This is a genomic window from Rhodoplanes roseus, assembly GCF_003258865.1.
GTDB classification, from domain to species: domain Bacteria; phylum Pseudomonadota; class Alphaproteobacteria; order Rhizobiales; family Xanthobacteraceae; genus Rhodoplanes; species Rhodoplanes roseus.
In genome coordinates this window covers 1-46,533 of the sequence record NZ_NPEX01000015.1, presented here as the reverse complement: position 1 = coordinate 46,533, position 46,533 = coordinate 1, and the positions used below count along the sequence as shown (strand labels likewise).

37 protein-coding genes and 1 tRNA gene are annotated in these 46,533 nt (G+C 69.7%); 21 read left to right on the top strand and 17 right to left on the bottom strand.

The features are described 5' to 3' along the window. Positions 1-26 precede the first annotated feature (26 nt). Positions 27-1,283: a PepSY-associated TM helix domain-containing protein gene (locus tag CH341_RS03980; protein ID WP_111417733.1), complete on the top strand. Its 1,257-nt coding sequence runs from the start codon at positions 27-29 to the stop codon at positions 1,281-1,283. A 141-nt stretch (positions 1,284-1,424) separates the two neighbouring features. Here CH341_RS03980 and CH341_RS03975 read toward each other — a convergent pair whose 3' ends face one another. The 4 genes from CH341_RS03975 to CH341_RS03960 form a co-directional block, all read right to left on the bottom strand. Next, positions 1,425-2,927, bottom strand: coding sequence for a methyl-accepting chemotaxis protein (locus CH341_RS03975; protein WP_111417732.1), 1,503 nt, complete (start codon positions 2,925-2,927; stop codon positions 1,425-1,427). Positions 2,928-3,365: 438 nt separating this feature from the next. After that, positions 3,366-4,514 (bottom strand): ribonuclease D, encoded by a 1,149-nt coding sequence (gene rnd / locus CH341_RS03970; protein WP_111417737.1) that lies wholly within the window; start codon positions 4,512-4,514, stop codon positions 3,366-3,368. Positions 4,515-4,794: 280 nt separating this feature from the next. Further along, complete coding sequence (locus tag CH341_RS03965; protein WP_111417731.1) at positions 4,795-7,089, bottom strand: heavy metal translocating P-type ATPase; 2,295 nt, start codon at positions 7,087-7,089, stop codon at positions 4,795-4,797. A gap of 147 nt (positions 7,090-7,236) precedes the next feature. After that, on the bottom strand, positions 7,237-7,635 hold the full coding sequence (locus CH341_RS03960) for a response regulator (protein ID WP_111417730.1): 399 nt from the start codon (positions 7,633-7,635) through the stop codon (positions 7,237-7,239). A 231-nt stretch (positions 7,636-7,866) separates the two neighbouring features. Between CH341_RS03960 and CH341_RS03955 the strand changes: the two genes are divergently transcribed. After that, positions 7,867-10,632, top strand: coding sequence for a PAS domain S-box protein (locus CH341_RS03955; protein WP_170149458.1), 2,766 nt, complete (start codon positions 7,867-7,869; stop codon positions 10,630-10,632). A gap of 42 nt (positions 10,633-10,674) precedes the next feature. On the opposite strand, the gene CH341_RS03950 is transcribed toward CH341_RS03955, so the two are convergent. Further along, a complete protein-coding gene (locus CH341_RS03950) occupies positions 10,675-12,309 on the bottom strand; it encodes a thiamine pyrophosphate-dependent enzyme (protein ID WP_111417728.1) in 1,635 nt (544 codons plus the stop codon). Positions 12,310-12,383: 74 nt separating this feature from the next. Further along, the gene (locus CH341_RS03945; RefSeq protein ID WP_111417727.1) at positions 12,384-12,890 is read right to left on the bottom strand and encodes a hypothetical protein; all 507 of its coding nucleotides are present in this window, start codon (positions 12,888-12,890) and stop codon (positions 12,384-12,386) included. Between the two features lie 302 nt (positions 12,891-13,192). Between CH341_RS03945 and aspS the strand changes: the two genes are divergently transcribed. Both aspS and CH341_RS03935 read left to right on the top strand, forming a co-directional pair. After that, a complete protein-coding gene (gene aspS / locus CH341_RS03940) occupies positions 13,193-14,992 on the top strand; it encodes an aspartate--tRNA ligase (protein WP_111417726.1) in 1,800 nt (599 codons plus the stop codon). A gap of 339 nt (positions 14,993-15,331) precedes the next feature. Next, positions 15,332-15,634: a glycine zipper domain-containing protein gene (locus CH341_RS03935; protein ID WP_111417736.1), complete on the top strand. Its 303-nt coding sequence runs from the start codon at positions 15,332-15,334 to the stop codon at positions 15,632-15,634. Between the two features lie 43 nt (positions 15,635-15,677). Here CH341_RS03935 and CH341_RS03930 read toward each other — a convergent pair whose 3' ends face one another. Then, complete coding sequence (locus tag CH341_RS03930) at positions 15,678-16,028, bottom strand: DUF6665 family protein (RefSeq protein WP_245430867.1); 351 nt, start codon at positions 16,026-16,028, stop codon at positions 15,678-15,680. Between the two features lie 112 nt (positions 16,029-16,140). On the opposite strand from CH341_RS03930, the gene CH341_RS03925 reads away from it, so the two are divergent. Continuing rightward, complete coding sequence (locus tag CH341_RS03925; RefSeq protein ID WP_111417725.1) at positions 16,141-16,326, top strand: hypothetical protein; 186 nt, start codon at positions 16,141-16,143, stop codon at positions 16,324-16,326. Here CH341_RS03925 and CH341_RS03920 read toward each other — a convergent pair. After that, entirely contained in the window at positions 16,308-16,469 is a 162-nt protein-coding gene (locus CH341_RS03920) for a Thivi_2564 family membrane protein (RefSeq protein WP_111417724.1), read from the bottom strand. The genes CH341_RS03925 and CH341_RS03920 overlap by 19 nt on opposite strands. Positions 16,470-16,812: 343 nt before the next feature. On the opposite strand from CH341_RS03920, the gene gatC reads away from it, so the two are divergent. Then, positions 16,813-17,100: an Asp-tRNA(Asn)/Glu-tRNA(Gln) amidotransferase subunit GatC gene (gene gatC, locus CH341_RS03915; RefSeq protein WP_111417723.1), complete on the top strand. Its 288-nt coding sequence runs from the start codon at positions 16,813-16,815 to the stop codon at positions 17,098-17,100. Between the two features lie 5 nt (positions 17,101-17,105). Then, positions 17,106-18,581, top strand: a complete 1,476-nt coding sequence (gene gatA / locus CH341_RS03910) for an Asp-tRNA(Asn)/Glu-tRNA(Gln) amidotransferase subunit GatA (RefSeq protein ID WP_111417722.1) — start codon at positions 17,106-17,108, stop codon at positions 18,579-18,581. A 97-nt stretch (positions 18,582-18,678) separates the two neighbouring features. On the opposite strand, the gene CH341_RS03905 is transcribed toward gatA, so the two are convergent. Both CH341_RS03905 and CH341_RS03900 read right to left on the bottom strand, forming a co-directional pair. Next, on the bottom strand, positions 18,679-19,230 hold the full coding sequence (locus CH341_RS03905; RefSeq protein WP_111417721.1) for a Uma2 family endonuclease: 552 nt from the start codon (positions 19,228-19,230) through the stop codon (positions 18,679-18,681). A 269-nt stretch (positions 19,231-19,499) separates the two neighbouring features. After that, positions 19,500-21,206, bottom strand: coding sequence for an amidohydrolase (locus CH341_RS03900; RefSeq protein ID WP_170149457.1), 1,707 nt, complete (start codon positions 21,204-21,206; stop codon positions 19,500-19,502). Between the two features lie 234 nt (positions 21,207-21,440). Between CH341_RS03900 and gatB the strand changes: the two genes are divergently transcribed. Beyond that, positions 21,441-22,928 carry an Asp-tRNA(Asn)/Glu-tRNA(Gln) amidotransferase subunit GatB gene (gene gatB / locus CH341_RS03895; RefSeq protein WP_111417719.1) on the top strand — a complete coding sequence of 496 codons (1,488 nt, stop codon included), beginning with the start codon at positions 21,441-21,443 and terminating at the stop codon, positions 22,926-22,928. Positions 22,929-23,762: 834 nt separating this feature from the next. Further along, positions 23,763-23,888 carry a hypothetical protein gene (locus tag CH341_RS36190; protein ID WP_281021780.1) on the top strand — a complete coding sequence of 42 codons (126 nt, stop codon included), beginning with the start codon at positions 23,763-23,765 and terminating at the stop codon, positions 23,886-23,888. Between the two features lie 519 nt (positions 23,889-24,407). Here CH341_RS36190 and CH341_RS03890 read toward each other — a convergent pair. Continuing rightward, on the bottom strand, positions 24,408-24,665 hold the full coding sequence (locus tag CH341_RS03890) for a PsiF family protein (protein WP_170149456.1): 258 nt from the start codon (positions 24,663-24,665) through the stop codon (positions 24,408-24,410). Positions 24,666-25,202: 537 nt separating this feature from the next. Between CH341_RS03890 and CH341_RS35710 the strand changes: the two genes are divergently transcribed. Then, positions 25,203-25,886, top strand: coding sequence for a glutathione S-transferase family protein (locus tag CH341_RS35710; RefSeq protein WP_281021786.1), 684 nt, complete (start codon positions 25,203-25,205; stop codon positions 25,884-25,886). Positions 25,887-26,228: 342 nt separating this feature from the next. After that, complete coding sequence (locus CH341_RS03880) at positions 26,229-26,495, top strand: SEL1-like repeat protein (protein ID WP_245430866.1); 267 nt, start codon at positions 26,229-26,231, stop codon at positions 26,493-26,495. A 30-nt stretch (positions 26,496-26,525) separates the two neighbouring features. On the opposite strand, the gene CH341_RS03875 is transcribed toward CH341_RS03880, so the two are convergent. Continuing rightward, positions 26,526-27,620 carry an acyltransferase family protein gene (locus tag CH341_RS03875; protein ID WP_111417715.1) on the bottom strand — a complete coding sequence of 365 codons (1,095 nt, stop codon included), beginning with the start codon at positions 27,618-27,620 and terminating at the stop codon, positions 26,526-26,528. A 234-nt stretch (positions 27,621-27,854) separates the two neighbouring features. Here CH341_RS03875 and CH341_RS03870 point away from each other — a divergent pair. The 3 genes from CH341_RS03870 (at position 27,855) to CH341_RS03860 (ending at position 30,386) form a co-directional block, all read left to right on the top strand. Continuing rightward, positions 27,855-27,948: transfer RNA gene (locus tag CH341_RS03870), tRNA-Ser, on the top strand. A gap of 424 nt (positions 27,949-28,372) precedes the next feature. Continuing rightward, positions 28,373-28,831, top strand: coding sequence for a MaoC family dehydratase (locus tag CH341_RS03865; protein ID WP_111417714.1), 459 nt, complete (start codon positions 28,373-28,375; stop codon positions 28,829-28,831). A gap of 10 nt (positions 28,832-28,841) precedes the next feature. Further along, positions 28,842-30,386 (top strand): class I adenylate-forming enzyme family protein, encoded by a 1,545-nt coding sequence (locus tag CH341_RS03860; protein WP_111417713.1) that lies wholly within the window; start codon positions 28,842-28,844, stop codon positions 30,384-30,386. Between the two features lie 49 nt (positions 30,387-30,435). Here the strand turns inward: CH341_RS03860 and CH341_RS03855 are convergent, their stop codons facing one another. After that, complete coding sequence (locus CH341_RS03855; protein ID WP_111417712.1) at positions 30,436-30,891, bottom strand: MaoC family dehydratase; 456 nt, start codon at positions 30,889-30,891, stop codon at positions 30,436-30,438. A 255-nt stretch (positions 30,892-31,146) separates the two neighbouring features. Here CH341_RS03855 and CH341_RS03850 point away from each other — a divergent pair, with 255 nt between their 5' ends. Both CH341_RS03850 and CH341_RS03845 read left to right on the top strand, forming a co-directional pair. Beyond that, positions 31,147-33,534, top strand: coding sequence for a tetratricopeptide repeat protein (locus tag CH341_RS03850; RefSeq protein ID WP_111417711.1), 2,388 nt, complete (start codon positions 31,147-31,149; stop codon positions 33,532-33,534). A 510-nt stretch (positions 33,535-34,044) separates the two neighbouring features. Continuing rightward, on the top strand, positions 34,045-35,499 hold the full coding sequence (locus CH341_RS03845; RefSeq protein ID WP_111417710.1) for a porin: 1,455 nt from the start codon (positions 34,045-34,047) through the stop codon (positions 35,497-35,499). Positions 35,500-35,661: 162 nt separating this feature from the next. Here the strand turns inward: CH341_RS03845 and CH341_RS03840 are convergent, their stop codons facing one another. Continuing rightward, positions 35,662-36,555 (bottom strand): alpha/beta fold hydrolase, encoded by an 894-nt coding sequence (locus CH341_RS03840; RefSeq protein WP_111417709.1) that lies wholly within the window; start codon positions 36,553-36,555, stop codon positions 35,662-35,664. Positions 36,556-36,817: 262 nt separating this feature from the next. Then, positions 36,818-39,364, bottom strand: coding sequence for a transglycosylase SLT domain-containing protein (locus tag CH341_RS03835; RefSeq protein ID WP_245430865.1), 2,547 nt, complete (start codon positions 39,362-39,364; stop codon positions 36,818-36,820). Positions 39,365-39,638: 274 nt separating this feature from the next. Between CH341_RS03835 and dapA the strand changes: the two genes are divergently transcribed. From dapA to smpB, 3 genes are all read left to right on the top strand, one after another. After that, positions 39,639-40,529: a 4-hydroxy-tetrahydrodipicolinate synthase gene (gene dapA / locus CH341_RS03830; RefSeq protein WP_111417708.1), complete on the top strand. Its 891-nt coding sequence runs from the start codon at positions 39,639-39,641 to the stop codon at positions 40,527-40,529. 92 nt (positions 40,530-40,621) lie between these two features. Then, positions 40,622-41,041: a large conductance mechanosensitive channel protein MscL gene (gene mscL, locus CH341_RS03825; protein ID WP_111417707.1), complete on the top strand. Its 420-nt coding sequence runs from the start codon at positions 40,622-40,624 to the stop codon at positions 41,039-41,041. 9 nt (positions 41,042-41,050) lie between these two features. Then, positions 41,051-41,533, top strand: a complete 483-nt coding sequence (gene smpB / locus CH341_RS03820; RefSeq protein ID WP_111417706.1) for an SsrA-binding protein SmpB — start codon at positions 41,051-41,053, stop codon at positions 41,531-41,533. Between the two features lie 330 nt (positions 41,534-41,863). On the opposite strand, the gene CH341_RS03815 is transcribed toward smpB, so the two are convergent. Both CH341_RS03815 and CH341_RS03810 read right to left on the bottom strand, forming a co-directional pair. Beyond that, positions 41,864-42,574, bottom strand: coding sequence for a uracil-DNA glycosylase (locus tag CH341_RS03815; RefSeq protein ID WP_111417705.1), 711 nt, complete (start codon positions 42,572-42,574; stop codon positions 41,864-41,866). A 12-nt stretch (positions 42,575-42,586) separates the two neighbouring features. Then, positions 42,587-43,237 carry a LabA-like NYN domain-containing protein gene (locus CH341_RS03810; RefSeq protein WP_111417704.1) on the bottom strand — a complete coding sequence of 217 codons (651 nt, stop codon included), beginning with the start codon at positions 43,235-43,237 and terminating at the stop codon, positions 42,587-42,589. A 333-nt stretch (positions 43,238-43,570) separates the two neighbouring features. On the opposite strand from CH341_RS03810, the gene rpoZ reads away from it, so the two are divergent. Together rpoZ and CH341_RS03800 are read left to right on the top strand one after the other, a co-directional pair. Then, entirely contained in the window at positions 43,571-43,978 is a 408-nt protein-coding gene (gene rpoZ, locus CH341_RS03805) for a DNA-directed RNA polymerase subunit omega (RefSeq protein ID WP_111417703.1), read from the top strand. A gap of 240 nt (positions 43,979-44,218) precedes the next feature. Beyond that, positions 44,219-46,498, top strand: a complete 2,280-nt coding sequence (locus CH341_RS03800) for a RelA/SpoT family protein (protein WP_111417734.1) — start codon at positions 44,219-44,221, stop codon at positions 46,496-46,498. Positions 46,499-46,533 lie beyond the last annotated feature (35 nt).

Here is a 46,533-nt window from a genome sequence, read left to right as displayed (position 1 = left end):
CCGCGCGCAGGAGCGCGCGCCCCGGAATGACGAAGGCTCTCCACACGCCGGCCGGCGCGGCGGCGACGCGCGGCACGCGGCTGCGGCCTTGGCTGGTGCGGGTGCATCGCTGGGTGGGGCTCGCCATCGCGCCGTTCCTGGTGGTGGCGGCGCTCACCGGGAGCGCCATCGCGTTCCGCGAGGAGCTGGACGCCTGGCTCAATCCGGATCTGTTCGAGGCGACGGCGTCCGGCACGCCGCTGTCGCCGTCCGAGATCGTCGCCAAGGTCGAGGCGGCCGATCCGCAGGTGCGCGTGTTCCGCGTGCCGCTGCCGCACGAGCCCGGCGAGGCGCTGGAGGTCGGCGTGCAGCCGAGGATCGACCCGGCGACGCGGCGTCCGTTCGCGATCGACCACAACGAGGTCTTCGTCGATCCGGTGACGGGCGCCGTGCTGGGCCGCCGGCTGTTCGGTGCGTTCCGGATCGACCGGCCGCATCTGATGCCGATGCTGTATCAGCTCCACTTCTCGCTCATGACGCCGGCCCGCTGGGGCATCTGGCTGCTGGGCGGCGTGGCGATCCTGTGGTTCCTCGACGGCTTCGTGGCGATCGTCCTGACGTTTCCGCGGGCGCGACCGTTCCTGGCGCACTGGCGGACGGCCTGGCGGATCAAGCGCGGCGCCAGCCCGTACCGGCTCAACCTCGACCTCCATCGCGCCGGCGGCCTATGGCTGTGGGCCTTGCTGCTGATCCTCGCCTTCACCGGGGCCGCCATCAACCTCAACGTCGAGGCGGCGCGGCCGCTCGTCTCGGCATTCTCCACCCTGACGCCGAGTGCGCGCGAGCAGGGCGCGCCGCGGCTGCGGCGGCCGCCGGCGGAGCCGAAGCTCGGCTTCGAGGGGGCCTTCGCGGCGGCGCGACGCGCGATCGCCGAGCGCGGCTGGACCATGCAGCCGCTCGATGCGACCTATCTCCGGCCCTACGGCGTGTACTTCGTGAGCGTCGCCGCCCCCGGACCCGGCCACGACGACGGGATCGGCCATCCGCACCTGTTCTTCGACGACCAGGACGGCACGCTGCTGCGCGCCGAGGTGCCGGGCGACGGCTCGGCCGGTGACGTGTTTCTGGATCTGCAGCATCCGCTGCACACCGGCCGCATCGCCGGCCTCGCCGGCCGCATCGTCGTCTGCATCGCCGGGATCGTGACGGCGATGCTCACCGTCACGGGCGTGGTGCTGTGGGCCGCCAAGCGCCGCCGCGCCCGCCGGCCGAGAGCCGTGATGACGACCGTGGCGGCGGAGTAGGGCGTCCAGCCGGGGATCAGCCCAAACGCCTGTCGGGGCGAGCTGCGGCGCCCGGATCAGGGCCGTCGTCGAGCCCTCGCGGCCGGGCGCCCGCGCGCCGACGCGCCGACCTGGATCGCCGTGTGACCGGCGGCGTCGCGCCTACATGGCGCGGACGCGCACCAGGAACTCGTCGACGCGCTGGCGCAGCTCGCCAGCGCGCTCCTGCAGCACCTGTGAGCCGCCGAGCACGTGGTTCGAGGAGCGACCGGTCTCCGCCGCCGCCTCCTTGACGCCGCCGATATTGGCGGCCACCTCGCGGGTCGCGGCGGACTGCTCCTCCACGGCGCCCGAGATGGACGTGTTGACCTCGCTGACGCGCGCGATGACGCGGGCGAACTCCTGGATGGTCGCGGCCGTGGTCTTGCTCGAGTCCTGGATGCCGCGGATCTGCTGCTCGATCTCCTCGGTCGCCTTGCCGGTCTGGCTGGCCAGCGTCTTCACCTCGGAGGCGACCACGCTGAAGCCCTTGCCGGCTTCGCCGGCGCGCGCCGCCTCGATGGTCGCGTTGAGCGCCAGCAGGTTCGTCTGCGCCGCGATCTGGGCGATCATCTTGGTCACCTCGCCGACCTTGTCGGCGGCTTGCACGAGCTGGTTCACCAGCTGGTCGGACCGCTTCGCCTCGACCACCGCGACGTCGATGACGCGGGTCGCCTCGGACAGCTGGCGCGAGATCTCGCCGACCGAGCAGCTCAGCTCCTCGGAGGCGACCGCCATGGTGGTCGACTGGTTGGTGGTCTGTTCGGCCGCCGCGGCGAGCGACTGCGCGGTCTGCTGCATGTCGTCGGCGGAGGACGCGACGGTGCCGACCAGCGCCTTCACGGAGGACTCGAAGCTGTCGGCGAGCGCGGCGTTCTCGGCCTTGCGCTTGGACAGGTCGGTGGCGAACTTCACGACCTTGTAGACGCGGCCGTTCATGTCGAAGATCGGATTGTAGGAGGCCTCGATCCAGACCTCCTTGCCGCCCTTGCCGAGGCGCTTGTATTGGCGGGCCTGGAACTCGCCGCGATTGAGCGCTTCCCAGAACCGCTTGTACTCGGTGCTCGCGCGTTCGGCGGGGTCGACGAACATGCCGTGGTGCTTGCCCTGGATCTCCGCCAGCGTGTAGCCGAGCACGGCGAGGAAGTTCTCGTTGGCCGTGATTACGGTGCCGTCGAGGCCGAACTCGATGACGGCCTGGGAGCGTGCGATGGCGTTCACCTTGCCCAGCAGGTCGGCGTATTCCATCTTGGTCTCGGTCACGTCGGTGGCGATCTTGACCACCTTGAACGGCTTTCCGCGCGCGTTGAGCACCGAATTGTAGGAGGCCTCGATCCAGACCTCCTTGCCGCCCTTGCCGATGCGCTTGAACTGCGCGGCCTCGAACTCGCCGCGGTTCAGCTTCGCCCAGAACTCCCGATAGGCCGGGCTGTTGCCGTAGTCGGGCTCGACGAACATCCGGTGATGCTTGCCCTGGATCTCGGCCAGCGTGTAGCCGAGCGCATCGAGGAAATTCTTGTTCGCCGTGATGATCGTCCCGTCCAGCTTGAACTCGATCATGGCTTGTGAACGGTCGAGCGCAGCCAGGGTCGCGGACGAGGAACCGGTGGGCAGAAAACCGCGCATTAGAAGCTCCGACGAATTGCGGGATTTGTTGAAAATTGTTCGCCGGCGCAAGATCAATCAAACTTGCTAAAATTGAACAAATCGCGATGCAGCAAAATCCCAGCATCGGGCTGTTTTCGAGCTGATGATGTCGATGATTAACAGATTGGATCTGTTGCCAGATAGCTAAATCGGGCTAGTCCAATACTCGAGGGCACGGCGTTTCCGGACGCCTTATAGACGCGACCGCGGTGGCGCCGGCAGAGTCCGTTGCGGCGTCACCGGGTCACGAGCAGGCGGTCACGACACAGTGGGCCGGGACGGCCGGTCCCGGTGACGCGCGGCCGGCGCGATCTCGAGGGGAGCTCGATCGCCGGACATTCAGAGATGGGCGATGCCGGATACCCGGCAGCGGCGTCGGGACGCGACCCGATCGGGTCGCTCGGTCTTGCCGGCCGGTCAGCTCCGCTCGACCGCGATCACCCGGCCGCGCTCGACGGCGAGCGACAGCTGGCCGTGCTTGAGGGCGAGCGCCTTCTCGCCGAACAGCTCGCGGCGCCAGCCCTTCAGCGCCCGCACGTCGGCTTCGTCGTCGGCCGCGATGTGCTCGAGGTCGTCGACCGTGGCGATCACCTTGGCGGCGACGCCGTGGCGCTCCGCCGTCATCCGCAGCAAGACCTTCAGGAGCTCGACCGTGGCGCTGCCGTTCGCCATCGGCCGGTGGCGCTCGATCGGCGGCAGGGTCTTGGGGTCGCGGGCGAGGCCGGCCTTGATCGCCTCGAGGATGTCCTGGCCCCAGCGCGAGCGCTCGAAGCCCTTGGGCAGCGAGCGCAGCCCGGCGAGCCGCTCCGGCGTGGTCGGCCCCTGCAGGGCGATCTCGCCGATGACGTCGTCCTTCAGGACACGGCCGCGCGGAACGTCGCGCGACTGCGCCTCGCGCTCCCGCCACGCCGCCACCTCGATCAGGACTGCGAGCTCCTTCGGCTTGCGCACCCGGCTCTTCAGCCGCTCCCAGGCGGTCTCCGGGTCGGACCGGTAGGTCGAGGGGGAGGTGAGGATCTCCATCTCCTCGTCGACCCAGTTGGTGCGGCCGCGCCTCGCCAGGTCGGCCGACAGCGCCAGATAGGCGTCGCGCAGATGGGTGACGTCGGACACCGCGTAGAACATCTGGGCCGGCGTGAGGGGCCGGCGCGACCAGTCGGTGAAGCGGTGCGACTTGTCGAGATTGTCGCCGGTGATGCGCTGCACCAGCTGGTCGTAGGAGATGGCGTCGCCGTAGCCCAGGACCATGGCGGCGACCTGGGTGTCGAAGATCGGCGCCGGGATCAGCGAGGCCTGGTGCCAGACGATCTCGATGTCCTGGCGCGCGGCGTGGAAGACCTTGAGGACGTTCTGGTTCGCCATCAGGGCGTAGAACGGCGCGAGGTCGATGCCCTCGGCCAGCGTGTCGACCACCACGGCCTCGTCCGGGCTCGCCATCTGGGCGACGCACAGGAGCGGGTAGTAGGTCGACTCGCGCAGGAACTCGGTGTCCACCGTGACGAAGGGATGGGCGGCCATCCGCTCGCAGACGGCGGCCAGCGCCTCCGTGGTGGTGATCGGCTCGATGGCCGGGAACTCGGCGGGGTCGCCGGATGCGCGGGCGGTTCGCGTACGCAACGGATCCTCGGTCAGCATCGAACGGGGTGGCGCGAGAGGGACGGGACGGGCCCGCCGAATGCATAAGCAAACACTGTAGTCATGAGATTGATCATCGCCACGAATCTTAGCGCGGCACAGCCGCGAGGTCGAGCTATGCTGGAACCAGTACCCGGAAAATCAAGGCATTTCGCCCTGTGGCGGTAACTTCGGCGGGGTTCGCCCGGTTTGCCTGCCCCCGCGGGAGGCCTCAAGCCGCCACGGCGTGCTCGTAGATGTCCTCCTCCTGGGCATTGTGGATGCGCACCAAAGCCTCGATCGATTCGATCACCCGCTGGGCGTCGCGCACCAAATAGCGGTCGACGTCCTCGGCCTTGAGCCCGTCGGCGAGCCGCCCGAGCAGCCGGGCCAGGTGCTGGATCTCGCGGTGCGCCCGGCTCATCGCCGAGAGGCCGTGATTGTCGGCGAGGTAGCGCGTCAGGCGTGGATAGACCTCGGTCTCGTCGTCCCGCTCGTGCTCCACCACCTCCTCGGTCACCAGCCGGTGGGCCGCGGCGACGAGGCGGACGGCGTCCTCCGGGCTCGCGTCGTCGAGCGCATCGGCGATCGCGCGCAGCCCGTCCAGGCTACGCTCGAGCTGCGCGTGATCCTCGCGCAGGTCCCGCGCCGCCGTCGACGACATCGCCTGGAACCGCCGGCCGGCCGCGCCGCGGCCGGGGCCGAGGGCGCGCAGCGCGTTGAGGATGACGGCGACGTCGACCGCCTCCTGGGTGAGCGCGCCGGCGACCGGCGTGAGATAGCCGAAAGCCGCCGCCAGCATCGCCACGGCGGAGAGCGCCATGCCGACCACGATGCTCTGCACCGCGATGCCGCGGGCCCGGCGGGCCACCGCCACCGCCTGCGAGACGCGGTCGAGCCGGTCGACCAGGATCACCACGTCGGCCGCCTGCGAGGACGCGCTGGCGCCGCGCGCCCCCATGGCGATGCCGACGCCCGCGGCGGCGAGCGCCGGCGCGTCGTTGATGCCGTCGCCGACCATCAGGGTCGGGGCGAGCCGCTGCTCGGTCGCCACCGCGTCGACCTTGTCGGACGGCGAGCGGTCCGCCAGCACGGCGTCGAGATCGAGCGCGGCGCCGATGGTCTCGGCCGCGTCGGCCCGGTCGCCCGTGACCATCATGATGCGGGAGATGCCGGCGGAGCGCAGCATCTGGATGGCGCGCGGCGTCTCCTTGCGCAGCTCGTCGGCGAGCAGGAGCGCGCCGGCCGGGCGTCCATCCACCACGACGAACACGGCCAGTGCCGAGCGCCAGGAGGCGCGGCGCAGCGCCCGCGCCGCCCAGTCGGGCAGCCGCGCGGCGCCGAAGCCCATGGATTGCGAGCCGACGCAGACGCTGTGGCCGCCGACCCGCCCGTCGAGCCCGGAGCCGAGATTCTCGCGCACCTCGGTCGGCATCGTCAGGGCGAGGTTTCGGGCAGCGGCCGCACCGACGATCGCGCTCGCCACGACGTGGTGGGAAGCCTGCTCCAGCGAGGCGGCGAGGCGCAGGATCTCGTCCGCGCTCTCGCCCGGCGCGGTCTCGATCGCGACCAGGCGGGCGCCGCCGACCGTCAGCGTGCCGGTCTTGTCGAACATCACGGTGCGGCTCGCCGCCAGCGTCTCCAGGGCGCCGCCGCCCTTCACCAGGATGCCGTGGCGCGCCGCCTGCGACACGCCGGCGATGAAGGCGACCGGGGCGGCGAGGATCAGCGGGCAGGGGGTCGAGGCGACCAGCACGGCCAGCGCCCGGATCGGATCGCCCGACAGCGCCCAGGCGAGCCCGGCCAGCACCAGGGTCGCCGGCAGCAGCAGCAGCGCGTAGCGGTCGGCGATGCGGATGAACGGCGCCTTGGCGGTCTGGGCGGCCGTGACCATGCGGACGATGCCGGCATAGGTGCTCTCGCCGGCGGTGGCGCGTGCCCGCATTTCGAACGTCTCGCCGACATTCACGGTACCGCTGCGGACCTCCTCGCCGGTCCGCCGGGTGACCGGCAGGGCCTCGCCGGTGAGGGCGGCCTCGTCGAGCATCGCGCCGGCGCTCGCGACGGTGCCGTCCACCGGCACGACCTCGCCGGCCCGCACGACGAGGACGTCGCCCATCGCCACGTCCTCGATCGGCACGTCGGCGACGGTGTCGCCGCTGAGGCGATGGGCGAGCCGCGGAGCGCGGTCGACCAGCGCGCGAAGATCGCGCTCGGCCCGCGCCACCGCGATGTCCTCCAGCACGTTGCCGCCCGTGTACATGATCGCCACCACGACGCCGGCGAGCGGCTCGCCGAAGACGAGCGCGGCCGTCATCGACACGAAAGCGACGGCGTCGACCCCCATCCGGCCGGCCAGCAGCGCCTGCACGATCGAGATCGCGAGCGCGATCACCACCGGAACGGTGCCGGCCGCCCACGCCCAGTGGGCGAAACCCGGCGCACCGACGGCCCAGGCGGCGAGGCCGACCGTGAGGCCCGCCACCGCGGTGGAGACCAGTCCATACCTCGTCAGCAGCGCGCGCATGAGATCCTCGACGGCTCGGAACGATTGTTTCCGCATCCGCTAGCATTGCCCGGAAGTCTTTGGAAGTGCGGTGTTTTCCGGGCTCGGACCGCGACTGCGAGGCATTCGCGACGGCCGCTCGACGGAGCGTCGCGCCCGTGGTCCGGCTCAGCCGCCGGTGCGCTTCGCGTCTTCCAGGCAGCGCGCGACCAAGGCCTTCACGGCCTTGGGCTCGAAGGGCTTGCGCAATCCCGCCGTCGCGCCGAGATCGACGGCCATCTTGAGAAAGTCGGGCGACGGCTGGTCGGGCCGCGGCGCCCGGTCGCCGGAGATCACGACGACCGGCAAAGCGGGGGCACGCTGCTTGAGGGCCCGGAGGGTCTCGAAACCGTCCATGTCGGGCATGAACACGTCACAGACGACGAGGTCGACCTCGGTGGCGGCGAGGCTGGCCAGGGCGGCCCGCCCGGTCGCGGCCGTCACGATGGTGTGTCCCGCGCTCTCCAGCAGGAGACCCAGCGAGACCCGGATGAGCTCGTCGTCGTCGATGATGAGAATGCGCGCCATCGGTGTGACTTTATTACGATCATACCGGTCGTGCGGCGGGTGCCGGTTTCGTCATACACGGTTCGGTGTATACAGTGCGCAAAAATGACATCCAAACTCGATCCGACAGGGTCGCGCAAATCCGCTCCTCCGCGATAAGCAATGGTAATGAACTCGCTCGGCTCACATTTCGCAGCGCCGCCCGCGGATTCGGCGGCCCCCGTCGAGGTCGGCACGTCGGCGGCCGCCGACATGTCGCACGCTCGTGACGAGCTCCTGCGGCTGTGCATCGAGGCGGCTCCGGTCGGCATCGCCATGTTCGATCGCGAGATGCGCTATCTGGCCGCGAGCCGGCGCTACCAGCAGGACCGCGGCGTGACCGGCCAGATCCTGGTCGGCCGCAGCCATTACGAGGTTTTCCCGGAGATTCCGCCGCGCTGGCGCGAGGTGCATGCGCGCTGCCTCGCGGGGGCGAGCGAGCGCTGCGATGCGGACCGCTTCACCGGACCGGACGGTACCTCGCTGTGGATCCGCTGGGAGATCCGGCCGTGGTTCGGCCCGTCCGGCGAGATCGGCGGGATCGTCCTGTTCGCCGAAGACACCACCGAGCACGTCACCCGCGACACCGAGCTGCGGCGCTGGGCCGACACGTTCGAGAACGCCGCCTTCGGCATCACGGTGACGGACGCCACCACCAACCGGATCGCCTTCGCCAACCCGGCCCGCGCCGCGATGTGCGGCCGCACGGTCGCGGAGGTGTGCGGCGCCCACGTGCTGGACGACTATCCGGAGGAGGAGCGGGCCCGCGTCGCCGCGCTGATCGCCGAGGGCGATCGCAACGGCCGGGTGATCTACGACTCGGTGTTCGTCCGCCGCGACGGCTCGACCTTCCCGGTCCAGCTCGACATCACCAGTGTCCGCAACCGCGACGGCAGCGTGCGCTACCGCATCGCGACCGCGCTCGACATCACCGACCGGCAGCTCGCCGAGCGCGCCCGCAAGGACAGCGAGGCCGAGGCCCGCCGCTACGGCGACCTCCTGCGGACCATGATCGACACCATGGCCGAAGCCCTCCTGATGATCGATGCCGAGGGACGCACGCTGTTCGCCAATGCGGCGTGTCGCGCCATGTTCGGCGACCGCGACGACATCGGCTCGCCCGAGTGGCAGCTCCTCTACGAGCGGTTCCGGCCGGACGGCGTCACCCCGTGTCCGCCCGACGAGACGCCGATCGGCCTGGCGAAACGCGGCCAGAGCTTCGACGATATCGAGATCATCTGCCGCCGCCACACGGGCGAGAGCGATCTCCACATCGTGGCCAGCGGCCGCTCGATCCGCAACGAGGCGGGGCGGCACGAGGCGGCCGTCGTGGTCTATCGCGACGTCTCCGAGCTGTTCGAGAAGACGGTCGCGGCGCAGCGCAGCGCCGAGCTGCTGGACAAGACCATCGCCAGCATCCCGGACGCCTTCCTGGTCACCGACGAGAACCGCAACTTCCTGCACGTCAACCCGGCCTGCAAGACGCTGCTCGGCATCGACGGCACCCAGTCGCTCGACGAGTGGGAGCAGTCCTACGCCGTGCTGTCGGCGGACGGCACGACTCCGGTCGCGTCCGAGGACCGGCCGCTGCGGCGTGTCCTGCGCGGCGAGCCGATCGACGCGAGCGAGCTGGTGCTGCGCGAGGTGGCGACCGGGCGCGACCTCGCCCTCTCGCTCACCGCCCGGCCGATCTACGACGGCGAAGGCGTGGTGCGCGGCGCCGTGCTGCTCTATCACGACCTCAGCAAGTCGAAGCACATCGAGCGGCAGCTCCGCCAGGGCCAGAAGATGGACGCGATCGGCCAGCTCACCGGCGGCGTCGCGCACGACTTCAACAACATCCTGACCGCCATCACCTGCACGATCGAGATCCTCGCCAAGGGGGTCGCCGACCGGCCGCATCTCGCCACCATCGCCCGCATCATCGACCAGGCGGCCCGCCGCGGCGCCGACCTCACCCGTCAGCTCCTCGCCTTCGCGCGCCGGCAGCCGCTCGATCCGCGCCCGACCGACATCAACGGGCTGATGACCGACACGGCGCGCCTGCTGCGGCCGACGCTCGGCGAGCACATCGAGCTCGCCGCCGTGCTGGCCGACGGGGTGTGGCCCGCCATGGTCGACGCCTCGCAGCTCTCCACCGCGGTCATCAACCTCGCCGTCAACGCGCGCGACGCGATGCCGGGAGGCGGCAAGCTGATCATCGAGACCGCCAACGTCACGCTCGACGAGACCTATGCCGACACCAATCCGGACTCCAAGGCCGGCGATTACGTGATGATCGCGGTCAGCGACAACGGCGCCGGCATCCCGGCCGGGATTCGCGACAAGGTGTTCGAGCCGTTCTTCACCACCAAGGACGTCGGGCGCGGCACCGGCCTCGGCCTGAGCATGGTGTACGGCTTCATCCGCCAGTCGGGCGGACACGTGAAGCTCTACAGCGAGGAGGGGCAGGGGACCTCGATCAAGCTCTATCTGCCCCGCATCGTCGAGGCCGAGGAGACCGAGGACGAGGGCCCGGCGATCGACGCCATGACGGGCGGCGACGAGACCATCCTGGTGGTCGAGGACGACGACCTGGTGCGGCGGAACGTGATCACGCTGCTGGAGGATCTCGGCTACACGGCGTATGCGGCGAGCAGCGGGCCCGAGGCGCTGGCGCTGCTCGACCGTGGTACGGCGTTCGATCTGCTGTTCACCGACGTCATCATGCCGGGCGGCATGAACGGCCGCGAGCTCGCCGCCGAGGTCCTGCGCCTGCGTCCGTCCACCAAGGTGCTCTACACGTCCGGCTACGCCGAGGACGCCATCGTCCACCACGGGCGTCTCGATCCCGACGTGACGCTCCTGAACAAGCCGTACCGCAAGGCCGACCTCGCCCGGAAGGTGCGCGAAGCCCTGGCCGGACCGGCCGCCCTCGGCCCCGGGACGCGCAAGCGCCGCCGGCGCGCCACGCCGGAGACGGCGCCGGACGGCGAGTAGGATGCGCAGCTCCGGCGCGAGGGCGCCGGGCTCTCGGTCCGCCTAGCGGCCCCGCACCTTCGGCAGGAAGACGAACGGCCAGGGCGACGGCATCGGCCCCACCGGCACCTCGATCACGGTCGGCCCGTCGCGTCGTGCAAAGCCGCGTTTCAACGCGGCCCCGAGCTGTTCGGGGGTGTGGGCCCGCTCGGCGGCGGCGCCAAAGCTCTCGGCGAACTTCACGAAGTCCGGATTGGCGAGGTCGCAGGCGATCAACCGGTTGCCGTAGCTCTCCTCCTGGATGCGCCGGACATTGCCGAAGGCGCCGTCGGCGAACACCACGGCCACCAGCGGGATCCGGTGACGCACCGCGGTGGCGATCTCGTTCGCCGTGTACATGAAGCCGCCGTCGCCGTTGATCGACAGCACCGGCACGTCGCGGCGCGCGTCCTGGACGCCGAGCGCGGTGGCGAAGCCCCAGCCGAGATTGTCCTGGTAGCCGGGCGAGAGAAACGTGCGCGGTGCGTAGACCGGCATCGCGAGGCGCGCCGCGAACCCGATCTGGGTCACCTCGTCGACGAAGATGCCGTCGTCCGGAAGCGCGGCACGGATCGCCTCCAGGAAGGCGAGTTGCGGCTGCAGCACCGCGAGCTTTTCACGTAGCGTCGCCTGTCGCTGCTCCATCTCGGCGCGGCGCGACGGCCGCGCACGGTTCTGCGCCGGCACGAGGTCGATCAGCCGGCGCAGGATCGGCGCGGCGTCGCCGACCAGGGCGACGGCCGGTGTCGTGTGGCGCGACGGCTCGTCGGGATCGGCATTGACGTGGATGATCTTCAGGTCGTCGTCGACACCCCAGTCGCGGCACTGAAAGAACAGCCGGGTGCCGACCGCCAGCACCACGTCGGCCTCGGCCCACAGGTCGTGGGCGAGCGGATGGGTGACGCTGAGCGGATCGCGGCTCGTGAGAATGCCGCGGCCGCGGCGAAATCCCGAGGCGACCGGCGCCTGCAGCAGGGCGGAGAGCGCCGCGACCTCGTCGGCCGCGTCGGGAGCCCCGCCGCCGACGAAGATCACCGGGCGCTTGGCGCCACCGAGCAGCCGTGCGGCGGCCCGCGCGGCGTCCTCGTCGATCTCGGGCGCGGGGAGGGGCTCCGGCGCCGGCACGGACGGCAGCGCCGCGCTGCGGCCCCACACGTCCATGCCGCATTCGAGCACGGCGGGGCCGGGGCGGCCGCGGCGCATCGCCCGCATGGCCTCGGCGATCAGCGGCGCCGCCTCCTCGGGCCGCCGGATGCGGGCGGAAAAATCGACCAGCCGCTCGATGATGCCGGCCTGGTCGCGGATCTCGTGAAGGTGCCCACGCGAGAATCCGATCTCGGCGTCGGGGATCTGGCCGATCAGGCCGAGCACGGGCGCGTTCATCGAATAGGCGGTGAGCAGGGCCGCGCTCGCGTTGAGCAGGCCGGGGCCGGGCACCACGGCGAAGCTCTGCGGCCGCCCGGTGGCGAGCGCGGCGCCGAGCGCCATGTAGGCGGCGGCCTGCTCGTGGCGGGCGTGAATCGTGCGGATGCGGTCGGCGTTGCGGTAGAGCGCGTCGAACAACGGATCGTTGTGCACGCCCGGCACGGCGTAGAGCGTGTCGAGCCCGTGTGCCAGCAGCGCCGCGACGGCCGCGTCGGCCGTGGTGGTCGGGTCCATCTGGTCGCCTCGAAATTGCGCGTTCGGGGGATGGCGGCCGTATAGCCGACCCGGTGTCCGCTGTCGCGGCGCGATCAGTCCTTCGCTTGAACGGCCGGGAGCGGCGGCTTCGGGCGCACCGCCAGCCGGATCGCGCCGAGAACCGTGACCAGCAGGGTCAGGGCCCAGCCGATCAGCGCCACGGTTCCGACGACGCAGCGGCCGGCGAGCTCGCGCCCGTCGCCGGACGGCAGCAACGCGGCGATCGAGGCGAACACACGCGGGCCGGGCCCGAAGGCGAGCCAGCTCACCAGCACCGCGAAGGAGGCGAAGACGGCGACCCCGGTGGCGAGCGCGATCGCACGCAGCCAGAGCGGCGCCGTGGCGGCGATGTCGCCCAGGCCGTCGACCAGCACGGCGATGCCGGCGAGCAGCAGCACGGCGGCCGTGATGGCGGCTGCGTCACCGATCCAGGGCTGGACAGGAGCCGCAGCCGGACCTCCGGCCACCCAGGCCAGCAGGGCGACGGCCGCTGCGGCGAGAAGCAGACCGGTTGCGACGACCGTCCGGCCGGACGGCGTCGTCATCGGGCGAATCGGCATGCGTCACTGTCCCGGGTCGGCCCGTGCGGGTCGTCCCCGCCGTCGCGCGGCGCTGTCCGCCGGCGATGACGAGGGGTCAGGTTTCCAATTCGTAGTAGCCCGTCCCTGCGAGCCGGGCCAGTGAGTCGGGCGTGCCGCGAAAGGCCCGTGTGACGCGCGTAAAAGTGGTTGAAACGGGGCCGGGACGGGTCGAAACGGGTCCGGGCCCGCGTCTTGACAAGCCCGACGCCGCCATGCGCTTGTGCGGCCGAATTCACCGGGCAGGGCGCCGGGCGCCCGCCCCTCTGCTTCGATGGACCGCCATGCATCGCTATCGTACTCACACCTGCGGCACGCTCCGCGCGAGCGACGTCGGCGCCACCGCCCGCCTGTCGGGCTGGTGCCACCGCATTCGCGACCACGGCGGCGTGCTCTTCATCGATCTACGCGACCATTACGGCCTCACTCAGGTCGTGATCGATCCCGATTCGGCCGCCTTTCCGGTCGCCGAGAAGGTGCGTTCGGAGTGGGTGATCCGGGTCGACGGGCTGGTGCGCAACCGCCCGGCCGGCACCGAGAACCCCGACCTGCCGACCGGGCAGGTCGAGGTCTATGCCCGCGAGATCGAGGTGCTCGGCCCCGCCGCCGAGCTGCCCATGCCGGTGTTCGGGGATCAGGAGTACCCGGAGGACATCCGGCTGCGCTACCGCTTCCTCGATCTGCGGCGCGAGCGCCTGCACAAGAACATCATGCTGCGCGGGCAGATCATCGACTCGTTGCGCCGGCGCATGAAGGAGCAGGGCTTCTTCGAGTTCCAGACGCCGATCCTGACCGCGTCGAGCCCCGAAGGCGCGCGCGACTTCCTGGTGCCGTCGCGCATCCATCCCGGCAAGTTCTACGCGCTGCCGCAGGCGCCGCAGCAGTTCAAGCAGCTCATCATGGTGTCGGGCTTCGATCGCTATTTCCAGATCGCGCCCTGCTTCCGCGACGAGGACGCCCGCGCCGACCGCTCGCCCGGCGAGTTCTACCAGCTCGATCTCGAGATGAGCTTCGTCACCCAGCAGGACGTGTTCGACGCGGTCGAGCCGGTGCTGCGCGGCGTGTTCGAGGAGTTCGGCGGCGGCAAGCGGGTGACGCCCAAGTTCCCGCTGATCAGCTTCGCCGACGCGATGCGCAAGTACGGCTCCGACAAGCCGGATCTCCGCAACCCGATCGAGATGGCCGACGTCGCCGAGCATTTCCGCGGCTCGGGCTTCAAGGTGTTCGCCAACATCCTGGCGAGCGATCCGGCCGCGCAGGTGTGGGCGATCCCTGCGCCGACCGGCGGGAATCGCGCCTTCTGCGACCGCATGAACGACTGGGCCAAGGGCGAGGGCCAGCCGGGGCTGGGCTACATCTTCTGGCGCGAGAACGAGGAGGGCGGCGCCGGTCCGCTCGCCAAGAACATCGGGCCTGAGCGGGCCACCGCGATCCGCGACAAGCTCGGCCTGAGGGTGGGCGACGCCGTGTTCTTCGTCGCCGGCAAGCCGAAGGACTTCGCCAAGTTCGCCGGCCTCGCGCGCACCAAGGTCGGCGAGGACCTGAACCTGGTCGACAAGGACCAGTTCGCCCTGTGCTGGATCGTCGACTTCCCGATGTACGAGTGGAACGAGGAGGAGAAGAAGATCGACTTCTCCCACAACCCGTTCTCCATGCCGAACATGCCCGTCGACGAGTTCCTGGCGCTCGAGGCGGGCGACAGCGACAAGATCCTCGGCATGAAGGCGATCCAGTACGACATCGTCTGCAACGGCATCGAGCTGTCGTCCGGCGCCATCCGGAACCATCGTCCGGACGTGATGAAGAAGGCTTTCGCCATCGCCGGCTACGGCGAGGAGGTCTTGGAGCAGAAGTTCGGCGGCATGCTGCGGGCGCTGTCGCTCGGCGCCCCGCCGCACGGCGGCATCGCGCCGGGCGTCGACCGCATCGTCATGCTGCTCGCCGGCGAGGAGAACCTCCGCGAGGTGGTGCTCTTCCCGATGAACCAGCGGGCCGAGGATCTGCTGATGGGCGCGCCCTCCGAGGTGACGCCGAAGCAGCTCCGCGAGCTGCACATCCGGCTGAACCTGCCGCAGAAGGGGTGAGGGCGCGCGCCCGCTCGTCGCGCCTTGATGGATGACTCTCCCCGGCCACGTGCCCCGGACAAGGCGCAGCAGGCCCTGGGCCTGATGCGCCGCAGAGCCGGGGCCCAGGGCCCGCGGAAAAGCCCTGCCGAACCGTCCCTGGGTCCCGGCTCACGATGCATCGCGTCGCGATGCACCGTGTCCGGGACACGGGCGAGGTGCGAGATCGAGAGGTTCGAGCTTGGTTCGTCATGCGCTGCGAAGGCCCGCAGCGCCCGCCCGCGTTCGCCCGGCGATTCCAAAAAAGCCACAAAGATGCTTAGGCAGGAGAGTTCGGGGAACTCGTCTGGAGGAATGGCGATGATCAAGACTCTCGGTGCTGCCGCTCTCGTCGCGCTCACGCTGGCTCCGGCCGGGCCGGCGGCGGCGCAGGATGCGCTGACCGGTGGTCTGCTCGGCGGTGCCGCGGGCGCCATCATCGGCGGCGCGGTGACGGGCCGGGCCGGCGGCGCGGTCGCAGGCGGCATCATCGGCGGTGCCACGGGCGCCATCATCGGGGCGCAGGCCGAGCAGCGTCGTGGCGGCTTCTACTGGTACGAAGGCCGCTGCTACCAGGCCGTGCAGGGCGGCTATCAGCGCGTCCAGCGCCAGTACTGCTACTGATCCGTTCCGCCGAGTCGCTTCCGGAAACGCTCCGCCCGGGCCGTCAGTGCGGCCCGCGGCGATTGCGGCGCGGCGGCACCGGGGGCGTCAGCACGGCGCCGGCGCGTCCCTGCACCTCGGCCGGGACGGCATAGTCTCGCATCAGGGCGCGCGTGTCGCGCAGGCCGCAGGCCTCGCGCTGGACCATCAGCAGCCACACGGCATGCGCGGCCGCATCGACCAGGACGGCCCGCGCCTCGCGTGACGCCTCCGGCGTCGCGGCGGCGGCATCGTGCGCCCGCAGCGCCGCCAGCGCCTGCTCGAGCCCGCGTCCCAGCCGCCCCAGCGCCGAGGCCTTCTCCTCCAGCATCTCGTCGGCCAGCAGGGCGGACCAGTCCTTCGGGATCTTCGGCATTCCGGGTCCGTATCGCTGCGCGGCACGGCTGCGGCATCGGCCGTCCGTGCCCGATGGATCGTCTCGCGCCGCGGGACGTTAGCACGCAGACCCCGGACACGAGGAGATCAGGATGGACGATCAGGGCGGTTGGTTGTGGCTCGTCATGAATGTGGGCTTCGTGCTCGTTCTCGCCGTGGCGCTGATCTGGGGCACGATGCGATGGCGCCAGCGCCGGACCGACAGCGCCGCCCGGGCGGAACGCGACCGGGAGACGCTGAAGTCCTATCGCGAGAGCGATCAGAACACGGCGAGATAGCGCAGAAGCGACAGCACGCCGATGATGATGACCACGATACGGGCGATCTGCTTCGCCCTCCCGTCGATCGGCAGCATGCCGATGAGATAGAGGACCAGGACGACGACCAGGAACGTGATGAGGATGCTGATCAGGATTCCCATGGATGACCGGGCTCGCGTGAACGGGGGCTGAGGGAGTCGTGCGGCGCGGCACGTCCCAGGGGTGAATGATCGGACGCGGGCGGTCCGCGGTCCGCCGGCCCGAACGGCCGGCACGAAGGCACAACGGGGTTTTTTCGGGTAAGTTCCCACCACACTGCCGGCCGCGGAGCCGCGCCGGCCCGTGCCGGAAAGGCCGCTCCCGCGCGGGCGCGGGTTGCCGCGGCGAAATACCGTCTGCTATAGCCACGTCGCGCGTCCGGCCGCTCGCCAGCGGCTGTTCGCGGGTCCGCCCGGGGGAGCGGCCCGTCCGGGTCGCCGCCCGCCGGCTTCCCGAGGAGCTTCCATGTCGGTCGATGCCGCGACGGTCCGTCGCATCGCTCGTCTCGCCCGCATTGCCGTCGAGGACGACGAGGTCGAGCACCTGAAGGGCGAGCTCAATGCCATCCTGGCCTTCGTCGAGCAGCTCTCGGAGGTCGACGTCGCCGGGGTCGAGCCGATGACCTCGGTGACCCCCATGGTGATGAAGAAGCGCGAGGACGTCGTCACCGACGGCGAAATCCCGGAGCTGGTGGTCAGGAACGCGCCGGCCAGCCAGGACAACTTCTTCCTCGTGCCCAAGGTGGTCGAGTGAGCGCCATGACCGAAGCGACCTCGCTCACCCTCACGCAAGCCCGCGACGCGCTGCGCAAGCGCGAGCTCTCCTCCGTCGAGCTGACGCAGGCGCATCTCGACGCCATCGCGCAGGCGCGCGTCCTCAACGCCTATGTGCTGGAGACGCCCGACAAGGCGCTCGCCATGGCGAAGGCCTCCGACGCCAAGCTCGCCGCGGGCGAGGGCGGGCCGCTCGAAGGCCTGCCGCTCGGCATCAAGGACATGTTCGCCACCGAGGGCGTGCGCACCACGGCGTGCGCCGCGATCCTGGAGAACTTCGTCCCGGTCTACGAGTCGACCGTGACGTCGCATCTGTGGCGCGACGGCGCCGTGATGCTCGGCAAGCTCAACAACGACGAGTTCGCCATGGGCTCGTCGAACGAGACCTCGCATTTCGGCCCCGCGGTGTCGCCGTGGCGGCGCACCGGCGACACGGCGCCGATCGTGCCGGGCGGCTCGTCGGGCGGCTCGGCGTCCGCCGTGTCGGCCGGTCTCTGTCTCGGCGCCACCGGCACCGACACGGGCGGCTCGATCCGCCAGCCCGCCGCCTTCGCCGGCATCGTCGGGGTCAAGCCGACCTACGGGCGCTGCTCGCGCTGGGGCGTCGTCGCCTTCGCCTCGTCGCTCGACCAGGCGGGCCCGTTCGCCCGCACCGTGAAGGACAGCGCCGTCCTGCTGCGCTCGATGGCCGGCTACGATCCCAAGGACACGACCTGCGTCGACCGGCCGGTGCCGGACTACGAGGCCGCGGTCGGCCGCTCTGTGAAGGGCATGAAGATCGGCATCCCGAAGGAGTACCGGGTCGCCGGCATGCCGGACGAGATCGAGGCCCTGTGGCGCAAGGGCGCCGAGTGGCTGAAGGCCGCCGGGGCCGAGATCGTCGAGGTGTCGCTGCCGCACACCAAGTACGCGCTGCCGGCCTACTACATCGTGGCGCCGGCCGAGGCCTCGTCGAACCTCGCCCGCTACGACGGCGTGCGTTACGGCGTCCGTGTGCCGGGCAACGACATCACCGAGATGTACGAGAAGACTCGCGCGGCCGGCTTCGGCCCGGAGGTGCGGCGCCGCATCATGATCGGCACCTATGTGCTCTCGGCCGGCTACTACGACGCCTATTATCTGCGCGCCCAGCAGGTCCGCACGCTGATCAAGAAGGATTTCGAGGACTGCTTCGCCGCCGGCGTGCACGCGATGCTGACCCCGGCGACGCCGTCGGCCGCCTTCGGCATCGGCGAGAAGATCTCGGCCGACCCGGTCGAGATGTATCTGAACGACATCTTCACCGTCACGGTGAACATGGCGGGCCTTCCCGGCATCGCCGTGCCGGGCGGCCTCGATGCGCAAGGCCTGCCGCTCGGCCTGCAGCTCATCGGCCGGCCGTTCGACGAGGAGACGCTGTTCTCGCTGGCCGCGGTGATCGAGCAGGATGCCGGGCGGTTCACGCCACAGCGGTGGTGGTGAGCGTCGTGGCGCCGTCGGGCGGGCACGTTCGTGCCCGCGCCGTCCGGCGTCGGTGGGGTGAACAGCGTGGGCCCGGCGCGACCGCGCCGCGCCGACCCTACGAGCGGTAGATCTGCGAAAGCGGGATCGCCAGGTCGAAGCCGAGCAGGATGATCTCGGCCTCGCGGCCGAGCAGCCGCAGCGGCTCCGCGGGAAATGCGCCGGCCTCGTCGCGCCGGTACAGCCACGCCACCGGCTCGTCCTGCGACAGCACCAGATAATAGAGGAGGCCCGGCAGGCTGGTGTACTCCGCGACCTTCTTCCCGCTGTCGACCATCATGGTCGACGGCGAGAGCACCTCGGCGATCAGCAGCGGGCCGACCGCCGTCAGCCCCTTGGGGTCGTCGCTCTGCCGGTCGACGACGACGTCCGGATAGCGGACCGAGCCGCCGACCCGGACCGCGAGCTCGGCCATGGCGACGTGGTAGCGGCGCTCGTCCAGGGCACCGAACAGTTGGAAGAAGAGCCGCCCCGCGATCTCGCGGTGCGCCTTCGATGCGCCCGTCATCATCACGACACGGCCCTCGCTCAACTCGCAGCGCTCGCCCTGCAGGTCGGGGTGGCGCAGGAACTCGTCCGGTGTCAGCGGGGGTAGCGTCCGGATGGTCATGGATGCCTCTCGGCCGCCAGTCTACCAGAAGACGCGCGGGGCGAGGAGGAGGGGGGCGAGGGAGAGCGGCCCGCCTTCGGATTCGCGCGCGGTCATCCCGGGGCGCGAACCGTAGGTTCGCGAGCCCGGGATCCATAACCCCGGCGCCGATGATTCACGATCGACAGGGCGTATGGGTCCCGGGCTCGCGCTACGCGCGCCCCGGGGCGACGCAGTGGATCGCCCGAGCCTCTTCTATGACGTGGCCCGGGCCGTCGGCAGGCCGGAGTCTATTTGGCCGTGGCCTCGTGCACCACCGTGCCGCCCACCATGGTCATCACGGGCCGGATGTCCTTGATCTCCTTCTCCGGCACCGTGAGGTAGTCGCGGTCGAGGACGACGAGGTCGGCGTACTTGCCGGACGCCAGCGAGCCTAGATTGCCGTCCTGGAACAGGAAGGCGGCGTTGGAGCGGGTGTGGGCGATCAGCGCCTCCTCGCGCGTGATCGTCTCCTTCAGGACCTTGCGGCCGCCGACCATCTCGCCCTTCACGGCCCAGTGGAGCGTGTAGAACGGGTTCACCGGCGTCACCGCAGTGGCGTCGGAACCGAGTCCCCACGGGAGGCCGCTGTCCTGGACGAGGCGCAGCGGCGGCATCGCGTAGGTGCGGTCGCCGTGCACGCCCAGCATCAGCGCGCCCTGGACGGTCGGCCGGCTGTGGAGCTGGACATACATGCCGAGCCGCTTCATGCGGGCGATGTCCTGCGGCTCGAGCTGGTCGCCGTGCGACATGGTCCAGCGCAGCCCCTTGATCGGCTTGACGCCGTTGATCACCTCGATCTCGGTCAGGAACGCCTCGATGGTGCCGCGGAGCTGGGCGTGGACGTTGAGGTGCATGCCGCGATCGGCGACCGCCTGGGCGATGCGGCGCCACTGCGCCATGTTCTCCGGCGTCGGCGAGGCGCCGCGGTTCAGCAGATTGTCGTGCAGCGGGAAGTAGACGGTCTCGCCGTAGCCGGTCTGGTCGAGCCAGTCGTCGCCCTGGAACGGCTTCAGCGTGGCGATCACGCCGACGGCCTTGTCCACGTCGGCCGGCGAGGTCGGCTCCTGCCACAGGTTATAGAAGGTGCGCACCGTCATCTGCTTGCGCTCCCATACGGTGCGGAACGCCTCGATGTGGCCGGCATTGAAGGCGCGGCCGCCCATCTCCTGGTAGGCCGTCAGCCCCATGCGGTTGAGGTCGGCCATCAGGGCGCGGGCGTTCTCGACGCTGCGCTCCTTGGTGACCTCGCCGAGCCGCGCCAGCGTCCAGGCGACGGCGCCGCCGCCGTTGAGCACGCCGGTGGGCTGGCCGCCGGCGTCCTTCTCGATCTTGCCGTTGCGCGGGTCGGGCGTCTCGCCGGTCACGCCGAGCGCCTTCAGCGCGGCCGAGTTGGCGTAGATGCGGAAGTAGATGACCTGGAGGACGACCGGGTTGTTCGGCGCCGCCTCGTCGAGCTCGGCCCTGGTGAAGCCGCCGGGCTGATCGGTGAACTGCTCCTCCGACCATCCGCCGAGCGACAGCACCAGCTCGCCCGGCTTGGAGGCCTTCGCCTTGGCGGCGATCATGGCGAGCGCCTCCTTGCGGGACGTCACGCCGTCGAGCCGCACCTCGCGGTCCCAATACTCCGCCGCCCGCATGTAGTGGGCGTGGTTGTCGATCAGGCCGGGGATCACGGTCTTGCCGCCGAGGTCGACGACGCGGGTCTGCGGCGTCTTCAGCGCCTCGATCTCGGCGACGCTGCCGACCTTGAGGATGCGCTCGCCGGCGATCGCCAGCGCCGGCGCCACCGTGAAGCGGTCGTCGACCGTGACGATCTTGCCGTTGACCAGGACGATGTCGGCGGTGCGGCCGGGCGCGGCGGTCTGAGCCGCGGCGCCGCCGGGCAGACCGGCGAGGGCGGCGATGCCGGCCGACAGGCCGACGGCGAGCACACGGGTGACGTGGCGGGGGTGCATGCTGGTCTCTCTCCCTGACGTCGACTTTTCTCGTCGACTTGCCGGGGAGGATAGCGGGCGCCGGCACGCGGTACAATCGTCGGCGTCATGCCGGGGCTGCAGCGTTGCGGCCGCGCTGCGGCGCGGACACCTTGAAGGCCGCGCCGACACTCTGTAACCGAAGGGCGACAGGTCTGCTGCGGCCCGCCGGGCCGGCGCGACCGGCCGACCACGAGACGAACCAGGCGGACGATCATGAACGCACCGGTGAAGACGACGAAGCTGATCAAGGGCGCGACCGGCGACTTCGAGGTCATCGTCGGCATGGAGGTCCATGCCCAGGTGACCTCCAAGGCCAAGCTGTTCTCCGGCGCCTCGGCGACGTTCGGGGGCGCGCCGAACGCCCATGTCTCGCTGGTCGACGCGGCGATGCCGGGCATGCTGCCGGTGATCAACGAGGAGTGCGTCAAGCAGGCGATCCGCACCGGCCTCGGCCTGAAGGCGAAGATCAACCTCAAATCGGTCTTCGACCGGAAGAACTATTTCTATCCCGACCTGCCGCAGGGCTACCAGATCAGCCAGTACAAGTCGCCCGTGGTCGGCGAGGGCGAGGTGGTCGTCGACATGCCGGACGGCGAGACCGTCCGGGTCGGCATCGAGCGCCTGCATCTCGAGCAGGACGCCGGCAAGTCGTTGCACGACCAGCACCCGACCATGTCGTTCGTCGACCTCAACCGCTCCGGCGTCGCCCTCATGGAGATCGTCTCGCGGCCCGATATCCGCTCGTCCGAGCAGGCCAAGGCCTTCGTCGCCAAGCTGCGCTCGATCATGCGCTATCTCGGCACCTGCGACGGCAACATGGAGGAGGGCAGCCTGCGGGCCGACGTCAACGTCTCGGTCCGCCGCCCGGGCGAGCCGCTCGGCACCCGTTGCGAGATCAAGAACGTCAACTCGCTGCGCTTCATCGGCCAGGCCATCGAGGTCGAGGCCCGCCGCCAGATCGAGATCATCGAGGACGGCGGCACGATCCAGCAGGAGACCCGGCTGTTCGACCCGGCGCGCGGCGAGACGCGGTCGATGCGCAACAAGGAGGAGGCGCACGACTACCGGTACTTCCCCGATCCCGATCTGCTGCCGCTGGAGTTCGACCAGGCCTATGTGGATGCGCTCGCGGCGGCGCTGCCCGAGCTGCCGGACGAGAAGAAGGCGCGGTTCATGGCGGACTACGGGCTGTCGGCCTACGACGCCGACGTGCTGGTGAGCGAGCGCGACAGCGCCACGTTCTTCGAGAGCGTGGTCCGGGCCGCCGACGGCCGGACGCGCGATCCCAAGGCGGCCGCCAACTGGGTGATCAACGAGCTGTTCGGTCGCCTCAACAAGGAGGGCCACGGGATCGCCCAGTCGCCCGTGTCGGCCGACCAGCTCGGCGCGGTGCTGGACCTGATCGCCGACGGCACCATCTCGGGAAAGATCGCCAAGGACCTGTTCGAGATCGTGTGGAGCGAGGGCGGCGACCCCCGGGCGATCGTCGAGGCCCGCGGCATGAAGCAGGTCACCGACACCGGCGCCATCGCGGCCGCGGTCGACAAGGTCGTCGCAGAGAACCCGGACAAGGCCGCGCAGGCGAAGGAGAAGCCGGCCATGATCGGGTGGTTCGTCGGCCAGGTGATGAAGGCGTCCGGCGGCAAGGCGAACCCGCAGGCCGTCAACGCGTTGCTCAAGACCAAGCTCGGCATCGAGTAGCTGCCGTGCCGCGACGCGGCGCCGTGCAAGCGGCGTGCGTCGGCGGCTGCGCATGCGACGCGATGAAGCGGGCGACGATGCATGGGCGGCGCGATGCATCGGGCGATGACTCGCCGCTTCGCGCCGTCTCCTGGTCCCGCCTCTCTCTCGCTCTCTTCAGGCAACGTCGGCGCACGCCGACCTGGTCGCGGTCGTGTCGATGCGATCGCGCTGCGGCGGCGCGGCGCGCCGTCCGTCCCTCGCTTCGCCTTGCTCTCGCCATCGCATCGCCGTGCCGGTGCGGCGATCGCGGGTCGTCACGCCGGTCTCTCGACGGCGACGACGGGGTCTCTCGATCGTCTGGCGAGGCCTCGGATGACCCTGCGGGATGGGCGTTCCCGCACCTCCTCGAATCGGCGTCTGTTCGATTCGAGTGGAACGACGAGCGCTGATGCGGTGCGCGAGACGTCTGCCGGGAAGAAATCCGCAGAATTTTTTTGAGCCGTGAATGAAGCGTTAGCGCGCCGCGGCGCGGCGTCTCGCGGAGCATGAGGACGCGCGATCAGGTGACCACGCACGACCCGCGGGACGTGTGAGAAAGGCTTATTCTATGGGCACATCTTCGAGGCGTGTGCGATGCGTCTGCCGACGCGCCATCGTCGCGCCGAGCCGACGCGCATGTCGTCGCGCCGGTCGGCGGACCTCGCCGCGAGTGCTTGCACATCGTCTCGAACGACCTGCAGCGCGAAGCGGAGTCGCTGATTTTTTCGTTGTGCTGTAGTAATCGAAATGCAGTGCCCTCGATTCGCGTGGGCACGTTTCTGATAGCCATCCCACCACGGCTAGGAGGGCAGCATGCCGAAGAAAGCTACGACTGCGAAGAAGGCCCCTGCGAAGAAGCCGGCTGCGAAGCCGGCCGCGAAGAAGACGACCGCGAAGAAGACGACGACGGCGAAGAAGCCGGCCGCGAAGAAGAAGTGAGCGGCCTCTCGGGGCTCCTGCTCCGAGGAAGCCGTGGACTTCGTCGGAGGCCGGCGGCAGCGGTGCGATCGACACTCGATCCTTCGCGCAGCCGGTCACGAACGACGAAAGAGGGCGTCGGCGAGACCGAGTAGAGTTCCCACCCCGCCCGCCGCAACGGCAGGGCTCCAGTGGAGAGCACACGGGTCAGCCTGCTGCTCGAGTGGCCGAGGCCATCGGGTAGCGCGACCGATCGGATCGCTCGCCGACGCCCCCCTTTCTTCGCGACGGCCTTTTGGACTGGCCGTCGCCGGGTGAGCCGGACAAGGACGCACCGACAGGCGGACGCACCGACAGGTGAACGGACCGCCGGGTGATCGTCGCAGAGGCCGCCCATCGAGACCGGTGATGTCGACACCGGCTTTGCGGATCGGGCGCGAGCACGCCGTTCCGCCCTCGACCGGCCGCCTTCCGGGGCCGGGCGCGTCCCAGGATCGACATTCCGCGGATCGAGCGGCGTCCCCGACCGCGGCGTCGCGATCAGCCCTTCAGGCAGCCGCTCATGAAGCTGCGATAGGCTTCGCGGCCCTTCACGTTCTTGGCCGCCTTCTCGTCCTTCCATTTCGCCGCGCAGGTCTTCATGCGCTGCTGCTGCGCCGAGACCTTCTTCTCCGCCGCCGGTGCCTTCTCTGGGGCCGTTGTTTTCTCCGTGGCCGGCGTCTTGTCCTGGGCGGCGATCGGCATCGCGGTCGTGGCCAGCCAGGCGGCGGCCAGCACTGCTGTCAGGAACCTGCTCATGGTGTCCTCTCCCGTGGAACCGTCGCCAGAATACCGCCCGTTCGATCGCTGCGCCATCTGACTCGCGACGAAGCGCCGGCTGCGGCCGAGATTTTGCAAGCTCTCCGGCAGGTCGCGAGCGAACTGTCGGCGGTCGCCGTCTTGCGTATCCCGGTGTGCGACGACATCTCCTGCGACGAGCCGGAGATCCTGCTTCGCGATCAGCCGAGCCTCGACCAGGAGTGAGCCATGGCCCGCAGCCCGAAATCGCCGTCACGTTCGACCACGTCCGCCCGCTCGAGAACGACAGCGCGCCCCAAGGCGTCCGCATCCGCCGAAAGTCCTTCGCGCGCGAAGGCGCCGACGCGCCCGAAGACGGCGGCGACGCCGGGCAGGGTCCCCGCGGCGAGCAAGCAGACCGCCAAGTCCAAGAAGATCACCAAGTCGAAGAGCGGTGCGGCCGCGACGAGTCGGGCGCCCGCGCGTGCCGTCGCCAAGAAGGCGGCCGTCGCCGCCAGGCCCGCGGCGCGTCGCCCCGTTGCCAAGGCGGCGGCGCCGATCGAGCTGTTCTACTGGTCGACGCCGAACGGCTGGAAGATCACCATCATGCTCGAGGAGTGCCGACTGCCCTATGTGGTGCGGCCCGTGAACATCGGCGCCGGCGAGCAGTTCAAGCCCGAGTTCCTGGCGATCGCGCCCAACAATCGCATCCCGGCGATCGTCGATCCGGACGGCCCGGGCCGTAAGCCGATCTCGGTCTTCGAGTCGGGTGCGATCCTGCAGTATCTCGGCCGCAAGACCGGCAAGCTCTATCCGGCCGACGAGCGCGGCCGCGTCGAGGTGGAGCAGTGGCTGATGTGGCAGATGGGTGGCCTCGGCCCGATGGCGGGCCAGGCGCATCACTTCCGCATCTACGCGCCCGAGCAGGTGCCTTACGCGATCAAGCGCTACACCGACGAATGCAATCGTCTCTACGGCGTGATGAACCGCCGGCTCGCCGACCGCGAGTTCCTGGCCGGCAAGTACTCGATCGCCGACATCGCCTGCGTCGGCTGGGCCAGCCGCAACGAGCGCCAGGGCCAGGACATCGCCGACTTCCCCCATGTGAAGCGCTGGCTCGACACCATGCTGGCGCGGCCCGCCGTGGCGCGCGGCATGGCGGTGGCGGCCGAGGCGGCGGCGACCGTCGACATGAAGGACCCGGCCATCCAGGCGCTGCTGTTCGGGCAGCGGGCGCGCTGACGATCGGCGGCCGCCGCGGCACCCGTCGCGGCGGCCGGCCGCGTCCGCGTGACGGTCACGTCGCGCGGGCGCGTTCTCGGCGTGGTGAACGCCGCCTTGCGGGCCGTGGTTACCGGGTTGTCGACGATTTTTCGAAAGTGCAGCAATGACGCGGGTTTCCTCGCTGTGCCTGCAGGCTTTCGACGATCCGCGCGCGATCGCGTTTACGGGCGATTCATCGCACCTTTTAAGTGCGCTTTCAGACGCCTCCCCGAAGATCGGGTCACTCGGACGGAACACCGTCCGAGCCGATCGACCAAACGAAACGGCCGGAACTCCGGCCACGGCCTGGGGAGGCCAGACATGGGACGGTACGACGCGGCTTCGATGGAAACGGCGGCCCTCGGGGAAGCCAGCACCAACGGCGACATGTTCTTCCAGCTCGGCATGATGTACTCGACCGGCGCCAGCGTGGACGCCGACTACGTGTCGGCGCACAAGTGGTTCAATCTCGCCGCCCTGAACGGCAACAGCGACGCCATCCGGCTTCGCCGCGAGATCGCCGGGCTGATGTCCGAGAGCGAGATCGCAACCGCGCAGCGCGCCGCGCGGGCGTGGCTGGGCCGCTGAGTTCTGGCAGGGTGCCGATGACGGTGCCGGTCAGGACGGCGCCCGCAGGTCCGCGGGCGCGCGCGACAGCGAACCGACCCGTGCGGGACGTGCCGTCGCCAGCCGAGCCGCCACGGCGGAGCCGGCCCTGATGCCGGGCCGCTCGATCCACCGTTCGGCCAAGACGGCGAGCGGGATCGTCAGCCCCAGCACCGCGATGCCCGTCGGCACGCCGATCAGCACCGGGTCGCGTCCCGCGATCAGCGGCCCGAAGGCGATGAGCAGCGGCACGTTGAAGAGATAGAGGCTGTAGCTGATCCGGCCGAGGAACACCGAGGCGGGTCGCGACAGAACAGCGCCGAGCCGTCCGGCCCGGTCGTGCCACAGCGCGCAGACCAGCAGACCGGCCGAGACCTGCAGCAGCAGCGTCGACAGGTTGGCGCTCGGGATCGCGTGGCGCAGGACCAGCATGGTCGTCAGCGCGCCGACGCACCAGCCGCCCGACAGGCGGCGGCCGAGCCACGCGCCGGTCGGCGTCGCGACCGCGAAGCCGAGCGCGAAGCACAGCAGATAGGGCTTCACGTAGAGCACCACCGCCTGGGCACCCGGGATCTTCACGATCAGGAACGCCGCCCCGAAGGCGACGACGAGGCCGGCCGGCCCGATCAGGCGCAGCGCCCACGCACTCAGCAGGATGAACGGGATCGCGACGAACTCGGCATTCAGCGTCCAGGCCGCTCCGATGATCGAGAAGTCGCCGAGCACGAGATTGGCGCCGAGCTCGGCCGGGCCCGGGGCGCGCCCCTGGAGGGCGAGCACCAGCGCTCCCGACAGGATCGCGGCGAGCAGGGCCGGATAGATGCGGAAGACGCGGCGGACCACGAAGCCGGCGGCCCCGGGCTGCCGCTCGAGGCTGCCGAGCAGCACCGCTCCGGAGAGAACGAAGAAGATCGCGACCGCAGTCTCGCCGTTGAAGATCGACAGCGCGAGCTTGGTCGGCAGCTCCGCGACAGGGACGTGCCAGAAGGACGGCCCGAGGACCCGCGCGATCAGATGCTCGTCGGTGGACAGGATCGTGTGGAACAGCACGACCGCGGCCGCCGCGAATCCGCGCAGCCCGTCCATGGACTCGTTTCGTGTCGCCATGGCTGTCCTCCCCCGGCCGGAAGGGTACCGGGAGCGACACCGAACAGCAACAATAGGACACGTCGGGAAACAAGTTGCGGCCGGCCGCCGCGGCGCGCCGCCTGGACGGGTCGGCCCTCGCCGCCGACGGACCCGGGGCGGGGACGCGAGGACCCCCGGCAAAATCCTGGCGGGGCAGGGAGTGAGGGCGGACCGCTTGACCACCCTCCCTGAACCGCATACGAAAACCCCACTGGAGCTGTGGCCGAGTGGCTGAAGGCGGCGGTTTGCTAAACCGTTATACGGGCTTAAACCCGTATCGAGGGTTCGAATCCCTCCGGCTCCGCCAGCCCTTCCGGTGCCGCGATCTGAATTTTCTCCGGAATTCGCAGCGCCCGCCCCGTGGCGCGGCCGTCGTGCACACACGTGAATCCCCGCCGGACTCGACCGGATTTCGATCGCCGTCGGTGCCTCGACAGGGCGCCGCCGTCAGGACCTCGCCCGGTGCGGCTCGACCGTGCGCGGTCGAGGTGACGCAGCGGTGTCGCGCCACCGGCGGTTTCGCATCCTGAAATGCGGCTGAAATGTTCGCGGCCCCCGGGCGTCTTTGACTAGCGTTCCGGTTCGCCGATCCGTCCAGCCGGGCGTGTCGCTCCGAACGGAGACTCCGTCATGCGCTTGCGCGCCTCCCGCCGCTCCCGTCGCCGCACGGCGTGCACGCCGCTGTGCCGCCCCGGCCCGCCGTCGGCCGACCTTCGTCCCGCGAGCGCCTCATGATCACGGTCGAGACGCCGATGGACCTGAAGGTCCATGAAGGGCAGGAGCTCGGGCGCTCCGACTGGACGACCGTCGACCAGACCATGCTGGCCGGCTTCGCGGCGCTGACCGGCGACGATCACTGGATCCATGTCGACGTCGCGCGCGCCGCCGCCGAGATGCCGGACGGCCGGACGATCGCGCACGGGCTGCTGATCCTGTCCCTCGGACCGGCGCTGCAGCGGCAGATCTATGCGATCCGTCGCCGCGGCAAGGGGCTCAACTACGGCTACGACAAGGTCAGGTTCGTCGCGCCGATCCCGGTCGACGCGCGGGTCCGGCTGGCCCTGGCCCTCGTCTCGGTCGCGCCGCATGCGCTCGGCGCCCGCATCGTCACCCGCCAGACATTCGAGGTCGAGGGCACGGACCGGCCGGCCGTGGCGGCCGAGCACATCCTGCTCGTCACCCATCCATGAGGCAGGCCGCATGACCGACACCGACCACACCATCCTGGGCCGGCTGTTCGCCCGTGCCGCCGCGATGCCCGACGGCCTCGCCCTGACGGCCGGTGAGCGGCGCTCGACCTGGCGCGACCTCGCCACCGGGACGGCGCAGTTCGCGGACAGCGTCCGGCGCGCTGGGATCGGGCAGGGCGAGCGCATCGGCATCCTGGCCGGCAACCGGCCCGAGGCCGTCGTCGCGTATCTCGGCGGCATCGCGGCCGGCTGCGTGGCCGTGCCGCTGCCCTCGTCGCTCCGCCGGGCCGATCTCGCGCGGCTGATCGAGGATTGCGCGCCCGCGCTGCTCGTCGCCGACGAGGCGGGCGCCGAGGCGATGGCCGGGGTGTGCGCCGCCCCGGTGGTGCGGGTGGACGACGCGGGTGCAGGGGAGCGGGGCCCGGGCGACGTCGGCTTCGACGACTTCGTCGGCCGCGGCGAGGCGGGTACGCCGCCTGCGGCGGTGGCGCCGGAGGCCGCCTTCAACATCATCTACAGCTCGGGCACCACCGGCCGGCCGAAGGGCATCGTGCATTCGCATCGCATGCGCAACGGGCAGGCGGGCCGCGGCGTCTTCGCCATCGGCCCGGACAGCGTGATGCTGCTGGCGACGCCGCTCTACTCCAACACGACCCTGATGCCGCTGCTGGCGAGCCTCTTCCACGGCGCCCAGGTGGTGCTGATGCAGAAGTTCGACGCCGGCCGCTATCTCGCCCTCGCCGAAGATGTGCGGGCGACCCACACCATGCTGGTGCCGGTGCAGTATCAGCGGCTGCTGGCGCATCCGCGCTTCGCCGACCACGACCTCTCGGCCTTCGCGGTGAAGCAGTGCACCAGCGCGCCCATGGCGGTCGGCCTGAAGCGCGACATCCTGGCCCGCTGGCCGGGGCGCTTCGTCGAGGTCTACGGGCTCACCGAGGGCGGCGTGACCGTCATCCTGGACGCGGCGCGTCACCCGGACAAGCTGCACACCGTGGGACGCCCGGCGCCCGGCAACGAGATCCGGGTGATCGACCAGGACGGCCACGAGGTGGCGGCCGGCGCGACCGGCGAGGTGGTCGGGCGGTCGCCGCTGATGATGACCGGCTATTGGCGCCGGCCCGACGCCGACGCGGCGCTCGAATGGCGGGCTCCGGACGGCACGGCGTTCTTCCGGTCCGGCGATCTCGGGGCGTTCGATCCGGACGGTTTCCTGACGCTGCAGGGCCGCAAGAAGGATCTGATCATCTCGGGCGGCTTCAACATCTATCCGGGCGATCTCGAGGCGGTGCTGCTGGAGCATCCGGACGTCGCCGAGGCCGCCGTGGTGGCGGCCGAAAGCCGAGAGTGGGGGGAGACGCCGTTCGGCTTCGTCGTCCCCCATGCCGGCCGGCAGATCGACGCCGCCGCGCTGCGGGAGTGGGCCAATGCCCGGCTCGGCCGTATGCAGCGGCTGGCCGGCCTCGCGATCCGCGCCCACCTGCCGCGCTCGTCCATCGGCAAGGTCCTGAAGTCGGAGCTGACGACGGACCCGGCCTTGCGCGACGTGAGGTGAGGGTCCTTCAGCGCTGGTGCTCGGAGAGGCGCGGCCTCGGCCTCGCCCGCTACGGGCCGCTGGTCCGCGCCGGCACCTGGCCGAGCGCGATCATCGACAGGACGACCTCGCCGTTCTGGTTCTTCACCTCGACGCGCGACTTCACGCTTCCGCGGTCCGGACGGGTCGCGGAGCGCCGCACCTCGATCACGGTGCGGTGGACCTGGAGCGTGTCTCCCGGCCGCACGATCTGCTTCCAGCGCAGCTCGTCGATGCCGAGGCCGACCATCGGCGTGTCGCCGTAGCCGCCGGCCTCGACGAACAGCCGAAGCGACAGCGCGGCGATCTGCCAGCCGCTGGCGATCACGGTGCCGAAGCGGCCTGTCGCGGCGGCGGCCGGATCGGTGTGGATCGGCTGCGGATCGTTCGCCTTGCCGAAGGCGACGATCGCCTCCTCGGTGATGGTCTCCCAGCGGCTCGTCCAGGTTTCGCCGACCTGGAAGTCTTCGAGCAGGCGAGTCGTCATGAGCGCAGTCACCCCTGTGTCCCGGCCGGACGGTTCGATGCGATATCCGGCGCCGGCCCTCTCTAGCATGCGCCGGCCGTGTGGCACGCCGGCTCGGGGCACCGTCTCGCATCACGGGAACGCCGACGTCCGGTTCGCCGCCCTGCGCCTCGCCCCCGAGCGGTTTCCCTTGACGGAGATCGTTCGGGTGCCGTTCTTGCGCTCGGGGCCGGGCGGAAGCGTCCCGGTGCACGAGATCCGAAGGGCACCCGTCGCATGGCGCGTTCCGTTGACGACACCTTCCGCCGCGCCGTCGAGGCGCTCCAGGCCGGCCGTCCCGCCGATGCGGAGCGGGCCTTCAGGAAGACGCTCGAGCTCAGCCCGCGCCATCCCGGTGCCCTCAACCTCTACACGGTCCTGCTGATGCGTCTCGGACGCTGGGCCGACGCCGAGCCCTATGCGCGCCGGGCCGCCCGCGAGACGTCGAGCTCCGACGTCACGCTCTACAATTTCGGGCTCGTCCTGAAGCAGGTCGGCAAGCCGGCCGAAGCGCTGGAGCCGCTGGAGCGGGCGCTCGCCCTCGCCCCGCATGTGCCCGACACCCGGATCACCCGGGCCGGAGTGCTGCGCGACCTCGGCCGCCTCGACGCGGCGCTCGCCGATCTCGACGCGGCGCTGGCGCTCGATGCGGGCTGCGTCGATGCCCATCTCGGGCGTGCGGCGGTGCTGGGGCAGCTCGGCCGGCTGGACGAGGCGCTCGCCGCCTGCGACCGGCTCACGGGGCTGAAGCCCGATCTCGCCGATGCCTGGGGCGCCCGCGGCCAAATCCTGCGGCTGCAGAAGCAGCACGAGGAGGCGCTCGCCGCGTTCGACGAGGCGCTGACCCTGCGGCCGGACATGGCCGACGCGTTGGTGGGGCAGGGGGCGGCCCTGGCAGCGCTCGGCCGCTTTGCGGAAGCGCTGGCGGCGTTCGACCGGGTGCTGGCGCGGCAGCCCGACCATGTGGATGCCTGGATCGGCCTCGGAGACGTCTTCTTCGGACAGTCCCAGCACGAGCGAGCCATCGTCGCCTACGACGGCGCTCTGGCACGCGATCCGCGCTCTGCACCAGCCTGCCTGCACCGTGGCAAGGCCTTGTTCGTTCTGAACCGGCTCGACGAGGCGGCTGCCGCCTGCGCCCGGGCGGCGGCCCTGGCTCCGACCGCGGAGACGTGGCGGCTCGCCGCCGAGATCGCCTTCGCGCTGAAGCAATACGGCGACTCCGTCGCATTCTACGACAAGGCTTTGTCGGCGAATCCCGCCCTCGCATACGGACCGGGCGGGCGGCTGCACGCCAAGCTGCAGCAGTGCGACTGGGCGAATCTCGACGCCGAGGTGGCGCGGGTGCTGGCGGACATGCGCGACGGCCGGCCGGTGGTGCAGCCCTTCGTGGCGTTGTTCCTGCCGGTCTCGCAGGCCGATCAGCTCCGCTGCGCCCGCGATTACGCCGCCGGCCTCGATGTGCCGCGGCTGCCCGAGGCGGATCTCACGACCCGGCGGCACGAGCGCATTCGCCTCGCCTATCTCTCGGCCGATCTGCGCGAGCATCCGACCGCCCACCTCACCGCCGGGCTGTTCGAGCATCACGACAGGTCGCGCTTCGAGACCACGGCGATCGTCTGGGGGGATCGCTCGGGCTCGGCCATCGCCCGGCGCATCGATGCGGCGTTCGATCACGTCGTCGATATCAGCGCGATGAGCGATGCGGAGGCCGCCGACCTCGTGCGGGGCCGCGAGATCGACATCCTGGTCGACCTGATGGGACTCACCAAGAATTGCCGATTTCCCATCCTGGCGCGGCGGCCGGCCCCGGTTCAGGTCGCGTATCTCGGCTATCCCGGCACCGTCGGTTCGGACTGCATGGATTACGTCGTGGCCGACGGCGTGGTGGTGCCGGAGGACCTCGATACCGCGTATGCCGAGCGCGTGGTGCGGCTGCCGCACTGCTATCAGGTCAACGACGACCGGCGCGCGATCGGCGAGCAGACTCCGACCCGCGCCGAATGCGGGCTGCCCGAGCAGGGATTCGTGTTCTGCTGCTTCAACAACAGCTTCAAGATCCAGCCGACGATGTTCGACATCTGGATGCGGCTGCTCGCCCGGGTCGCCGGCAGCGTCCTCTGGCTGCTGGAGGAGAATCGCTTCGCCTCGGCGAATCTGCGCGCGGAGGCCCAGCGGCGTGGAGTCGATCCTGGTCGCCTGGTGTTCGCGCAGCGGGCGCCGCTCGCCGATCACCTGGCGCGCCACCGCCAGGCCGATCTGTTTCTCGATACGCGTCCCTACAATGCCCACACCACGGCGAGCGACGCGCTGTGGAGCGGCCTGCCGATCGTCACCTGCGAGGGTGCGACCTTCCCCAGCCGGGTCTGCTCGAGCCTGTTGCAGGCGGTCGGCCTGCCGGAGCTGGTGACCACCTCGCTCGCCGACTACGAGGCGGTCGCGCTGGCGCTCGCCTCGGAGCCCGAGCGGCTCGCCGCGATCAAGTCCCGGCTCTGGCAGAATCGGAGCATCGCGCCGCTGTTCGACACGGAACGCTTCACCCGCGACCTGGAGGCCGCCTTTCTGGAGATGTGGGCACGCCGGCAATCCACTGAAAGAGCGCAGGAATTTACCGTCGCACGATGATGTCGACGGCGCGGCGGCGTTCGTCTTTCGCCGTATCGAGGGCGAAGGGCCGGTCCGGCGACGAATTCTCGCCGCTGCTCCAAATCCCGATTCGAACGGTTCCAACATCGCCGGGCACGCCCAGTCGCCACCGTGGCACCTCTGCAGCGCGATCGCTGCGACGGTTCGCGTGCTTCCCCTCAAGTCTTTGCGTCCAAATACTTATTTCGCGCCCTCTAGCCCGTCGGGGTGACCCTCGAATTCGTGTCGTTTGGGCAACACCCCTCCGGATTCAGGGGCTTAGAGCCGCTCGACGGTCGGTTCTTTATTGCCTGAGAGGGCTTGTCAGCTAATCTCACCTGGCGACGAAGGGGGGCATTCCCGGGGTCGCCCCGTCTAGAGTTCCAGACCGTTTTCGGTGACACGGCACGGCACGGAACACTGGGTGGATCGGGGATTAAGGGGACCTTCCAGGGTGCATGCACCCGCCGGAGACGGAACCCTCCCAAGGCAAACGAATGGAGGTTTCAGATGAAGATGGTGAAAAGCCTTCTCCTCGGCTCCGCGGCAGGTCTCGTGGCAGTTGCTGGAGCGCAGGCGGCCGATCTTCCCGTCAAGGCCAAGCCGGTCGAGTACGTGAAGGTCTGCTCGCTGTACGGCGCCGGGTTCTACTACATCCCGGGCACGGACACCTGCATCAAGATCGGTGGCTACGTCCGCGCGCAGTACTACTACAACGGCGGCGGTCAGAACGTCAGCCAGGGCGTCTTCTGGGGCGCCACCTCGGGTGAGCAGAGCCGCGCCAACCCGGCCGACGCCACGCTCCGCACCCGCGCCGTCATGACGATGGACACGCGGACCCAGACGGAGTGGGGCACCCTGCGCACCTACTACCTGATGGGCTTCACCGACGACAACGGCACGAGCTCGCTGTACGCGACCCGCGGCTTCATCCAGTTCGCCGGCTTCACGTTCGGTAAGGCGCAGTCGTTCTACGACCTGTACTCGAACCCGGCCGTGTCATACTTCGCTTTCGCGTCGTCGGACACCGGCGATGCCGGCACCAACCTGGCCGCCTACACGGCTCAGCTCGGCAACGGCGTGTCGGCCACGATCTCGGCCGAAACCCCGCGTCGCGTCGGCATCTTCAATGGCAGCACCACCGCGACCAACGCGATCGTGCTCGGCTCGAACCTGAACAACGACACCGGCAACGTCCGCTGGCCGGACGTGGTCGCCAACATCCGCGTCGATCAGGCCTGGGGCTCCTTCCAGGTCATGGGCGCGATCCACGACGCGTCTGCCTCCTACAATTTCATTGGCACGAACCCGCTGACGACCGCGGGTGACGGCGATGACAAGATCGGCTGGGCAGTCGGCGTCGGCGCTCGGGTGAAGACCGACTTCATCTCGCGCGGCGACAGCTTCCAGTTCCAGGTGAACTACACCGAGGGTGCCACCCGTTACGCCGTGTTCACCCAGCCGGGTGCGGGCTCCGCGCTCCGCTACGGTGACACGATCGGCGCCGGCTTCTTCGCCGACGGCATCACCACCAACGGTGGTTCGATCGATCTGGTGAAGGTGTTCGGTGTCAACGCGTCGTACGAGCACGTGTGGACCCCGGCCCTGAAGACGTCGGTCTATGGTGCCTACATCAACGTCGATTACGGCGATGCGGGCAACACGGCGGCTTGTAACTACCTCAAGGCCGCCACCACGACGAGCCTCCGTCTGACGGCCGGCTCGGCTTGCGACATGGACTTCTCGTTCTGGCAGCTCGGCTCGCGCACCCAGTGGAACATCCGTCCGGACTTCTATTTGGGTGTTGACGTTCTCTACACCCAGCTGAGCACGGCTCTCGAGGGTGCGAACGTCGCCGCCATGGCTGCCACCGGCTCGCAGGTCGGCCGTACGGGAACCGGCGTGTTCGGCGACCAGGACGCTCTGTCCGTCACGTTCCGCGCGCATCGCGACATCGTTCCGTGATCGTCTGAACGTCTGACCTTCTAAAGGTCGAAGCCCCCGGCGGTCTCCGCCGGGGGTTTTTTCGTGCGCGACCCGGCGGACGATGTGAGTTGATGTCGCGGCACAATAAGTGCCGCGATCCCATTGATTATTCTAAGAATATAGCGCCTGAGATCGTCTAGGTCAGGCCGATGCCGCCTCCGTGCATCGCGCCACGAAGGCGGCGATCCGGGCGATGACGTCGTCGCCGGCGAGGTCGGGCGCATGGCCCTGGCGCGGCACCTCGATGACCTCGAGTCCGCGATGGTGCTCGCGCATCGCCTCGACGGTCGCCGCCGACAGGAGATCCGACAGGCCACCGCGGATCACCATCACCGGGACATGGGCGAGGGCATCGAACTGCGGCCACATGTCGGGCAGCGGCTTCGAGAGGTCGAAGGCGGCGAGCGCGCGGGCGATCGCCTGGTCGTAGGTCGGCACCAAATGGCCGTTCTCCTGCCGCCAGGTCCGATGCGCCATGGCGAGCCAGTCCTCGTCGGTCCAGTCCGGGAACTCGCCCGAGAATTTCTCGCGGAGCCCCGCGGCGCCTTCGGCGAAACCGGGCGGCGAGCCGGCCCGGCCCACATAGGTCTTGATCCGGGCGATGCCGGCCGCCTCGATCTTCGGTCCGATGTCGTTGAGCACGGCGCCGGCGATGGCAGTCGGCCGCGCCGCGGCCATCGCCATGGTGATCAGGCCGCCGCGCGAGGTGCCGATCAGCACGGCCGGCAACGCCTCGCAAGCCGTCATCACCGTCAGGACGTCGTCGAGCTCAACCGGAATCGAATAGTGGTCGGGGTTCGAATCGTATCCCGACAGGCCGCGGCCCCGATAATCGAGGGCCAGCACCCGCCGCGGATGGACGGGATCGTTCGCCAGGGCGCAGGCGAGTGGGTGAAAGTCGGCCGCGGTCCGGGTCAGGCCGGGCAGGCAGACCACCGCGGGGCCCGGCAGGGTGCGGTCGCCATACTCGCGCAGATGCAGGCGCAGCCCGTCGGTCGCGGTGACGAAATGGCTCCGGTACCCGTCGTCCGTCATGGTCGGCCCCCCAGCGTCGCTCGGCCGGATTGTTCGAGCGATACGAGGCCGGGTCAAGGCGCAGCGGGGCAGGGCGCTTCGGTTTGCACTTTGGGTGGGAGCGGCTTTCTCGATCCGGTCAATCCGGGGCGGCGCGCAGCGCCGAACCCGGACTCCAGCCCGGAACTCCGAACGTGCTGCTGGAGCCCGGGTTCGACCCATCGGCGCGCCCCGGAATGACGGCTGGTGCAGGATCGTCGCGGACGATCGCTCCGAACGCTGCTCAGTTCACCTGGCCGCCGCGGCGGAGGTCGGCCTCGATCAGCAGCTTGCTGCCGCCGCCGAAGCGGACCCGGTAGGCCTGCACGTTCTCCATGATGCGCTGGACGTAGTTGCGCGTCTCCGAGAACGGGATGCGCTCGACCCAGTCGACCGCGTCGACGCTCGGGTCGCGCGGATCGCCGAAGCGCTCGATCCACTCCTTCACGCGTCCGCGCCCCGCATTGTAAGCCGCGAAAGCCAGGATGTAGGAGCCGTTGTAGGCGGCGATGTTGCCGCCGAGCTCGGCGGCGCCGAACTGGACGTTGTAGACCTTGTCGTGCAGCAGCCGCTTCTGGTCGAACGCCACGCCGTGCGTCTTGGCGATGTAGCGGCCGGCCGCCGGCGTGACCTGCATCAGCCCGAGGGCGTTGGCGGTCGACACGGTCTTCGGGTTGAAGGCGCTCTCCTGGCGGGCGATGGCATAGACGATCGCCGGCTCGACCTCGGGGCCGATCGGCGAATAGCGCGGCAGCCCGATGGTCGGGAAGGCGGCGTGGTCGAGCGGCAGGCCGTTGCCGAGCGCGGTCTTGCCGATCAGCAGCACGGCGCGGGCGTCGTCGTGCTTCGCCGCGATCTCGGCCATCGCCGTGAGGGCGGCGACATCGGTGGTGCGGTCGGCGAGGTCGACCACGAACGGGATCACCAGGTCGCGCTCGTCGATCGCGTAGAGAATCTCCACGGCCCGCACGACCTCGAGCCGAGCCACCGCGGCGCGCTTGTCGGCCGACAGCGCCGGCGGCGATCGCAGCGCGATCTCGCCGAGGCCGAGGCGGCCGCGGGCGAGCTGTCCGTAATAGGCCGTGCTGTAGCGCGCCGCCTGCTCGTAATGGGCGCGCGCCTCGCTGCGGCGACCGGCAGCCTCGGCGGAGCGGCCGAGCCAGTAGCCGGCCCGCGACAGCGAGATCGGGTTCTTCACGCCGGTCGCCGGAATGCGGGCGAAGTGCTTCGACGCGGTCGCCGGATCGTTGAGGAAGCGCAGCGCGATCCAGCCGGCCATGAACTCGTGCTCGACCTGATAGTTCTCCTTCTCGGGCGTCGAGGCGTCGCGGCACACCAGATAGGCCGACTTGTAGTCGCCGAGCTCGATCAGCTTGCGGGCCATCAGGCGCCGTTCGATCCACCATTCGTCGGCGTCGTGCGCGTCGCCGAGATCCCGCGGGATCGCCAGCATGATGCGCGCCGCCTCCTGATAGTTCTCGGCGCGGCGCAGGAACTGGATGCGGCTGAAGGCGAGGCCGACGTCGCTGCGGGCGCCGAGCGAATCGAGCTGTGCCTTGGCGTTGCCGGCCTTCTCGTTGACGGCGTGGCGCGCCTTCGCGATCGCCGGCTCGGCGCCGCCGAGCCGCTGCGCCGCCCGCATCGCGATGTCGAGCTCGCTGTCGTAGAGGCGCCGGTCCATGCGGGCCTTGTCGTCGGCGCGCGTGACCATGCCCGGGAACGTCTCCTGGATCTCGTCCTCGAGATCGCGGCCGAACGACTCGGTGCGCCACACCTGACGGACATAGGTCTGGGCGTTGGCGCGATCGCCGGACGCCATCAGGGCACGGGCGAGCGCCAGCTTGCCGCGGGTGCCGAGCGGCTCACGGCCGGAGAAGAAGGACCGCACGGTCGCCGGGTCGGCCTTCTCGGTCCACAACATGTTCTCGGCGCGCCGGCGCAGCATCCCGATGCTCGGCCAGGTCGGATTGTCGTCGATGAAGGCGGCGTAGCGGCGGAAGCCCGCGCCGTTGTCGTTGGAGCGCAGCACCTGCCATTCGGTCAGCTTCTTGGCGAGCGGATCCGACATGCTGGCCTGCAGGTCGGTCGCCTCGCTGGTGCGGCCGCGGCGCGCCGCCTGTATGGCCTGCTTCACGGCGGAGAGGTCGCTGCTCGACGTCGAGCGTGTCGGCGCATAGGCGAGGGCTTCGCTCGCGCTCGGCGCCGGCGTGTAGGAGACGGGCGATGCGGCCGGGGTGGCCGAGGTCGTGTCGGCGTCCGTCGGCTGCAGGGCCATCGGCACGGTCGGCACCGCGGAGGCGGAGCGGCTCGGGGCAGGGGCGAGCGAGCGGGTCGGCGCCGCCGCGCTCCTGGCGGCAGGCTTGGCATTCGTCGAGGATTTGGCGCTCGCCGAGGATTTGGCGCTCACCGATTTCGAGTCGGGCTTCGCGGCGGCCTTGGCCTTGGCGTCCTTGGCTTTGGGGTCCTTCGCGGCCGCCTTGTCGGACGGCTTCGCCGACTTGCTGTCCGTGACCGGCTTCGTCGCGGTCGGCTTCGTCGCGGTCGGCTTGGCGGGGCTGGGCTTGGCTGCAGCCGCGGGCTTCGTCGCAGGCTTCGTCGCGGTCTTGGCCTTGTCGGCGGACGTCTTGTCGGAGGTGGTCTTGTCGGAGGTGGTCTTGTCGGATGCGGCCGGCGCGGCCATCGCCGGCATCGCGCCGCCGATCGACGCGGCGCCGAGCAGCACGGCGAGCGCCAGTCCCGACACGGTCTGCCGGAACCCCTGCAGCCGGACACGATGATTGCCAGTGACCACGGACCATCCCCCCTGGTCAGACCAGACCCGCCCCCGGCGACCTTCCGGCCGCTCTCGTTAACAAATCTCTAATCGAGGCCGAACATGGCCATGTTTCGGCGCAATCGGGGCGCGAGCAAGGTTCGGCGGGGCGCCACGCCGGGCCGTCGCGGCGAGCGACGCGCCGGCGAACGCGTCGCCGCGAACAGGGCTTTCATCGTCCGATCCGACCCGATAACAATGAGGCCCGTCGCCGCGCCGATCCGGGGCGAAGCCGCGACGAAGGAGTGATTTCATGGCGGCCAAGAGCAATTTCAGAGGATCCTTCACGGCCCTGGTGACGCCGTTCAAGAACGGCTCGATCGACGAGGCCGCGTTCCGGGGGCTGGTCGACTGGCAGATCGCCGAGGGCACCAACGGCCTCGTGCCGGTCGGCACCACGGGCGAAAGCCCGACGCTCTCGCACGAGGAGCACAATCACGTCGTGGAGTGGTGCATCGAGCAGGCCAAGGGCCGCGTGCCGGTGATCGCCGGCGCCGGCTCGAACTCCACGGCCGAGGCGATCGCCCTGTCGCAGCACGCCGAGAAGGCCGGCGCCGCGGGCGTGCTCGTCGTCACGCCGTATTACAACAAGCCGACCCAGGAAGGGCTCTACCAGCACTTCAAGGCGATCAACGACGCCATCGGCATCCCGATCATCATCTACAACATCCCGGCCCGCTCGGTGATCGACATGTCGGTCGACACCATGAAGCGGCTGTTCGAGCTGCCCAACATCGCCGGCGTGAAGGACGCGACCGCCAACGTGCTGCGCGTGTCGCAGCAGCGCGCCGTGGTCGGCGAGGACTTCAACCAGCTCTCCGGCGAGGACGGCACCGCGCTCGGCTTCATGGCGCATGGTGGCCACGGCTGCATCTCGGTCACCTCGAACGTCGCGCCGCGCCTGTGCGCCGACTTCCAGGGCGCCTGCCTGAAGGGCGACTACGCGGCCGCGCTGAGCCTCCAGGACAAGCTGCTGCCGCTCCACCAGGCGCTGTTCATCGAGACCAATCCGTCGCCGGCCAAGTACGCGCTGTCGCTGCTCGGGCGCTGCGACGAGACCGTGCGGCTGCCGCTGGTCAAGGTCTCCGACAAGACCAAGGCGGCTGTCCGCGAGGCGATGGTCCATGCCGGGCTGATCAACTAGGTCTCGGCCCTGCGCCACTCGGAACCCGACCTCGGCACCGGCAGTTGCCGGGGACGGTTCGACCTCCTACCTAAGCGCGGGGCCCCCGACCCATGCCGGTCCTGGACGAGTTCAAGAAGTTCGCCGTCCGCGGCAACGTCGTCGATCTGGCGATCGGCGTCGTCATCGGTGCCGCCTTCGGCAACATCGTCCAGTCGCTGGTCGGCGACGTGTTCATGCCGCTGATCGGGGCCGTGACCGGCGGGCTCGACTTTTCGAACTACTTCCTGCCGCTCTCCTCCAAGGTCACGGCGCCCACCTTGATCGAGGCGAAAAAGCAGGGAGCCGTGCTGGCTTGGGGAAGCTTTCTAACGCTCTGCATAAACTTCGTCATCGTCGCCTGGGTGCTGTTCCTGGTGGTCAAGGCGATGAACCGCCTGCGCCGCGAGGATCCGCCCGAGCCGGCGACCCCGCCGCGCCAGGAGCAGCTCCTGACCGAGATCCGCGACCTCCTGAAGGCGCGCGCCCCGTGAACCGAGACCATGGCTGACAACAAGGACAGAGAGAAGGCGCGCAAGGTCGTCGCGGACAACCGCCGGGCGCGCTTCAACTACGAGATCGGCGAGACCTTCGAGGCCGGCATCGCGCTGCTCGGGTCCGAGGTGAAGGCGTTGCGCCAAGGCCGCGCCACGATTGCCGAATCCTACGCGGACGCGAAGGGCGGGGAGATCTGGCTGGTGAACGCCAACATCCCCGAATATCTGCAGTCCGGACCGTTCAACAATCACGAGCCCAAGCGCCGCCGCAAGCTGCTGCTGCACTACCGTGAGATCGCCAAGCTGGCCCAGGGGATCGAGCGCGAGGGCATGACCATCGTGCCGCTGCGCATGTATTTCAACGAGCGCGGCCGCGCCAAGATCGAGCTGGCGCTCGGCCGCGGCAAGAAGCTCCACGACAAGCGCGACACCGAGAAGAAGCGCGACTGGGACCGCGAGAAGGGCCGCCTGCTGCGCGCCAAGGGGTGAGATCCAAGGCCCCGCCCGGAGATTATCGCTTCATCCCGCGCAACCCGGTGGCGGCCCGAGCCACCTGACCTCGTCCGACCTCATGGTGAGGTGCGAGCGGAGCGAGCCTCGAACCATGTGGCCGCGGCCCCAAATCGCCGCGGAGGGGGCCGCCCGCGCCCTTCGAGACGCGCCTTCGGCGCTCCTCAGGGTGAGGGCGGAAGGACGCGTCAGAGTGAGGCGGAAGGACGCGTCAGGGTGAGGCGGAAGGATGCTTCGTCTCGATTGTTTCTGCGCGAACCCTAAGATCCAAGGGCTCGGTTGGGCGGCCATGAGCGGCGCTTTGCCGCCTCAGCGGCGCGCCGCGCCGTCCACATGTGCCCGCACCTTGGCGAACACGCTCCTGAACATCTCCGGCGTCAGCACGCCCGTGTTCGTGTTGTAGCGGGAGCAGTGATAGCTGTCGAAGACCGTGAACCCGTCCGGCCCCGGATGGACGGCGCCGTGACCGAACGGACAGCCGGACTTCTTGCGGCCGAGCGTGCCCATCAGCGTGTCGTGGGCGATGCGGCCGAGCGCCACGATGGCCGTGAGGCGCGGCATCTCGGCGAGCGTCGCGACCAGGAACGGCCGACAGGTCGTGATCTCCGGCCCGGTCGGCTTGTTCTCCGGCGGCACGCAGCGCACCGCATTGGTGATGCGGGCGTCGATCAACGTGAAGCCGTCGTCCGGCCGCGCCGCGTAGTCGCCGGTGGCGAAGCCGTACTGTTTCAGAGTCGCGTAGAGCAGATCGCCCGCGTAATCGCCGGTGAACGGCCGGCCAGTGCGGTTGGCGCCCTGCAGGCCGGGCGCCAGGCCGACGATCAGCAGGGGCGCGTCAGCCGGTCCGAACGAAGGCACCGGCGCGTTGCACCAGTCGGGCTTGCGGGCCCGCCAGGTCTCGCGAAACTCCACCAGCCGGGGGCAGCGCGGGCAGTCGCGGTCCGGCTCCGGGCCGAGCGCCTCCGAAGGGCCGAGCGAAGGCTCGGCCCGCCGGGACGCGGCGGCGCTGGGACGCGGCACGACGGAGGGCCGTCAGTCGTCGTCGAAGGTCGAGCTGGTGCTGGCCGGCGCCGGCTCGGAGGAGCGGACATGAGTGCTGCGCTGGAGGAACTGCGGCGTGTGCCGCGGCTCGCGAGACGCCCGCTCGGCGCGCTCGCCCGGGTCGCGGCCGATCTTCGGCTGCAGCTCGACGATGTCGAGGAAGATGTCGGCCTGGCGACGCAGCTCGTCGGCCACCATCGGCGGCTGAGTCGAGATCGTCGACACCACGGTGACGCGAACGCCGCGCCGCTGCACGGCCTCGACCAGCGAGCGGAAGTCGCCGTCTCCCGAGAACAACACCATGTGATCGATGTTGCCGGCGATCTCCATGGCATCGACCGCGAGCTCGATGTCCATGTTGCCCTTCACCTTGCGCCGGCCCGTCTGGTCGACGAACTCCTTGGTGGCCTTGGTGACGACCGTGTAGCCGTTGTAGTCGAGCCAGTCGATCAGGGGGCGGATCGACGAGTATTCCTGGTCCTCCACCACGGCCGTATAGTAGAACGCGCGGAGTAGATATCCTCGGCCCTGGAACTCGCGCAGTAACCGCTTGTAGTCGATGTCAAATCCAAGCGACTTCGCAGTCGCATACAGATTTGCTCCATCGATGAACAGAGCGATCTTTTCGCTTGGCACTGCCATGGGTCTCTCGTTATTTGGTATCTAAGTATAGAGAATGCGGGCCGTGAATTGCCACGGGGCCGGTCTGACTGCGTAGGCGCCTGTTGTACGGACGGTTCGGATGGGCACGACCGAAATTGGTCGTCACGTGCTTGCCACACAGAAGCAAGGGCTGCATCCAAAATCCGCGACAGTCAATCACATATCCATTTCGCACGTTATCTTCTAGTCAATTCACGATCGAAATGCCTCATAAAAAATTGCAATGCCGTCCGTCGCCCGTTGCACTTTCGGCACAGGACCATTACGAGAGACGCAAATCCTACAGGCATTCGTTCCAGGAGTCCGCCCCCGATGGCCCGCGTCACTGTTGAAGACTGCATCGACAAGGTCAGCAACCGGTTCGAGCTCGTCCTGCTCGCCGGGCACCGGGCCCGGATGATCTCGTCCGGCGCCCAGATCACGATCGATCGCGACAACGACAAGAATCCGGTCGTCGCGCTGCGCGAGATCGCCGACGAGACCATCTCGCCGGAGGATCTCAAGGAAGAGCTGGTCCATTCGCTGCAGAAATACGTCGAGGTCGACGAGCCCGAGCCCGAGGCGATCCCGCTGATCGGCGCGGCCGGCGAGAGCGTCGATGCCGACGACACCGAGGTGGTGCTGGAGCGGATGACCGAGGAGGAGCTGCTGAAGGGCCTCGAAGGTCTGGCGCCCCCCGAGGAGCGGCCGGAGCCGGTCGAGACCGACGACGAGGAATAGCCGCAGCGAGGCGGCGATTCGGTTTGACGTTCCACCGGCGGGCCCTCGGCCCGCCGGATTCGTTTTCGGGGCCGGTGCCAGGGTCCGCAGTAATTTGCGTCACGACGTTGTTGTTGCGGTAGGAACTCGCCGCCATGTTATCGTGAATCGGTCGCGCCGCGCCGCTGTGCAGGCGCATCGCCATTCACGAACCGCGGAAGGAGACGCGTGTTGGGTCCGCCGGTGACCAAACTGCCGCGGATGCAGGTCCAGGCGCCGAATCAGGCACCGCGCGGTGCGCCGGCGGTCGTGCCGGCCGGCGACGCGCCGATGCCTCCCGCCAAGCGGATGATGCGCCAGTACGAGCTGGTGGAGCGCGTCCGCAAGTACAACCCCAACACCAACGAGGATCTGCTCGATCGCGCCTATGTCTACGCCATGAAGGCGCATGGCGAGCAGAAGCGTGCCTCGGGCGATCCGTACTTCTCGCATCCGCTCGAGGTCGCGGCGATCCTCACCGACCTCAAGCTCGACGACGCGACGATCGTGGCGGCGCTGCTGCACGACACGATCGAGGACACCGACGCCACCCGCACCGACATCGACCGGATCTTCGGGCCAGACATCGGCCATCTGGTCGAAGGCCTCACCAAGCTGAAGCGGCTCGAGCTCGTCTCGCGCGAGGCCAAGCAGGCCGAGAATCTCCGCAAGCTCCTCCTCGCCATCGCCGAGGACGTGCGGGTGCTGCTGGTCAAGCTCGCCGACCGGCTGCACAACATGCGCACCCTCGTCTACATGCCGGTCGAGAAGCGCGGCCGCATCGCCGAGGAGACGATCGACATCTATGCGCCGCTGGCCGGCCGCATGGGCATGCACGAGATGCGCAGCGAGCTCGAGGACCTGGCGTTCCGCGAGCTGCATCCCGACGCCTTCAAGGTGATCGACGCGCGGCTGGAGCGGCTCGCCGCCCGCAACAGCGACCTCATCGCGGAAATCGAGCAGCAGCTCACCTCCAAGCTCGCCGCGCGCGGCATCAAGGCGACCGTGTTCGGGCGCCGCAAGCACGCGTATTCGGTGTGGCGCAAGATGGAGCGCAAGGCGCTCGGCTTCGAGCAGCTCTCCGACATCTACGGCTTCCGCGCCATCGTCGGCTCGCTCGCCGACTGCTACCAGGCGCTCGGCGTCGTGCACACCACCTGGCCGGTCGTCCCGGGCCGCTTCAAGGACTACATCTCGACCCCCAAGCAGAACGACTACCGCTCGATCCACACGACCGTGATAGGACCGCGCAACCAGCGCGTCGAGCTGCAGATCCGCACCAGCGAGATGGACGAGATCGCCGAATACGGCATCGCGGCCCACGCCCTCTACAAGGACGACCTGGGCTCGCCCTCCGAGACGCTCAACCGCGAGTCGAACGCCTATGCGTGGCTGCGCCGGACCATCGAGCTCCTGGCGGTCGGCTCCAATCCGGAGGAGTTCCTCGAGCACACCAAGCTCGAGCTCTTCCACGACCAGGTGTTCTGCTTCACGCCCAAGGGCAAGCTGATCGCGCTGCCGCGCAGCGCCACGCCGATCGACTTCGCCTATGCGGTCCACACCGACGTCGGCAACCGCGCGGTCGGCTGCAAGATCAACGGCAAGATCGCGCCGCTGATCTCCGAGCTGCACAACGGCGACGAGGTGGAGATCCTCACCGCGCGCGGCCCCAACGCGCTGCCGGCGGCGTGGGAATCGGTGGTCGTCACCGGAAAGGCGCGCGCCGCCATCCGGCGGGCGACCCGGGTGGCGGTGCGCAATCAGTACGCCGAGCTCGGCAAGCGCATCGTCGAGCGCCTGTGCCAGAGAGCCAAGCGCGAATACTCCAACGAGAAGCTCGCCGGCGCGCTGCCGCGCCTCGCCCGGGCGTCGATCGAGGACGTGTTCGCCTCCGTCGGCCGCAACGAGATCAAGGCCTCCGACGTCGTCCGCGCCATGTATCCGGACTACAAGGAGGAGCGCGCGACGGCGGTGCCGCGGCCCGACAAGAGCTGGTTCGGGCTGAAGACCGGCCAGGCCGTCAAGTTCAAGGTGCCGGGCGCGCCCGACGACGCGATCCCGATCCGCGGCATCAACTCGGACCTGCCGGTGCGCTTCGCGCCCGAGGGCGGCGCCGTGCCGGGCGACCGCATCGTCGGCATCATGACGCCGGGGGAGGGGATCACCATCTACCCGATCCAGTCTCCCGCCCTGACCGCGTTCGAGGAGCAGCCCGAGCGCTGGCTCGACGTGCGCTGGGACATCGACGAGAAGACCCCGCAGCGCTTCCCGGCCCGCGTCGCCGTGCAGTCCGTCAACGAGCCCGGATCGCTCGCCCAGGTCTGCCAGGTGATCGCCGACCACGACGGCAACATCGACAACCTGAAGATGAGCCGCTCGTCGCCGGACTTCAGCCAGCTCACCATCGATCTCGAGGTCTACGACCTCAAGCATCTCACCGCGATCATCTCCCAACTCCGCGCCAAGACCGTGGTCGCCAAGGCGGACCGGGTGGTGGGGTAGCCTTTTTCTTCACCTCCCCCTGGAGGGGGGAGGTC

Coding starts and splice junctions, on each gene's coding strand:
- CH341_RS03980 (WP_111417733.1), top strand. CDS start 27: ATGACGAAGGCTCTCCACACGCCGGCCGGCGCGGCGGCGACGCGCGGC.
- CH341_RS03975 (WP_111417732.1), bottom strand. CDS start 2,927: ATGCGCGGTTTTCTGCCCACCGGTTCCTCGTCCGCGACCCTGGCTGCG.
- CH341_RS03965 (WP_111417731.1), bottom strand. CDS start 7,089: ATGCGCGCGCTGCTGACGAGGTATGGACTGGTCTCCACCGCGGTGGCG.
- CH341_RS03960 (WP_111417730.1), bottom strand. CDS start 7,635: ATGGCGCGCATTCTCATCATCGACGACGACGAGCTCATCCGGGTCTCG.
- CH341_RS03955 (WP_170149458.1), top strand. CDS start 7,867: ATGTCGCACGCTCGTGACGAGCTCCTGCGGCTGTGCATCGAGGCGGCT.
- CH341_RS03950 (WP_111417728.1), bottom strand. CDS start 12,309: ATGGACCCGACCACCACGGCCGACGCGGCCGTCGCGGCGCTGCTGGCA.
- CH341_RS03945 (WP_111417727.1), bottom strand. CDS start 12,890: ATGCCGATTCGCCCGATGACGACGCCGTCCGGCCGGACGGTCGTCGCA.
- aspS (WP_111417726.1), top strand. CDS start 13,193: ATGCATCGCTATCGTACTCACACCTGCGGCACGCTCCGCGCGAGCGAC.
- CH341_RS03935 (WP_111417736.1), top strand. CDS start 15,332: ATGATCAAGACTCTCGGTGCTGCCGCTCTCGTCGCGCTCACGCTGGCT.
- CH341_RS03930 (WP_245430867.1), bottom strand. CDS start 16,028: ATGCCGAAGATCCCGAAGGACTGGTCCGCCCTGCTGGCCGACGAGATG.
- CH341_RS03925 (WP_111417725.1), top strand. CDS start 16,141: ATGGACGATCAGGGCGGTTGGTTGTGGCTCGTCATGAATGTGGGCTTC.
- CH341_RS03920 (WP_111417724.1), bottom strand. CDS start 16,469: ATGGGAATCCTGATCAGCATCCTCATCACGTTCCTGGTCGTCGTCCTG.
- gatC (WP_111417723.1), top strand. CDS start 16,813: ATGTCGGTCGATGCCGCGACGGTCCGTCGCATCGCTCGTCTCGCCCGC.
- gatA (WP_111417722.1), top strand. CDS start 17,106: ATGACCGAAGCGACCTCGCTCACCCTCACGCAAGCCCGCGACGCGCTG.
- CH341_RS03905 (WP_111417721.1), bottom strand. CDS start 19,230: ATGACCATCCGGACGCTACCCCCGCTGACACCGGACGAGTTCCTGCGC.
- CH341_RS03900 (WP_170149457.1), bottom strand. CDS start 21,206: ATGCACCCCCGCCACGTCACCCGTGTGCTCGCCGTCGGCCTGTCGGCC.
- gatB (WP_111417719.1), top strand. CDS start 21,441: ATGAACGCACCGGTGAAGACGACGAAGCTGATCAAGGGCGCGACCGGC.
- CH341_RS36190 (WP_281021780.1), top strand. CDS start 23,763: ATGCCGAAGAAAGCTACGACTGCGAAGAAGGCCCCTGCGAAGAAGCCG.
- CH341_RS03890 (WP_170149456.1), bottom strand. CDS start 24,665: ATGAGCAGGTTCCTGACAGCAGTGCTGGCCGCCGCCTGGCTGGCCACG.
- CH341_RS03880 (WP_245430866.1), top strand. CDS start 26,229: ATGGGACGGTACGACGCGGCTTCGATGGAAACGGCGGCCCTCGGGGAA.
- CH341_RS03875 (WP_111417715.1), bottom strand. CDS start 27,620: ATGGCGACACGAAACGAGTCCATGGACGGGCTGCGCGGATTCGCGGCG.
- CH341_RS03865 (WP_111417714.1), top strand. CDS start 28,373: ATGATCACGGTCGAGACGCCGATGGACCTGAAGGTCCATGAAGGGCAG.
- CH341_RS03860 (WP_111417713.1), top strand. CDS start 28,842: ATGACCGACACCGACCACACCATCCTGGGCCGGCTGTTCGCCCGTGCC.
- CH341_RS03855 (WP_111417712.1), bottom strand. CDS start 30,891: ATGACGACTCGCCTGCTCGAAGACTTCCAGGTCGGCGAAACCTGGACG.
- CH341_RS03850 (WP_111417711.1), top strand. CDS start 31,147: ATGGCGCGTTCCGTTGACGACACCTTCCGCCGCGCCGTCGAGGCGCTC.
- CH341_RS03845 (WP_111417710.1), top strand. CDS start 34,045: ATGAAGATGGTGAAAAGCCTTCTCCTCGGCTCCGCGGCAGGTCTCGTG.
- CH341_RS03840 (WP_111417709.1), bottom strand. CDS start 36,555: ATGACGGACGACGGGTACCGGAGCCATTTCGTCACCGCGACCGACGGG.
- dapA (WP_111417708.1), top strand. CDS start 39,639: ATGGCGGCCAAGAGCAATTTCAGAGGATCCTTCACGGCCCTGGTGACG.
- mscL (WP_111417707.1), top strand. CDS start 40,622: ATGCCGGTCCTGGACGAGTTCAAGAAGTTCGCCGTCCGCGGCAACGTC.
- smpB (WP_111417706.1), top strand. CDS start 41,051: ATGGCTGACAACAAGGACAGAGAGAAGGCGCGCAAGGTCGTCGCGGAC.
- CH341_RS03810 (WP_111417704.1), bottom strand. CDS start 43,237: ATGGCAGTGCCAAGCGAAAAGATCGCTCTGTTCATCGATGGAGCAAAT.
- rpoZ (WP_111417703.1), top strand. CDS start 43,571: ATGGCCCGCGTCACTGTTGAAGACTGCATCGACAAGGTCAGCAACCGG.
- CH341_RS03800 (WP_111417734.1), top strand. CDS start 44,219: ATGCAGGTCCAGGCGCCGAATCAGGCACCGCGCGGTGCGCCGGCGGTC.